The 57,428-nt window shown below is 74.2% G+C and carries 47 protein-coding genes and 1 pseudogene; 32 read left to right on the top strand and 16 right to left on the bottom strand.

Annotation, left to right across the window (positions count from 1 at the left end; genetic code table 11):
• Window positions 1-64: 64 nt before the first annotated feature.
• On the bottom strand, window positions 65-418 hold the full coding sequence (locus ACFV4N_RS05765) for a hypothetical protein (RefSeq protein ID WP_499671333.1): 354 nt from the start codon (window positions 416-418) through the stop codon (window positions 65-67).
• Window positions 419-648: 230 nt separating this feature from the next.
• The gene (locus ACFV4N_RS05760) at window positions 649-1,500 is read right to left on the bottom strand and encodes a peptidylprolyl isomerase (RefSeq protein ID WP_499671332.1); all 852 of its coding nucleotides are present in this window, start codon (window positions 1,498-1,500) and stop codon (window positions 649-651) included.
• Between the two features lie 144 nt (window positions 1,501-1,644).
• Here ACFV4N_RS05760 and ACFV4N_RS05755 point away from each other — a divergent pair, with 144 nt between their 5' ends.
• Genes ACFV4N_RS05755 through ACFV4N_RS05745 form a run of 3 tightly spaced genes read left to right on the top strand, consistent with a single transcriptional unit; the run spans window position 1,645 to window position 4,225 of the window.
• Complete coding sequence (locus ACFV4N_RS05755) at window positions 1,645-2,343, top strand: MBL fold metallo-hydrolase (RefSeq protein ID WP_499671331.1); 699 nt, start codon at window positions 1,645-1,647, stop codon at window positions 2,341-2,343.
• Window positions 2,343-3,605 carry a histidine--tRNA ligase gene (gene hisS / locus ACFV4N_RS05750; protein ID WP_499671330.1) on the top strand — a complete coding sequence of 421 codons (1,263 nt, stop codon included), beginning with the start codon at window positions 2,343-2,345 and terminating at the stop codon, window positions 3,603-3,605. The genes ACFV4N_RS05755 and hisS overlap by 1 nt, the downstream gene beginning before the upstream one ends.
• Window positions 3,602-4,225 carry a hypothetical protein gene (locus tag ACFV4N_RS05745; protein WP_499671329.1) on the top strand — a complete coding sequence of 208 codons (624 nt, stop codon included), beginning with the start codon at window positions 3,602-3,604 and terminating at the stop codon, window positions 4,223-4,225. The genes hisS and ACFV4N_RS05745 overlap by 4 nt, the downstream gene beginning before the upstream one ends.
• Window positions 4,226-4,232: 7 nt before the next feature.
• Here the strand turns inward: ACFV4N_RS05745 and ACFV4N_RS05740 are convergent, their stop codons facing one another.
• Together ACFV4N_RS05740 and ACFV4N_RS05735 are read right to left on the bottom strand one after the other, a co-directional pair.
• Entirely contained in the window at window positions 4,233-5,096 is an 864-nt protein-coding gene (locus tag ACFV4N_RS05740) for a spermidine synthase (RefSeq protein ID WP_499671328.1), read from the bottom strand.
• A 10-nt stretch (window positions 5,097-5,106) separates the two neighbouring features.
• Window positions 5,107-6,492 carry a YibE/F family protein gene (locus ACFV4N_RS05735; protein WP_499671327.1) on the bottom strand — a complete coding sequence of 462 codons (1,386 nt, stop codon included), beginning with the start codon at window positions 6,490-6,492 and terminating at the stop codon, window positions 5,107-5,109.
• A gap of 165 nt (window positions 6,493-6,657) precedes the next feature.
• Between ACFV4N_RS05735 and ACFV4N_RS05730 the strand changes: the two genes are divergently transcribed.
• Window positions 6,658-7,284 (top strand): nitroreductase family protein, encoded by a 627-nt coding sequence (locus tag ACFV4N_RS05730; RefSeq protein WP_499671336.1) that lies wholly within the window; start codon window positions 6,658-6,660, stop codon window positions 7,282-7,284.
• Here the strand turns inward: ACFV4N_RS05730 and ACFV4N_RS05725 are convergent.
• Together ACFV4N_RS05725 and pnuC are read right to left on the bottom strand one after the other, a co-directional pair.
• Window positions 7,281-8,357 (bottom strand): AAA family ATPase, encoded by a 1,077-nt coding sequence (locus ACFV4N_RS05725; protein WP_499671326.1) that lies wholly within the window; start codon window positions 8,355-8,357, stop codon window positions 7,281-7,283. The two genes, ACFV4N_RS05730 and ACFV4N_RS05725, sit on opposite strands and share 4 nt — an antisense overlap.
• A complete protein-coding gene (pnuC, locus tag ACFV4N_RS05720; protein ID WP_499671325.1) occupies window positions 8,354-8,995 on the bottom strand; it encodes a nicotinamide riboside transporter PnuC in 642 nt (213 codons plus the stop codon). Before pnuC ends, ACFV4N_RS05725 begins: the two co-directional genes overlap by 4 nt.
• 46 nt (window positions 8,996-9,041) lie before the next feature.
• Between pnuC and ACFV4N_RS05715 the strand changes: the two genes are divergently transcribed.
• The gene (locus ACFV4N_RS05715; RefSeq protein WP_499671324.1) at window positions 9,042-10,907 is read left to right on the top strand and encodes an intein-containing Rv2578c family radical SAM protein; all 1,866 of its coding nucleotides are present in this window, start codon (window positions 9,042-9,044) and stop codon (window positions 10,905-10,907) included.
• 80 nt (window positions 10,908-10,987) lie between these two features.
• The gene (locus ACFV4N_RS05710; RefSeq protein WP_499671323.1) at window positions 10,988-11,389 is read left to right on the top strand and encodes a nuclear transport factor 2 family protein; all 402 of its coding nucleotides are present in this window, start codon (window positions 10,988-10,990) and stop codon (window positions 11,387-11,389) included.
• Window positions 11,390-11,398: 9 nt separating this feature from the next.
• Here the strand turns inward: ACFV4N_RS05710 and ACFV4N_RS05705 are convergent, their stop codons facing one another.
• Window positions 11,399-12,844 (bottom strand): FAD-binding oxidoreductase, encoded by a 1,446-nt coding sequence (locus ACFV4N_RS05705; RefSeq protein ID WP_499671322.1) that lies wholly within the window; start codon window positions 12,842-12,844, stop codon window positions 11,399-11,401.
• A gap of 104 nt (window positions 12,845-12,948) precedes the next feature.
• Between ACFV4N_RS05705 and ACFV4N_RS05700 the strand changes: the two genes are divergently transcribed.
• The 7 genes and pseudogenes from ACFV4N_RS05700 (at window position 12,949) to ACFV4N_RS05670 (ending at window position 21,634) form a co-directional block, all read left to right on the top strand.
• Window positions 12,949-13,548, top strand: a complete 600-nt coding sequence (locus ACFV4N_RS05700) for a TetR/AcrR family transcriptional regulator (RefSeq protein WP_499671321.1) — start codon at window positions 12,949-12,951, stop codon at window positions 13,546-13,548.
• Window positions 13,545-14,285 carry a TIGR03084 family metal-binding protein gene (locus ACFV4N_RS05695; RefSeq protein WP_499671320.1) on the top strand — a complete coding sequence of 247 codons (741 nt, stop codon included), beginning with the start codon at window positions 13,545-13,547 and terminating at the stop codon, window positions 14,283-14,285. Before ACFV4N_RS05700 ends, ACFV4N_RS05695 begins: the two co-directional genes overlap by 4 nt.
• A pseudogene (locus ACFV4N_RS05690) lies at window positions 14,282-15,840 on the top strand (acyclic terpene utilization AtuA family protein). Before ACFV4N_RS05695 ends, ACFV4N_RS05690 begins: the two are co-directional and overlap by 4 nt.
• Window positions 15,837-16,988, top strand: coding sequence for an acyl-CoA dehydrogenase family protein (locus ACFV4N_RS05685; protein WP_499671319.1), 1,152 nt, complete (start codon window positions 15,837-15,839; stop codon window positions 16,986-16,988). The pseudogene ACFV4N_RS05690 and the gene ACFV4N_RS05685 overlap by 4 nt, the downstream one beginning before the upstream one ends.
• A complete protein-coding gene (locus tag ACFV4N_RS05680; RefSeq protein WP_499671318.1) occupies window positions 16,985-18,580 on the top strand; it encodes an acyl-CoA carboxylase subunit beta in 1,596 nt (531 codons plus the stop codon). The genes ACFV4N_RS05685 and ACFV4N_RS05680 overlap by 4 nt, the downstream gene beginning before the upstream one ends.
• A gap of 7 nt (window positions 18,581-18,587) precedes the next feature.
• Window positions 18,588-20,474, top strand: a complete 1,887-nt coding sequence (locus ACFV4N_RS05675; RefSeq protein ID WP_499671317.1) for an acetyl/propionyl/methylcrotonyl-CoA carboxylase subunit alpha — start codon at window positions 18,588-18,590, stop codon at window positions 20,472-20,474.
• A 2-nt stretch (window positions 20,475-20,476) separates the two neighbouring features.
• Complete coding sequence (locus ACFV4N_RS05670) at window positions 20,477-21,634, top strand: acyl-CoA dehydrogenase family protein (RefSeq protein WP_499671335.1); 1,158 nt, start codon at window positions 20,477-20,479, stop codon at window positions 21,632-21,634.
• Window positions 21,635-21,645: 11 nt separating this feature from the next.
• Here ACFV4N_RS05670 and ACFV4N_RS05665 read toward each other — a convergent pair whose 3' ends face one another.
• Window positions 21,646-22,605, bottom strand: coding sequence for a hypothetical protein (locus ACFV4N_RS05665; protein WP_499671316.1), 960 nt, complete (start codon window positions 22,603-22,605; stop codon window positions 21,646-21,648).
• A 636-nt stretch (window positions 22,606-23,241) separates the two neighbouring features.
• Here ACFV4N_RS05665 and ACFV4N_RS05660 point away from each other — a divergent pair.
• Both ACFV4N_RS05660 and ACFV4N_RS05655 read left to right on the top strand, forming a co-directional pair.
• Window positions 23,242-24,399, top strand: coding sequence for a S8 family peptidase (locus ACFV4N_RS05660; RefSeq protein WP_499671315.1), 1,158 nt, complete (start codon window positions 23,242-23,244; stop codon window positions 24,397-24,399).
• A gap of 5 nt (window positions 24,400-24,404) precedes the next feature.
• The gene (locus ACFV4N_RS05655; protein ID WP_499671314.1) at window positions 24,405-25,622 is read left to right on the top strand and encodes a S8 family peptidase; all 1,218 of its coding nucleotides are present in this window, start codon (window positions 24,405-24,407) and stop codon (window positions 25,620-25,622) included.
• Here ACFV4N_RS05655 and ACFV4N_RS05650 read toward each other — a convergent pair.
• A complete protein-coding gene (locus tag ACFV4N_RS05650) occupies window positions 25,601-26,059 on the bottom strand; it encodes a GNAT family N-acetyltransferase (protein WP_499671313.1) in 459 nt (152 codons plus the stop codon). The two genes, ACFV4N_RS05655 and ACFV4N_RS05650, sit on opposite strands and share 22 nt — an antisense overlap.
• Before the next feature lie 233 nt (window positions 26,060-26,292).
• On the opposite strand from ACFV4N_RS05650, the gene ACFV4N_RS05645 reads away from it, so the two are divergent.
• Window positions 26,293-27,477: a S8 family peptidase gene (locus ACFV4N_RS05645; RefSeq protein ID WP_499671312.1), complete on the top strand. Its 1,185-nt coding sequence runs from the start codon at window positions 26,293-26,295 to the stop codon at window positions 27,475-27,477.
• A 58-nt stretch (window positions 27,478-27,535) separates the two neighbouring features.
• Here the strand turns inward: ACFV4N_RS05645 and ACFV4N_RS05640 are convergent, their stop codons facing one another.
• Window positions 27,536-28,270 (bottom strand): peptidylprolyl isomerase, encoded by a 735-nt coding sequence (locus ACFV4N_RS05640; protein WP_499671311.1) that lies wholly within the window; start codon window positions 28,268-28,270, stop codon window positions 27,536-27,538.
• Between the two features lie 171 nt (window positions 28,271-28,441).
• Here ACFV4N_RS05640 and aspS point away from each other — a divergent pair, with 171 nt between their 5' ends.
• The 4 genes from aspS to ACFV4N_RS05620 all read left to right on the top strand — a co-directional run bounded on the left by aspS (window position 28,442) and on the right by ACFV4N_RS05620 (window position 33,379).
• Window positions 28,442-30,259 (top strand): aspartate--tRNA ligase, encoded by a 1,818-nt coding sequence (gene aspS / locus ACFV4N_RS05635; RefSeq protein ID WP_499671310.1) that lies wholly within the window; start codon window positions 28,442-28,444, stop codon window positions 30,257-30,259.
• 4 nt (window positions 30,260-30,263) lie between these two features.
• On the top strand, window positions 30,264-31,205 hold the full coding sequence (locus ACFV4N_RS05630) for a DUF389 domain-containing protein (RefSeq protein WP_499671309.1): 942 nt from the start codon (window positions 30,264-30,266) through the stop codon (window positions 31,203-31,205).
• A gap of 101 nt (window positions 31,206-31,306) precedes the next feature.
• A complete protein-coding gene (locus tag ACFV4N_RS05625) occupies window positions 31,307-32,506 on the top strand; it encodes a hypothetical protein (RefSeq protein ID WP_499671308.1) in 1,200 nt (399 codons plus the stop codon).
• Between the two features lie 51 nt (window positions 32,507-32,557).
• Complete coding sequence (locus ACFV4N_RS05620) at window positions 32,558-33,379, top strand: SGNH/GDSL hydrolase family protein (protein ID WP_499671307.1); 822 nt, start codon at window positions 32,558-32,560, stop codon at window positions 33,377-33,379.
• A gap of 109 nt (window positions 33,380-33,488) precedes the next feature.
• Here ACFV4N_RS05620 and ACFV4N_RS05615 read toward each other — a convergent pair whose 3' ends face one another.
• The 5 genes from ACFV4N_RS05615 to ACFV4N_RS05595 all read right to left on the bottom strand — a co-directional run bounded on the left by ACFV4N_RS05615 (window position 33,489) and on the right by ACFV4N_RS05595 (window position 40,613).
• The gene (locus ACFV4N_RS05615; protein WP_499671306.1) at window positions 33,489-35,309 is read right to left on the bottom strand and encodes an ArnT family glycosyltransferase; all 1,821 of its coding nucleotides are present in this window, start codon (window positions 35,307-35,309) and stop codon (window positions 33,489-33,491) included.
• Window positions 35,306-36,547 (bottom strand): bifunctional glycosyltransferase family 2/GtrA family protein, encoded by a 1,242-nt coding sequence (locus ACFV4N_RS05610; RefSeq protein ID WP_499671305.1) that lies wholly within the window; start codon window positions 36,545-36,547, stop codon window positions 35,306-35,308. Before ACFV4N_RS05610 ends, ACFV4N_RS05615 begins: the two co-directional genes overlap by 4 nt.
• Before the next feature lie 38 nt (window positions 36,548-36,585).
• Window positions 36,586-38,373 carry a glycosyltransferase family 39 protein gene (locus ACFV4N_RS05605; RefSeq protein WP_499671304.1) on the bottom strand — a complete coding sequence of 596 codons (1,788 nt, stop codon included), beginning with the start codon at window positions 38,371-38,373 and terminating at the stop codon, window positions 36,586-36,588.
• A gap of 88 nt (window positions 38,374-38,461) precedes the next feature.
• Window positions 38,462-39,895: a sensor histidine kinase gene (locus ACFV4N_RS05600; RefSeq protein ID WP_499671303.1), complete on the bottom strand. Its 1,434-nt coding sequence runs from the start codon at window positions 39,893-39,895 to the stop codon at window positions 38,462-38,464.
• Window positions 39,873-40,613, bottom strand: a complete 741-nt coding sequence (locus tag ACFV4N_RS05595; protein WP_499671302.1) for a response regulator transcription factor — start codon at window positions 40,611-40,613, stop codon at window positions 39,873-39,875. The genes ACFV4N_RS05600 and ACFV4N_RS05595 overlap by 23 nt, the downstream gene beginning before the upstream one ends.
• Window positions 40,614-40,858: 245 nt before the next feature.
• Here ACFV4N_RS05595 and ACFV4N_RS05590 point away from each other — a divergent pair, with 245 nt between their 5' ends.
• Genes ACFV4N_RS05590 through mug form a run of 4 tightly spaced genes read left to right on the top strand, consistent with a single transcriptional unit; the run spans window position 40,859 to window position 44,430 of the window.
• Window positions 40,859-41,398, top strand: coding sequence for a hypothetical protein (locus ACFV4N_RS05590; RefSeq protein WP_499671301.1), 540 nt, complete (start codon window positions 40,859-40,861; stop codon window positions 41,396-41,398).
• An 11-nt stretch (window positions 41,399-41,409) separates the two neighbouring features.
• Window positions 41,410-42,075 carry a copper resistance CopC family protein gene (locus ACFV4N_RS05585; protein ID WP_499671300.1) on the top strand — a complete coding sequence of 222 codons (666 nt, stop codon included), beginning with the start codon at window positions 41,410-41,412 and terminating at the stop codon, window positions 42,073-42,075.
• Window positions 42,076-42,121: 46 nt separating this feature from the next.
• On the top strand, window positions 42,122-43,924 hold the full coding sequence (locus ACFV4N_RS05580) for a bifunctional metallophosphatase/5'-nucleotidase (protein WP_499671299.1): 1,803 nt from the start codon (window positions 42,122-42,124) through the stop codon (window positions 43,922-43,924).
• Window positions 43,921-44,430, top strand: coding sequence for a G/U mismatch-specific DNA glycosylase (gene mug, locus ACFV4N_RS05575; protein WP_499671298.1), 510 nt, complete (start codon window positions 43,921-43,923; stop codon window positions 44,428-44,430). The genes ACFV4N_RS05580 and mug overlap by 4 nt, the downstream gene beginning before the upstream one ends.
• Here the strand turns inward: mug and ACFV4N_RS05570 are convergent.
• Complete coding sequence (locus ACFV4N_RS05570) at window positions 44,407-45,159, bottom strand: DUF742 domain-containing protein (RefSeq protein ID WP_499671297.1); 753 nt, start codon at window positions 45,157-45,159, stop codon at window positions 44,407-44,409. The two genes, mug and ACFV4N_RS05570, sit on opposite strands and share 24 nt — an antisense overlap.
• A gap of 121 nt (window positions 45,160-45,280) precedes the next feature.
• Here ACFV4N_RS05570 and ACFV4N_RS05565 point away from each other — a divergent pair, with 121 nt between their 5' ends.
• The 8 genes from ACFV4N_RS05565 to ACFV4N_RS05530 all read left to right on the top strand — a co-directional run.
• The gene (locus ACFV4N_RS05565) at window positions 45,281-45,511 is read left to right on the top strand and encodes an RNA-binding S4 domain-containing protein (protein WP_499671296.1); all 231 of its coding nucleotides are present in this window, start codon (window positions 45,281-45,283) and stop codon (window positions 45,509-45,511) included.
• An 886-nt stretch (window positions 45,512-46,397) separates the two neighbouring features.
• Window positions 46,398-47,879, top strand: coding sequence for a sugar transferase (locus tag ACFV4N_RS05560; protein ID WP_499671295.1), 1,482 nt, complete (start codon window positions 46,398-46,400; stop codon window positions 47,877-47,879).
• A gap of 1 nt (window position 47,880) precedes the next feature.
• The gene (locus tag ACFV4N_RS05555; RefSeq protein ID WP_499671294.1) at window positions 47,881-49,026 is read left to right on the top strand and encodes a Gfo/Idh/MocA family protein; all 1,146 of its coding nucleotides are present in this window, start codon (window positions 47,881-47,883) and stop codon (window positions 49,024-49,026) included.
• Window positions 49,027-49,048: 22 nt separating this feature from the next.
• A complete protein-coding gene (locus tag ACFV4N_RS05550; protein ID WP_499671293.1) occupies window positions 49,049-50,050 on the top strand; it encodes an NAD-dependent epimerase/dehydratase family protein in 1,002 nt (333 codons plus the stop codon).
• On the top strand, window positions 50,047-51,189 hold the full coding sequence (locus ACFV4N_RS05545) for a DegT/DnrJ/EryC1/StrS family aminotransferase (RefSeq protein WP_499671292.1): 1,143 nt from the start codon (window positions 50,047-50,049) through the stop codon (window positions 51,187-51,189). Before ACFV4N_RS05550 ends, ACFV4N_RS05545 begins: the two co-directional genes overlap by 4 nt.
• A gap of 246 nt (window positions 51,190-51,435) precedes the next feature.
• Complete coding sequence (locus tag ACFV4N_RS05540) at window positions 51,436-56,286, top strand: DUF4082 domain-containing protein (protein WP_499671291.1); 4,851 nt, start codon at window positions 51,436-51,438, stop codon at window positions 56,284-56,286.
• Entirely contained in the window at window positions 56,283-56,939 is a 657-nt protein-coding gene (locus tag ACFV4N_RS05535) for a NeuD/PglB/VioB family sugar acetyltransferase (protein ID WP_499671290.1), read from the top strand. Before ACFV4N_RS05540 ends, ACFV4N_RS05535 begins: the two co-directional genes overlap by 4 nt.
• The coding region (locus ACFV4N_RS05530) for a DegT/DnrJ/EryC1/StrS family aminotransferase (RefSeq protein ID WP_499671289.1) at window positions 56,936-57,428 on the top strand (493 nt) is incomplete at its 3' end. The genes ACFV4N_RS05535 and ACFV4N_RS05530, both read left to right, overlap by 4 nt.

Here is a 57,428-nt window from a genome sequence, read left to right as displayed (position 1 = left end):
TGGGGGGGCCTCCCCCCGGCGCGGGGGCGGGCGGGGTGCCGCGCCGCCCCCGGGACCGCGGGGCTCAGGGGATGCAGGGACCCGAGAGCACCTCGACCACGGGGTTGCCGGTGGTGTCGCTCAGCCAGGTGTCGCTGTGGGGCGCGGTGCAGTCGTACTCCCACTGGGCGCCGGGGTACGCGTACCACCGGATGATCTTGGCGCCGCTGGTGCAGTTGCCCCAGTACCAGCCCCAGAACTCCTTGTGGAGCCCGCAGATCACCTGGGCGCCCACCTCGCCCGCGGCCGGTTCGACCGCCCGTGCCCCCGCGGCCCCCGCAGTCCCCGCGGCCTGCGCGGTCTGCGCGCCGAACGTCGTGGCGAGCACTGCGGCGGCCACGACGGTCGAGCGCGCGATGAACGATGTCACGGACTTCATTTGTCCCCCTCGAATTCCTCGTGGAATGCGACCGGTGTCGTCGCAGGAGTCAATCCGTCCGCTCGTCCGGCGGATGTCCGCCAATCGGGTGGGGGTTGGTCAATGCGCTGGGTAACGCACCGAACAATGCCCTGACCAGCGAAAAGCCGGGACCGCTCGACTCTTCGGGGCGGTCCCGGCTTTTCGGGGTGCTCGCTCGGCGGGCATTTCGCTCGCCCGGCGGGCGTTTCCTACTCGATGACGGTGGCGGTCTTGATGTCGACCGGCGTGTTGGGCTTGCCGTCGCCCTGGCCACTGGCCGTGCCGGCCTTGGCGACCTCGTCGACCTTCTTCAGGCCCTCTTCGTCCACCGTGCCGAACACCGTGTACTTCGGCTCCAGGTTCTGGCCGTCGCCGTAGACGATGAAGAACTGGCTGCCGTTCGTGTCGGGACCGGAGTTCGCCATGGCCAGCAGGCCGCGGCCGTAGGTCAGCTCCGGCCAGACCTCGTCCTTGAAGCTGTAGCCGGGACCGCCGCTGCCGCTGCCGCTCGGGTCGCCGCACTGGAGGACCTGGATGCCCGAGGTCGTCAGGCGGTGGCAGGTGGTGTCGTTGAAGTAGCCCTGCTTCGCCAGGTTGACGAAGCTGTTCACCGCGCACGGCGCCAGCGAGCGGTCGAGGGTCAGCTTGATGTCGCCGACCGACGTGCCGAGCGTCGCGCCGATGGTGCCCTCGGCGGGGACCTGTCCCGCAGCGGGAGGCTGGGCCTCCTTGCTCGCCGGCTGGTCGCCGGCCGGGTACTCGCACGCCACCTGCGCCCCGAGGGGCGTCGGGCGCTTGACCGCCGGGTGCAGCTCGTTCGGGATGGACGCCGGGGCGTCGTTCGCGGCCGACGGCGGGGTCGAGGCGGCCGCGTCGGTGCCGGAGTCGTCACCCTTGTTCACGAAGGCCAGGAAGTAGATCCCGCCCGCGACCACGACCACGGCCGCGACGGTGCCGATGATGGCGAATCGCCGGCGCTGCTTCGCGCGCTCCGCCCTGCGGGCGAGCTGGCGTTCCAGCTTCCGCTTGGCCTGCTCGCGGCGCTGCACGTTCGTCGGCACCTCAAACCTCCCTGGCTTTCCCGTCGACGGCGACGATCGGTGAGCAGTCTAGGGGGCTCGTATATAGCTGGTGTGTGCCGGATAGGCTGGTCGAGGGGTCCAGGGGGATCCGTTGTCGATCCGTTGCCGTTGAGAGGTGCTCCCGTGCTGGTGATCGGGTTCCCAACCGGTGCCCTCCAGGCCAACTGCTACCTGCTGGCCGCGGGCGCGGGCGAGGCCTGCGTCATCGTCGACCCCGGTCAGGGCGCCACCGAGCCGATCGCCGCCGCGCTGCGCGAGCACCGGTTGTCGCCGGTGGCGGTGCTGCTCACCCACGGGCACTTCGACCACTGCTTCTCCGTCGTGCCGGTGTGCGACGGCAACGACGTGCCCGCGTGGGTCCACCCGGACGACCGCGCGATGCTGTCGGACCCGGAGCGGGGCATGGGCGCCCAGTCGCGGGCGATGTTCGGCGGCATGGAGCTGCGCGAGCCCCGCGAGGTGCGCGAGCTGGCCGACGGCGCGGAGCTGGAGCTGGCCGGGTTGCGGCTGGCCGTCGACCACTCGCCGGGCCATACCGGCGGGTCGGTGATGTTCCGCACCGGCACGGAGGAGGGCGGGCGGCTCGTGCTGTCCGGCGACACCCTCTTCGCCGGTTCGATCGGGCGCACCGACCTGCCGGGCGGTGACCACCGCGCGATGCTGACGTCGCTGCGCACGAAGGTGCTGGCGATGCCCGACGACACGGTGGTGCTGCCCGGCCACGGGCCGACGACGACCATCGGCCGCGAGCGCGCCGGCAACCCGTTCCTGGTGGACCTGGGTGCCGAGGACGCGCCGGCCGCACCTCGCAGAGGACTGTAGTGAGCGCTTTTTCCGCACCCAAGGGCGTGCCCGACTACCTCCCGCCGGACTCCGCCGCGTTCACGGCGGCGCGGGACGCGCTGGTCGGGGCCGCCCGGCTGGCCGGGTACGGCCACGTCGAGCTGCCCGTGTTCGAGGACACCGAGCTGTTCTCGCGCGGCGTCGGCGAGTCGACCGACGTGGTCACCAAGGAGATGTACACGTTCACCGACCGCGGCGGCCGGTCGCTCACGCTGCGGCCCGAGGGCACGGCGGGCGTCATGCGCGCGGTCGTCGAGCACGGCCTCGACCGGGGCCAGCTGCCGGTGAAGCTGGTGTACGCGGGCCAGTTCTTCCGGGCCGAGCAGCCGCAGCGGGGCCGCCACCGGCAGTTCCACCAGGTGGGGGTCGAGGCGGTGGGCGTCGACGACCCGGCGCTGGACGCCGAGGTCATCGCGGTGGCCGACGCCGGGTTCCGGGCGGTCGGGCTCACCGGGTTCCGGCTGGAGCTGACGTCGCTGGGCGACGCGACCTGCCGGCCCCGGTACCGGGAGGAGCTGGCCGGTTTCCTGGCGAAGCTGCCGCTGGACGAGGAGACGCGGCGGCGCGCGGAGGTCAACCCGCTGCGGGTGCTGGACGACAAGCGGCCCGAGGTGCGGGAGCTGCTGGTCGACGCGCCGCTGCTGGTCGACCACCTGTCCGCCGAGGCGGCGGCGCACCACGAGCGGGTCAAGGGCCACCTCGCGGACCTCGGGGTGGCGTTCGTGGAGAACCCGCGGCTGGTGCGCGGCCTCGACTACTACACCAGGACGACGTTCGAGTTCGTGCACGACGAGCTGGGCGCGCAGTCCGGCATCGGCGGCGGCGGGCGCTACGACGGGTTGATGGAGCAGTTGGGCGGTCGGCCGCTGTCCGGCGTCGGGTTCGGGCTGGGCGTGGACCGGGTGCTGCTGGCGTGCGAGGCCGAGGGCGTGACGCCCGGGGACGCCACGCGCTGCGACGTGTACGGGGTGCCCCTGGGCGAGGCGGCGAAGTCGCGGCTGGTCGCGCTGTCCGCGCCGCTGCGGGCGGCCGGCGTGCGGTTCGACCTGTCCTACGGCGACCGGGGCCTCAAGGGCGCGATGAAGGGCGCGGACCGGTCGGGTGCGAGGTTCGCGCTGGTGCTGGGCGAGCGCGACCTCGAGGCCGGGGTCGCGCAGGTCAAGGAGTTGGCGTCGGGCGACCAGCGCCCGGTGCCGTTGGCGGACGTGGTGACGTCGGTGCTGGAGGCGTTGGGCCGGTGAGCGAGCGGATCCCCTTGGACCTGCTGGACCCGAAAGCGGTGCGCAAGCGCGCCCGGACGGTCGCGATCGGCGCGCTGATCGTCGCCGCCGCGTTCGGCGGGTTGCTGGGGCTGCTCGCCGGGCGGACGGCGGGGTTGGTCGCGGCGGCGGTGTTCGCCGTGCCCCTGCTGCTGCTGGCGGTCTCGGAGGCGCGGCGGCGCGTGTGGCTGGAGGGCCACGTGCTGTCGGTCCGCGCCTTCGGGACGCGGTCGGTCGACCTGCGCACCGCCGACCAGCTCGACCTGCTGGTGACCGACATGCGCGGCACGCGGACGGTCGGGCTGCTCGCGCGCGGTGGCGGGAAGGCGATCAACCTGGCGCTGGCCCTCTACGCCGGCACGGGCGGGCGCGAGCAGGGCGTCCTGCCGCTGCGCCGGCTGGCCGACGTGCTGGCCGGGCGGGGCGACGCGCCGGGGCTGGTGTTCTCCGAGCTGCTGGTGGCGCAGCTGCGGGCGGAGGCGCGCGGGCTGGCGGCGGCCGACCGGCCGCTGTACAGGCTGGGGTCGATGGCGCCGTCGGGCCGGCTGGCGCAGAAGCTGAACCCGGACGCGATCTCGCGGTTCGTCTCGACGCTGGACTGACGGCGCGTCAGTCGGCCGACAGGCCCCACGTGCCCTTCGGCGGCGGCGGTGACGGGGTGGCGGTCGCGTCGGTGGTCGGTGGCATGCCGCCGATGAAGCGGGTCAGCGAGGCGTCGTGCTCGACCCGCCCCGGGAACGGGTCGCCCGCGGTGCGGCGGGTCAGGTCGGCCACCGGCAGCTCCGCGTGCGAGCCCACCAGGACGAAGTTGCCGAAGCGGCGCCCGCGGAACACGGTCGGCTCGGCCAGCACGCAGACGTGCGGGAAGACGGCGCGCACGGTGGCCGCCTGCGACTTGGCGAACGCCAGGCCGCCGCCGTCGCCGATGTTGGCCGCGTAGACGCCTCCCGGGCGCAGGGCGCGGGCCGCCTGTGCCACGAACTCGACCGAGGTCAGGTGGGCGGGGGTGCGCGCGCCCGCGAACACGTCGGTCACCACCAGGTCGAAGGTCGCCTCCGGCGCCCTGACCAGCACGGCGCGCGCGTCGCCGGTGCGGATGCGCAGCCGCCAGTTGCGGTCCAGCGGGAGGACGCCGCGGACCAGGGAGACCAGCGCCGCGTCGATCTCGACCACCTGCTGGCTGGAGCGCGGTCGGGTGGTGGCGATGTAGCGGGGCAGGGTGAGGGCGCCGCCGCCCAGGTGGAGGGCGCGCACGGGGGCGCCGGGGTCGGCCACCAGGTCGGCCACGTGGCCCAGGCGGCGCACGTACTCGAACTCCAGGTGGGTCGGGTCGTCCAGGTCGACGTGGGACTGGGGCGTGCCGTTCAGGCGCAGCGTCCACGCCCGGGGGACGTCCGGGTCGGGGACGAGTTCCGCGATGCCCGAGTCGACCTCCCTGCTGATCGTCTCGTCGGCCTTCCGGATGCGTCCCACGCCGGACAACCTATCCCGGCGGCGCCGGTGATCGCCGGGGGCGTCGCCAAGGGCCCTTCGCCGGGTCGTAGCCGGTGCGCAGGTCGCCGGCCACCCGGTGGCGGCGCAGGTCGGGTTCGCGGTAGGGCGTGGGCTCCTCCCGCCCCTCCCGCTCCTCCGGTTCTTCCGGGGCGGCCTCGTCGGGCACGGGCTCGCGGCCCGCCACGAACGCGGCCAGCGCGGTGGTGATCGGCACCGCCGCCACCAGGCCGATGCTGCCCACCAGCGTCCGCACGACCTCCTGCGCCACGTCCTGCGCGGTCAGGATCTCGCCGAGGCTGCGCCCCGAGATCGAGAACGCCAGCAGCAGCGGCAGCGCCGTGCCCGCGTAGGCCATCACCAGGGTGTTCACCACCGACGACAGGTGGTCGCGGCCGATCCGGGACCCGGCCGCGTACAGCTCGCGGAACCCCAGGGCCGGGTTGGCCCGCCGCAGCTCCCACACCGCGCTGGTCTGCGTCACGGTCACGTCGTCCAGCACGCCCAGCGCGCCGATGATCGTGCCCGCCAGCAGCAGCCCGCGCGCGTCGATGCCGTGCCCGAGCAGCGCCACGAGGCTCGCGGTGTCCTGGTCGAGGCCGGTGAGCTTGGCGAACGCCGAGAACACCGCGCCGAGCACGCCGATCAGCGCCAGGCTCGCCAGCGTGCCCAGCACGGCCGTCGACGTGCGCGCGGACACCCCGTGCGTCAGGTACAGCACCACGAACATGATCAGCCCCGCGCCGACCACGGCCACCAGCGGCGGGCTCTCGCCGGCCAGGATCGCGGGCAGCACGAACACCACCAGCACCACCAGGCTCAGCGCCAGCGCGCCCAGCGCGGCCAGCCCCCGCCACCGGCCCAGCAGCAGCACCGCCGCCGCGAACAGCAGCCCCAGCAGCAGCAGCGGCACGCCGCGCTGGAAGTCGGCCAGCTGGTAGGACGAGCTGTCGTACGGGTCGCCGCCGCCGTAGGACAGCACCACCGCGTCGCCGACCGCGAAGCTCGGCGTGCCCGGCTGGTCGGGCACGGGGATCCGCATGTCCCGGCCCGCCGCCGCGCCGTCGGTCATCCGCACGGTGACCAGCACGCACCCGGACGCGCCCGGCTGGTCGGCGTCGGGGCCGCAGCCGCCCGCCGCCACCGCGGTCACGTCGCCGAGCACCGGGACCTGGGCGATGCCCGCCTCCGCGCCCGTGGCCTGCTCGTGCCCGAACGGGTACAGCACGACCGCGCCGACCGCCGTGGCCAGCACCAGCGGCAGCAGCAGGACCAGCAGCAGCGTGCGAACGCGTCGCGAGGCGGGTTCGACGGGCCCGCCGTGCCCGTGGCCGTGGCCGTGCGCGGCGATGAGGTCCTTGGCGTGCACGGCGCACATACTGCCCGAACTCCTCCCGGTGTCCGCATTCCGGACGGTTCAGTGCGGATTTCGTGTCGAACGCTTCAGTAGCCCCGGCCCTGGTGCGAGGCTCGCGGCGTGACCACGAACTGGACACCCACCCACGGTGAACCCTTCGAACCGGTGCCCTACCGGCCCGCCCGGATGCCCGTCGAGTCGTCCCTGCGCGCGGCCGCCGACCTGCGGGACCGCATGGCGCAGCGCCGCACCGTCCGCATGTTCTCGCCCGACCCCGTGCCGGAGCGGGCGGTGCTCGACGCCATCGCGGTCGCCGCCACCGCGCCCAGCGGCGCCCACCAGCAGCCCTGGACGTTCGTCCTCGTCAAGGACCCCGAGGTGCGCCGCCGCATCCGGGAGGCCGCCGAGCACGAGGAGCGCGTCTCGTACGCGGGCCGCCTCGGCGACGAGTGGCTGGACGCGCTGCGCCCGCTCGGCACCGACGACGTCAAGCCGCACCTGACCGACGCGCCCGCGCTGGTCGTCGTCTTCCAGCAGCGCTACTACCTGGACGGGGACGGCACCAGCCGCAAGCACTACTACGTCGACGAGTCCGTGGGCATCGCGGTCGGCATGCTGCTGACCGCGCTGCACCTGGCCGGGCTCGCCGCGCTCACCCACACCCCCTCGCCGATGAGGTTCCTCGGCGAGGTGCTGGGCCGCCCCCGCAACGAGAAGGCGTTCGCGGTGGTCCCGATCGGCTACCCGGCCGACGACTGCGTGGTGCCCAACCTGGTCCGCAAGTCGCTGGACCAGGTGCTGGTCACCGTCTAGCCCAGCGGGTCGGCGAACCGGAAGTGCCGGGCGACGGCCTCCTCGCAGGCCTCCAGGGCCTGCCGCAGCCGCTGGTCCGGCGATCCCGTGACCAGCCGCCACGGCACGCCCCGCGCCGCCAGGCCCGTCCGGAACAGGTCGGTCATCCACGCGCGCAGGTGCTCGCCGTCCCGCCACCCGTCCTGCTCGAACGGCACGCCCACGTGGTCGGTCAGCAGGTACAGGGCGGGGCGGTGGGCGTCCGGCGCGACGTCCGGGCGCGGCTCGCCCAGGTAGCGGTGGGCCCACGCGGTGGCGGCCCACGCGTCGTTGTCGCACACCAGGACCGGCCCGGACACCGCGGCGTCGGACAGCTCCCGCTGCCGCCGCGCCACGTCCTGGAAGTCCCCGACCGTCCACACCAGACCACCCAGGTCGGCGCCCGGGTCGAACGCGCGGGCGGCGGCGAGCTTGGCCTCGGTGTGCGCGCGGCCGTACTCGGGCACCCAGGGCGCGCCCAGGCGCTCGGCGAGCTGCCGGGACAGCGTGGTCGTGCCGGTGCTCTCGGCCCCGACCACCACGATCCGCGCGCACAGGCCCACGCGGGTCGCCCGCGCCAGGTGGTCCCAGTTCGCCCGCGGGTCCGCCCGCACCGCCGTGCCCGACACCGGGAACGCGGTCCGGTCCGGGTCGACCGGCACGTGCCGCGCGCCCAGGCGCTTGGCCATCTCGTCGCCGTAGCGCTCGCTGGAGAACACCGCGTCCACGGCCGCCGAGGACGGGTCGCCGTCCAGGATGGCGCGCCGGCCGAGCACCGCCCGCGCCACGCCCATGTGCAGCTCCCACACGGCGTCGCTGTCGAAGTCCATCTCGTGGTCGTCGACGTCGCCGAGGACGACCAGGCCGGGCGTGCCCGCGTGCTCGGCGCGCAGCCACGCCACCCGGTCGGCCACCGGGATCGACTCCACGCGGGAGGCCAGCACGGTCACCGTGGTGCGCCTGCTGCGCGCCGCCGCGGCGCGGATGAGGTGGTGGTGCCCGGCGTGGGGCGGGTAGAACTTGCCGAGCACCAGCGCGTGGTCGAAGTCGGTCACGCGGCGACCCGCTCGTCCGCGCGCAGCGCCTTCGTCCAGTTGCGCAGGCCCAGCACGCACAGGGCCATGAAGCCGAGGTAGAGGATCGCGGTCAGCCACAGGTCCTTGTAGATGTACAACGGGACGTAGAGCACGTCCACGGCGATCCAGAGCCACCAGCACTCGACCTTCTTGCGGGTCTGGCCCCACGTCGCCAGCAGCGAGAGCACGGTCGTCACCGAGTCCGCCCACGGCACCGTGGAGGGGGTGAACGTGGTGAGCACCCACACCAGCAGCAGGGTGCCCGCGACGCCCGCCGCCAGCAGCGACCACCACTGCGCGCGGGTGGTCCGGCCGACCGGCAGCGCCGAGTGGTCCGCGCCGCCGCGCAGCCACGCCCACCACCCGTACAGGGCGAGTGCGATGTAGACGACCTGGAGGCCGGAGTCCGCGTACAGCTCGGAGGTCGCGAACAGCACCACGAAGGCGAGGTTGTTGAGGATGCCGATCGGCCAGTTCAGCGGGTTCTGCCGCGCCACGAGCCACACGCAGAGCGCGCCGGTGACGAAGCCGGCCACCTCGCCCCAGGTGGTGTCGACGCCGGCGAACGTGACGGCCGGCGTCCGGAAGGGCCAGAGGATGAAGTCCAGCAGGGACAAGGGAACTCCGTTTGACCGTTGTTCGAACGCGTGTTCGAATGGGGGTATGAGGTGGGACGGGCAGAAGGACGGGGCGGACCGGCAGCAGGTCCTGCCGGGGTTGCCGGGACTGGTCCGCAGCGTACGAACCCCGGACTTCGCCGACGTCGTGTTCCACGAGGTGAACGCCAAATCGGTGCTCAACAAGGTACCCGGCGGAGACCTGCCGTTCTCCTGGACGGTCAACCCGTACCGCGGCTGCACGCACGCCTGCACCTACTGCCTGTCGGGTGACACGCCGGTGCTGCTGGCCGACGGCCGCACCAAGCCCATCGCCGAGCTGTCGGTGGGGGAGGAGGTGTTCGGCACGCGCGAGGGCCGGTTCGCGGTCACGCGCGTGCGGGCGCACTGGAAGACCACCAGGCCCGCCTACCGGCTGACGCTGGCCGACGGCACGCGGGTCGTGGCGAGCGGCGACCACCGGTTCCTCACCGACGAGGGCTGGCGGCACCTCACGCCGGGCCGGTGCGAGGACGCCGGGTCGCGGCCGCACCTGGTGAAGGGCGCCCGCCTGGTCGGCACGGGCCGGTTCGCCGCGCCGCCCGCGCACCTGCCGGACTACCGGTCGGGCTACCTGTGGGGCGCGGTGCGCGGCGGCCCGCCGCACCACCCGGACGTGCTGGCGCGCGTGCGCGACTTCGCGGGCGGCGTGCCCCGGGACGGCGACCTGCCCGACCCGGCGGGCGAACCGGGTGACGAGTGGTCGAAGGGCTTCCTGGCCGGGCTGTTCGACGCCAGGGGCAGCTCCACCGGCGGCGAGCTGGTGCTGTCCGCTTCGGACGGCGCGGTGTTCGACGCGGCCGTGCGGGCGCTGGGGCGGCTGGGGGTGCCGCACGTGGTCGAGGTGCGCGGCGTGCGCGTGGTCGGCGGGCTGGCCGCGCGGCTGCGGTTCCTGCACCTGATCGACCCGGTGCTCCCGCGCGGCAACGCGGTGGAGGGCCTGGCGGTGCCGGCGACCCCGGGGCTGGAGGTGGTGTCCGTGGAGTCGCTGGGCGCCGCGCGGACCCTGTACGACATCACCACCGGCACGGGCGACTTCGTGGCCAACGGCCTGGTCAGCCACAACTGCTTCGCCCGCAACTCGCACACCTGGCTCGACCTGGACGCCGGCCGGGACTTCGACACCCAGGTGGTGGTGAAGGTCAACGCGGTGGAGGTGCTGACCCGGCAGCTGAGGTCCGGGAGCTGGCGGCGCGAGCCGGTGGCCATGGGCACCAACACCGACCCGTACCAGCGGGCCGAGGGCCGGTACCGGCTGATGCCCGGGATCATCCGGGCGCTGGCAGACTCGGGCACGCCGTTCTCCGTGCTGACCAAGGGCACCGTGCTGGCGCGCGACCTGCCCGTGCTCGCGGCGGCGGCCGAGTCGGTCCGGGTGGGCGTCTCGGTCTCGCTGACCCTGCTCGACCGCGACCTCCAGGCGCGGTTGGAGCCCGGCACGCCCGGCCCGGAGGCCCGGCTGGAGCTGGTGCGGAAGGTCCGGGACGCGGGGCTGCCGTGCTCGGTGTTCGTCGCGCCCGTCCTGCCGGGCCTGACCGACGGCGCGGAGCAGCTGGACGGGCTGCTGGCGCGGATCGCGGCGGCGGGCGCGACCGGGGTGACCGTGCTGCCGCTGCACCTGCGGCCGGGTGCGCGCGAGTGGTTCGCCGCGTGGCTGGTCCGCGAGCGGCCGGACCTGGTGGACCGGTACCGGCGGCTGTACGCGCGGGGTTCCACTGTGGACGCCGGGTACCGGCGGTGGCTCCAGGCCCGCGTCGAGCCGCTGCTGGCGCGGCACGGCTTCGACGGGCGCGGCGGGCGGCCCGGGGCGGGCGACGACGACGACCGGGAGGCGCGCAGGCCGCCGGGGCCGGAGCAGCTGACCCTGCTGTGAGCGGTCCCCACCCGCACCGGGTGGAGACGGCGGTCACGGCCGCGCCACTTCTCCGTACGGCGTACGGTACAATGTACGGCATGAGTGGTGTTCCGGGCAGTGGAGCGGGTTTCGTGCCGACCGACGAGGACGTCGCGGGCGTGCTCGCGTGGTTCGAGGAGTGGGACGCCCTGGCGGTGGCCAAGGACGTCGAGGCGATGGCGGGGATGGCCCTGTTCCCGGTGAACGCGGTCACGGACGGGTCGGCGCAGGCGTGGGACCGGGAGCGGTTCCTGCGGGACATGGAGGCGAACCTCGGCGGCGGCGACGTGAAGATGGAGTCGGTCCGCACGCCGCACTTCGTCAACGCGGACCTGGTGTTCGTGATCACCGACGCGACCATCACCGCCGGGGACTTCTCGCAGGTCGTGCGCTACGGCGACCTGCTGGTCAAGCGCGACGGGAAGTGGCTGTTCCAGACCATGGTCCAGGGCGGGTGGTGACCGAGGTCCTCACCGCGCGGTGACCGACCGGGGGAACCGCAGGACGCCGTCCGGGTCCCAGCGCCGGGCGACCCGGCGCAGCGCGGGCAGGTTGTGCCGGTAGGCGGTCCTCGCCCAGTCCTCCTGGAGGGGGTCGAGGTAGTTGACGTAGGTGCCCGTGCCGACGAGCGGCGCCAGCGCCCGCTGCACCTCGTCGACCTCGCGGGTCACCTCGTCGGCGGGGCGGTCGGCCACCGTGCCGAACACCTCGATCGAGGTGGGCGCGCCCCGGTGCGGGTAGGCCGTGCCGCGCGGGCCGACCCGGTCGATCGCCCCGCCCAGCGCGCCGACGATCAGTAGCGCGCTCCGGCGGCCGTCGAGGGTCCCCGCGACGGCCGCCGGGTCGGTCCACGGGCCGTCCGCGATGCGCGAGGACGCCCGGAAGGCGTTGCGGGGCGGGTGGCCGGCGGTCATGATCCCGACCGCCGTCGGGTAGTCGACCTCGGCGTCCTCCAGGGGCGCCCGCGTGCCGACCGCGTCGATCAGCCGGGCGACCTCGGCGCGCGGCGCGGGCGCCGGGCCCACGGCGCAGCCGGTCACGTCGACCGAGCCGTCCGGCAGGACCACGCACGTGGTCGACAGGGCCTCCGGCGCGGCCGTGCTCCACGGCTGCCACGCGCCCAGCACGTCCGCCGCCGACCCGGCCGGGAACCGGACCCGGAACACCGTCAGCGCGGGCGGCACGGGCGCGGTGGCGAACTCGAACGAGGTCACCACGCCGAAGTTGCCGCCGCCACCGCCGCGCAGCGCCCAGAACAGGTCCGGCTCGCACTCGGCCGAGGCGGTGAGCAGGCGGCCGTCCGCGGTCACCACGCGGGCCGACCGCAGCCAGTCGCACGTCAGCCCGTAGGCGCGCTGGAGCCAGCCGAGGCCGCCGCCCAGGGTGAACCCGGCGACGCCGACCGAGGGGCAGTTGCCCAGCGGCACGACGCGGCCCGCCGCGCCCAGCGCGGCGTAGACGTCGCGGAGCCGGGCGCCCGCGCCGACCACCGCCGTGCCGTCCGCCCGCACCTCGACCCCGGACAGCGGCCCCAGATCGACCACCAGGCCCGCGTCGGGGGTGGAGTACGCGGCGTAGCTGTGCCCGCCGCCGCGCGCGGCCACCCGGGTGCCCGAGCGCCGGGCCTCCTCCAGGCAGCGCCGCACGTCGTCGGGGTGCGCGCAGCGGGCGATCGCCGCCGGCCGGTGGTGGTCGAACAGGCTGTTGAACGGCAGCCGGGCGGTGTCGTAGCCGTCGTCGCCGGGCAGCAGCAGCTCGCCGGCCAGTCGCTCGCGCAACCGGGCCCACCGCGGCGCCGCGCCGGTCGTCGCGGCCACCGCGCCGCTCGACCCGGCCACCGCACCGGCCGTCCCGGCCACCGCGCCGATCGCGCCCGTTCCCGTCCACCGCAGCAAGTCCCGCCGAGACACGACCATGCCGGACATCATCACACCGGGTGACGCCCGGCACACCACCCGTTCGGCCGCGTCACTTACAAACAGTCTTGACTGTTTGTAAGTGACGCGGAACACTCGGCCGCATGGCCACCGAGACCCGGCAGCGGCAGGCCGACCGCAGCCGCGAGACCCGGCGCAAGCTCATGGAGGCGACCGTCGACTGCCTCGTCGAGCTGGGCTGGTCGGGCACCACGACCACCGTGGTGGCGGAACGCGCGGGCGTGTCCCGCGGCGCCCAGCTGCACCACTTCCGCACCCGCGGCGAGCTGGTCGCCGCCGCCGTCGAGCACCTGGGCGCGGAGAGCGTCCAGCACCTGAGGGAACGCGCCCGCGAGGCCGGGAGCACCACGGTCGCCGTGGTCGAGCTGATCGCCGACTTCTACGCCAGCGACCTGTTCACCGCCGCGCTGGAGCTGTGGGTCGCGGCCCGCACCGACCCGGACCTCAAGACCGTCGTGGTGCCGCTGGAGGCCAGGCTCGGCCGGGAGACGCACCGGCTGGCCGTCGAGCTGCTGGGCGCCGACGAGGGCGAGCCGGGCGTGCGCGAGGCCGTGCAGATCACCCTCGACCTGGTGCGCGGCCTGGCCCTGGCCAACCAGCTCACCGACGACCGCAAGCGCCGCGGGCGCATCGTCCGGCACTGGGCCCGGATGCTGGAGGCGGCCCTGGGGAGGACCCGGTGATCCACGAGCTGCTGGCGGACCTGCGCGACGAGAGCCGCGTGCTCGACGACCTGGTGGCCGGCGCCGACTGGTCGCTGCCCACGCCCGCGCCGGGCTGGACGATCGCCCACCAGGTCGCGCACCTGCGCTGGACCGACCGCGTCGCCGCGCTCGCCGCCCGCGACCCGGCCGCGTTCGCGGAGCTGCTGCGGACCGCGACGCCCGACCTGGTCGACCGGGGCGCGGCCGAGCCGGTCACCCTCGCGGACTGGCGCGCGAGCCGCGCGGAGCTGGCCGAGGCGCTGACGGCCGTGCCGCCGGGCGTGAAGGTGCCGTGGTTCGGGCCGCCGATGAGCCCCTCCTCCATGGTCACCGCCCGCCTGATGGAGACGTGGGCGCACGGCCAGGACGTGGCCGACGCGCTCGGCGCGGTCCGCGAGCCCACCCGGCGGCTCCGGCACGTCGCGCACCTCGCGGTCCGCGCGTTCGGCTTCGCTTTCCTGGTCAACGGCCTGCCCGCGCCGGCCGAGCCGGTGCGCGTCGAGCTGGCCGGGCCCGGCGGCGAGGCGTGGGCGTGGGGCCCGGAGGACGCGGCGGACCGGATCACCGGCCCCGCCCTGGACTTCTGCCTGCTGGCCACCCAGCGCCGCCACCGCGACGACCTCGCGGTCACCGCGGTCGGCCCGATCGCGAACGCCTGGCTGCCCATCGCCCAGGCGTTCGCGGGCCCGCCCGGCGCCGGACGGGGGCGGTCGTGATCCGCGTCGGCAACGCCTCGGGCTTCTACGGCGACCGGTTCTCCGCGTTCCGCGAGATGCTGCGCGGCGGGCCGCTCGACGTGCTCACCGGCGACTACCTGGCCGAGCTGACCATGCTCATCCTCGGCCGCGACCGGGCCCGGGACGCGCGGCTCGGCTACGCCCGCACGTTCCTGCGCCAACTGGAGCGGGACCTCGGCGAGGCGCTGGAGCGCGGCGTGAAGGTCGTCTCCAACGCGGGCGGCCTCAACCCCGAGGGCCTGGCCGAGGCCGTCGACGCGCTGGGCACCGGCGCGAAGGTCGCCTGCGTGACGGGCGACGACCTGCGCGCGGAGTTCCCCGAGGCGCTGACCGCCAACGCCTACCTCGGCGCGTGGGGCATCGCCGAGGCCCTCAAGGCCGGCGCGGACGTCGTGGTCACCGGCCGCGTCACCGACGCCTCGCTGGTCGTCGGGCCCGCCGCCGCCCACTTCGGGTGGGGCCGCGAGGACTGGGACCGGCTGGCCGGCGCGACCGTCGCCGGGCACGTGCTGGAGTGCGGCGCCCAGGCCACCGGCGGCAACTACGCGTTCTTCACCGAGATCGACGCCGCGCGGCCGGGTTTCCCGATCGCCGAGGTCGAGGCGGACGGGTCGGCGCTGATCACCAAGCACGACGGCACGGGCGGCGAGGTCACCGTCGACACGGTCACCGCGCAGCTGCTCTACGAGATCGGCGACCCGGCCTACCCGGGACCGGACGTGGTCAGCCACTTCGACACGATCCGGCTCGACCCGCACGAGCGCGGGGTGCGGATCTCCGGCGTCCGCGGCTCGCCGCCGCCGGACGAGCTCAAGGTCTGCCTCAACACCCTCGGCGGGTTCCGCGACTCCACCACGTTCGTGCTCACCGGCCTGGACGTGGAGGCCAAGGCGGACCTGGTGCGCCACCAGCTGGAGGACGCGCTCGGCGCGGACGGCCTGACCTGGACCCTGGCGCGCACCGACCGCGCCGACGCCGACACCGAGGAGACGGCGAGCGCCCTGCTGCACGTCACGATCAAGACCGCCGACCGGGAGCGGGCCAAGGCGTTCTCCCGCGCCGGCGTCGAGCTGGCGCTGGCGTCCTACCCGGGCTTCCACGTCACCGCGCCGCCCGGCGACGCCACGCCGTTCGGCGTGTACCGGGCCGCGTACGTGCCGCGCGCGACCGTGCCGCACCGGGTCGTGCTGCCGGGCGGGGAGGTGGTCGAGGTATGAGGGTGCCCCTGGGCCGGATCGCCGGCGCCCGCTCGGGCGACAAGGGAGGAGACGCCAACCTCGGCGTGTGGGTCCGCACGGACGCGCGGTACGAGTGGCTGCGCGCCGAGCTGACCGCGGCGCGGCTCAAGGAGCTGCTGCCCGAGGCGGGCGAGGTCGTCCGGTACGAGCTGCCGAACCTGCGCGCGCTGAACTTCGTGCTGCGCGGCCTGCTCGGCGAGGGCGTCGCCTCGTCCACCCGGTTCGACCCGCAGGCCAAGGCGCTGGGGGAGTGGCTGCGCTCCCGGCACGTGGACGTCCCCGAGGAGCTGCTGTGACCACGTCTGACCTGTTCGAGACGCCGGAGCGGCGGGACCTGCGCGCCGCGGTCCGCCGGTTCACCGAGCGTGAGGTCGTGCCGCACCTGGACGAGTGGGAGCGCGCCGGCGGGCTGCCGCGCGAGCTGCACCGCAGGGCCGCCGCCGCCGGGCTGCTCGGCGTCGGCTTCCCCGAGTCCGCCGGCGGCGCGGGCGACCTGCTCGACACCGTCGTGGTCACCGAGGAGCTGATCCAGGCGGGCGGGTCGTCCGGCCTGGTCGCGGGCCTGATGACGCACGGCATCGCGATCCCGCACATCATCGGCTCGGGGAACGCGGACCTGGTCGAGCGGTTCGCGCGGCCCGCCATCGAGGGCGAGCTGATCGGCTCGCTCGCGATCACCGAGCCCGGCGGCGGGTCGGACGTGGCGGCGCTGCGGACCACGGCGCGCCGCGACGGCGACCACTACGTGGTCAACGGCGCCAAGTCCTTCATCACCTCCGGCTCGCGGGCCGACTTCGTGACCACGGCCGTGCGCACCGGCGGACCCGGGTACCGGGGCATCAGCCTGCTCGTGGTCGAGCGGGGCACGCCCGGCTTCACCGTGGACCGCACGCTGGAGAAGATGGGCTGGCACTGCTCCGACACCGCCGAGCTGTCCTTCGTGGACGCCCGCGTGCCCGCGGCGAACCTGGTGGGCGACGAGGACGCCGGGTTCGGGCTGATCATGCGGCAGTTCCAGGTCGAGCGGATCTCCCTCGCCGTGCAGGCGTACGCCACGGCGCAGCGCGCCCTGGACCTCACCGTCGCGCACGCCCGGCGGCGCGAGACGTTCGGCAAGCCCCTCATCGCCCGCCAGGTGGTAAGCCACCGGCTCGTGGGGATGGCGCAGCGCGTCGACCTCGCCCGCGCCTACACCCGCGAGGTCGCGGCGCGCGCGGCGCGCGGCGAGGAGGTCGTGGCCCAGGTGTGCTTCGCCAAGAACGCGGCCGTCGAGGCGTGCGCGCACGTGGTGGACCAGGCCGTGCAGCTGCACGGCGGCGCGGGCTACCTGCGCGGCACCGAGGTCGAGCGCCACTACCGGGACGCCCGGATCCTCGGCATCGGCGGCGGCGCGACCGAGGTGATGACCGAGCTGGCGGCGAGGCGATTGGGGTACACGGCATGAGCACGTTGCGGACCGCGCTGGACACCGGGTCGCCGGAGTACGCCGCGAACCGGGAGGCGCTGCTGGCCAAGCTCGCCGAGCTGGACGCCGAGCACGCCAAGGCGCTCGCGGGCGGCGGGCCCAAGTACACCGAGCGGCACCGGGCGCGCGGCAAGCTGCTCGCGCGCGAGCGGGTCGAACTGCTGGTGGACCCCGACAGCCCGTTCCTGGAGCTGTCGCCGCTGGCCGCGTGGGGCACCGACTACCCGGTGGGCGCGAGCGTGGTCACCGGCATCGGCGTGGTCGAGGGAGTGGAGTGCGTCATCGTCGCCAACGACCCGACCGTGCGCGGCGGGGCGAGCAACCCGTGGACGCTGCGCAAGACCTTCCGCGCCAACGACATCGCGCTGGCCAACCGGTTGCCGCTGGTCGGGCTGGTCGAGTCGGGCGGCGCGGACCTGGCGAGCCAGGGCGAGATCTTCATCCCCGGCGGCCGGGCGTTCCGCGACCTGACCAGGCTGTCCGCCGCGGGCGTCCCGACGATCAGCGCGGTGTTCGGCAACGCCACGGCGGGCGGCGCGTACGTGCCGGGCATGTCCGACTACGTGATCATGGTGAAGGACCGCGCCAAGGTGTTCCTCGGCGGGCCGCCGCTGGTGCGGATGGCCACCGGCGAGGAGTCCGACGACGAGTCGCTGGGCGGCGCGCGGATGCACGGCACGACCTCCGGCCTGGCGGACTTCGTCGCCGAGGACGAGGTGGACGCGATCCGGCTGACGCGCCGCGTGGTGGCCCGGCTGAACCGGCGCAAGCTCGGTCCCGCGCCCAAGCCCGTCGAGCCGCCGCTGTTCGACGAGGAGGAGCTGCTCGGCCTGGTGCCCGCCGACCCGAGGGTGCCGTTCGACCCGCGCGAGGTCGTCGCCAGGCTCGTGGACGGCTCCCGGTTCGACGAGTTCAAGCCCGACTACGGCACGAGCCTGGTCACCGGGTGGGCCGACCTGCACGGCTACCCGGTCGGCGTCCTGGCCAACGCGCGCGGCGTGCTGTTCAGCGAGGAGGCGCAGAAGGCCACCCAGTTCATCCAGCTCGCCAACGCCGCCGACACCCCGCTGCTGTTCCTCCAGAACACCACCGGCTACATGGTCGGCGCGCGCTACGAGCAGGGCGGCATCATCAAGCACGGCGCGATGATGATCAACGCGGTGGCCAACAGCGCCGTGCCGCACCTGACCGTGGTCATGGGCGCCTCCTACGGCGCGGGCAACTACGGCATGTGCGGCCGGGCCTACGACCCCCGCTTCCTGTTCACCTGGCCCAACGCCAAGTCCGCGGTCATGGGGCCCGCGCAGCTCGCGGGCGTGCTGTCGATCGTGGCGCGGCAGGCCGCCGCCGCGAAGGGGCAGCCCTACGACGACGGGCACGACGCCGCCATGCGCCGCATGGTCGAGGAGCAGGTCGAGCAGCAGTCGCTCGCGCCGTTCCTGTCCGGGCGGCTCTACGACGACGGCGTGATCGACCCGCGCGACACCCGCACGGTCCTCGGCCTGTGCCTGTCCGCGATCCACAGTGGACCGATCAGGGGCGCCGAGGGCTACGGCGTCTTCCGGATGTGAGGTGGCGATGATCCGCAGGCTGCTGGTCGCCAACCGGGGTGAGATCGCGCGCCGCGTCATCCGGACGTGCCGCGAGCTGGGCGTCTCGCCGGTGGCGGTGTTCTCCGACCCCGACGAGGGCTCGCCGCACGTGCGCGAGGCCGACGCGGCGGTGCGCCTGCCCGGCGCCGCGCCCGCCGACACCTACCTGCGGGCCGACCTGCTGGTGGCCGCCGCGCTGGCCGCCGGCGCGGACGCCGTGCACCCCGGCTACGGGTTCCTGTCCGAGAACGCGGCGTTCGCCCGCGCGGTCCTGGACGCCGGGCTGACCTGGGTCGGACCGGACCCCGGGGTGATCGAGGCGATGGGGTCCAAGGTCGCGGCCAAGGAGCGGATGGCGGCGGCCGGCGTGCCCGTGCTGCCCGACCTGGACCCGGGGACCGTCGCGGAGTTCCCCGTGCTGGTCAAGGCGTCCGCGGGCGGCGGCGGGCGCGGCATGAGGGTGGTGCGCTCGCGCGAGGAGCTGGCCGGGCAGGTCGAGTCGGCGCGGCGCGAGGCCGAGTCGGCGTTCGGCGACGGCGCGGTGTTCTGCGAACCGCTGCTGGAACGCGCGCGGCACGTCGAGGTGCAGGTGCTGGCGGACGCCCACGGCGCGGTGTGGGCGCTGGGCGAGCGGGAGTGCTCCGTCCAGCGCCGCCACCAGAAGATCATCGAGGAGACGCCGAGCCCGGCGGTGACGCCGGAGGCGCGGGAGCGGCTGTTCGACGCGGCCGTGGCCGCCGCGCGGGCCATCGGCTACGTCGGCGCGGGCACCGTGGAGTTCCTCTACACCGACGACGGCGCGTTCCACTTCCTGGAGGTCAACACCAGGCTCCAGGTGGAGCACCCGGTCACCGAGGAGGTGTTCGGGCTCGACCTGGTGGCGTGGCAGCTCGCCGTCGCCGAGGGCGAGCGCCTGCCCGACGAGCCGCCCGCGCCCCGCGGCCACGCCGTCGAGGCCCGCCTGTACGCGGAGGACCCGGCGCACGACTGGCGGCCCGCGAGCGGCACGCTGCACCGGTTCGCCGTGCCCGGCCGGGGCGAGCCCGGCGGGGTCCGCGTCGACAGCGGCGTGGAGGACGGCAGCGAGGTCGGCGTGCACTACGACCCCATGCTGGCCAAGGTGATCGCGTGGGCGCCGACCCGGCGCGCGGCGGTCCGCAAGCTGGCCGCCGCGCTGGAGCGGGCGCGGTTGCACGGCCTGGTCACCAACCGGGACCTGCTGGTGCGCGTGCTGCGGCACCCCGCGTTCGAGGCGGGCGACACCCACACCGGGTTCCTCGACCAGCACGGCCTCACCGCGCCGCCCGACGTGGACGTGCGGCCCGCCGCCCTGGCCGCCGCGCTCGCGCTGGCCGAGCGCCGCCGCACGGACCTGCCCCCGGGCTGGCGCAACGTGCCCTCGCAGCCGCAGCGCGTGGTGTTCGGGCACGGCGACCGGGAGGTGGCGGTCGAGTACCGGCACACCCGCGCGGGCGTGGTGGCGGACGTGGACGCGACCGTGGTGTCCGCGTCGCCCGACGCCGTCACCCTGGAGCGGGGCGGGGTGCGCGAGACGTTCCCGGTCGCGGTGCACGGCGACCGGGTGGAGGTGGGCCCGGTCGCGCTCGTGCTGAGGCCCCGGTTCCCCGAGCCGCGGGCCGAGGTGGTCGAGGGCGCGACCTCGGCGCCGATGCCGGGCACCGTGGTGCGGGTGTCGGTCGAGGTCGGGCAGCGCGTGGAGGCGGGCGCGGAGCTGCTCGTGCTGGAGGCGATGAAGATGGAGCACCGCGTGCTCGCCGCGCACGGCGGCGTGGTCGGGCGGGTGCTCGTCGAGGCAGGTCGGCAGGTCGGTGCGGGCGAGGTGCTCGCGGTAGTGGAGGCCGAGGCGTCATGACGATCAACTTCACCGAGAGCGCGGAGCGGCGGGCCCTGCGCGAGGCGGTCGCCGCCCTGGGCCGCCGGTACGGCCACGAGTACTTCAACGCCAAGGCGAGGTCGGGGGAGAAGACCGACGAGCTGTGGGCCGAGGCGGGCAGGCTCGGCTACCTCGGGGTGGCCGTGCCCGAGGAGTACGGCGGCGGTGGCGGCGGCATCGGCGACCTCGCCGCGGTGTGCGAGGAACTGGCCGCCGCCGGGTGCCCGCTGCTGCTGACCGTGGTGTCGCCGGCCATCTGCGCCACCGTCGTCGCCCGCTTCGGCACCGAGGCGCAGAAGCGCCGGTGGCTGCCCGGCTTCGCGGACGGCACCACGAAGATGGGGTTCGCCATCACCGAGCCCGACGCGGGCTCCAACTCACACCGGCTCACCACCGCCGTGCGCCGCGACGGCGACGAGTGGGTGCTCAACGGCGGCAAGTACTACATCTCCGGCGTCGACGAGGTCGAGGCGGTGCTGGTGGTGGCCCGGCACGTCGACTCGACCGGCAACCGGCTGCTGCCGTCGCTGGTGATCGTCCCGACCGACGCGCCCGGCTTCACCTACCGGCACATCCCCATGGAGGTCGTGTCACCGGAGAAGCAGTTCACCTGCTTCTTCGACGACGTCCGGCTGCCCCTCGACGCGCTGGTGGGCGCCGAGGACGCCGGGCTGGCCCAGCTGTTCGCCGGGCTGAACCCGGAGCGGATCATGGCGGCGTCGTTCGCCACCGGCATGGCCCGCCGCGCACTCGACCTGGCGAGCGGGTACGCCCGCACCAGGACCGTCTGGGACGCGCCGATCGGCTCGCACCAGGGCATCGCGCACCCGTTGGCGCAGTGCGCGATCCAGGTCGAGCTGGCGAGGCTGATGACCCAGAAGGCCGCGGCTCTCTACGACGCTGGGGAGGACCGGGCCGCGGGTGAAGCGGCCAACATGGCCAAGTACGCGGCGGGGGAGGCGGTGGCGGGGGCGGTGGACCAGGCCATCCAGGTGCACGGCGGCAACGGGCTGTCGTCCGAGTACGGACTGGGCGCCCTGCTGGCCGCGTCCCGGTTGTCCCGGATCGCCCCGGTCAGCCGGGAGATGATCCTGAACTTCGTGGCGCAGCACACCCTGCGGCTGCCGCGCTCCTACTAGTCCCCGCCGGATCACCAGTCCCAGCGCAGGCCGACCACACCGGGACCGAAGTCGAGCGCCACCGCGTAGGCGTAGCCCCAGGTGTCCACCGGGGTCTCGCGCACGTCGGACGGCTCTCCACCGGTCAGACCGGTCGTGAACTGCTCGCAGCGCGAGGGCCGGCACCGCGAGTCGTACCTGACCTCCAGGACGTACTCGCGCACCGGGTGCCGGAAGCGGCGCGAGTAGGTGTTGTCGAACGTCGGGTGGTGCGGCGCGACGTGGATCAGCTCGTACTCGACGGCGGTCCGCTCACCGCGCCGCAGCGGGCGGTCGAACAGCAGCTCGGCGACCATCAGCCCGTTGCGCGGGTCGGCGGACACCCGCCCGAGCCGGCACGAGCGCAGCGTGCCGATGACCGGCAGCGGGTCGCCGGGCAGCCGGGTGTCGTACCCCAGCAGCACGCGGTCCACGCCCGACCGCTCGGCCCGCAGCACCTGTCGCGAGCGCACCCGGCGGGTGCTGCCGTCCATGGCCAGCTCGACCTGGTCGCGCAGGCTGAGCCGGGTCAGGTCCTGGTCGGTGGTGGTGTCGACGTCGGCGAGCAGCTCCGCGATCGACGCGTAGTCGTTCTCGCCGACCCAGCCCTCCGGCCCCGGCACGCGGGTCCGCGGCCTGGCCTTCCCGCGCGGCCGCGGCGGGCCCAGCAGAGTGCTCAGCCCTCCCTCGCCGACCTCCAGGATCTCCTCCAGGTGGCTGACGGCGACCAGCGAGTCCGGGCGTTCGGGCCGCCGCCTGCCGGACTGCCAGTAGCTCAGCGCGGCGATGCTCACGGCCACACCGCGCCCCCGGAGCTTGTGCTGGATCCGTTCCAGGCTCAGGCCCTTCGCCCGGATCGCCGACCGCAACGCGTCCGCGAAGGGGTCGGCCCCCGAGTCGACCCGTCGGGGATCGCGCAGTCGCGATTCCTGTCCGACGACTGGCGTTGGCATCTTCGCTCCGTTCTCCCTGTGGACAAGGCGAGCGACGTTATCGCGCGAAATCGCCGGTGCGGTACAGCCGATCGGGTTCGCCAGCGTGAATTTAACCGAATCGGCGGCCGAATCCCGTTGCCGGTGGAATGTTTGAATTCTCATTAACAGCAGTGGTGTGAAGGTCCTGCTCGGGACGACCCGGGCCCCGGGCCGCCGCCGCGCGCCCCTCCGTCGAGGGTCGCGCACAGCCTTGACTACGTGGGGTGATGTAGAGCACACCGGGGCGGTCAAGATCACCTCAGGTGCGCGGGACCACCCGTCGGTGCACGTGCAGGCGCACGGGCACTCGCACACACGAGGCACCCTCACACGGCATAAGCGCTGGTCAAACCGTCGTCGGCGGAGTGCGGAACGGTGTTCCGCCGCGAACTGTCGAACGCGTTCTCCGCAACGGCGCGGAGAAGAGTCGCAGTTCTTTCGCAAAGGCTTCGTCGGTATTTCTCCACAGCGTTGAATGGATGTCCAATGACTGACGGGTGCGGGTTCCCCGAACCGGCGCCCGCGACGACCGCCCCGCGGCGCGACCCGGTTCGGCACACTCGGGTTCCCGGCGCGCGACCCGCGCCGGTTCCCCCACCCTGCGGAGGAACGCCCATGCGCAAGCCCCCACCGGGCCTCGCCGGCGCGGCCCTGGCCGCCGCCCTGGCCGCCGCCGTCCCCGTACCCGCCCACGCCGAGGCCGCGGTCCTGCACGCGGGCTCGCCCGACGCCGTGCCCGGCAGCTACATCGTCAAGCTCGCCGACACCGCGGCCGCCGCCTCGTCCGCCGCCTCGGTGGCCGAGCGGTTCGCCGACCGGGTCACGCGCCCCCTGGCCGGACCGTTCCACGGCTTCACCGCGACCCTGACCGCGCGGGAGGCCCGCCGGCTGGCCGCCGACCCGGGCGTGGCGTACGTCGAGCAGGACCGGGTCGTGCGCCTCGCCCCGCTCCAGACCCAGCCGAACGCGCCGTGGGGCCTGGACCGGATCGACCAGCGGACCCTGCCGACGGACGCCGGCTACAGCTTCACCACCCTGGGCCGCGGCGTCACCGCCTACGTGATCGACACCGGCGTCCGGACCACCCACGTCGAGTTCGGCGGCCGGGCCTCGCACTGCTACGACTCGGTCGACGGCGACTTCGTCGCGCAGGACGAGAACGGCCACGGCACCCACGTCGCGGGCCTCGTCGCGGGCACCACGCACGGCGCGGCCAAGGGCGCGCGGGTCTGCGCGGTGCGCGTGCTGAACGGCTCGGGCAGCGGCACGATCTCCGGCGTCATCTCGGGCATCACCTGGGTGACCGCCCACCACGTCAAGCCCGCCGTGGCCAACATCAGCCTGGGCGGCGGCGCGTCGGTCGCGCTGGACGACGCGGTCCGCCGGCTCATCGAGGCGGGTGTCACCACGGCGGTCAGCGCCGGCGGCTCCAACGCCGGCACCGGCAACACCTCGCCCGCCCGGGTCGCCGAGGCGATCACCGTCGGCGCCACCAACCAGACCGACGCGCGGGCGCCCTCCTCCAACTACGGCGCCGGCGTGGACGTGTACGCGCCGGGCACGTCGATCACGTCGGCCTGGCACACCGGCGACACCGCGACGAACACCCTCAACGGCACGTCCATGGCCACGGGCTTCGCCACCGGCGTGGCGGCCCGGTACCTGGAGGGCGACCCCGCCGCCACGCCCGCGCGGGCGCACGCCGAGATCGTGCGCGAGGCCACCCCGCTGCCCTGGGGCGGCCGCCTCCTGCACTGGTCGCCCGCCCGATGACGGCCGTGCCGCCCATCGCAGCGCCGCCCGTCGCCCTGCCGCCCGCCGCGCCGCCATCCACCGCCCTGCCGCCCACCGCCCTGCCGCCCCTGAGGAAAGGACGTGCCGTGCGCAAGCTCCTGCCCGGCCTCGGCGTCGCCGCCCTGGCCCTGGTCACCATCACCGTCCCCGCCCACGCCGAGGCCGCGGTCCTGCACGCGGGCTCGCCCGACGCCGTCCCCGGCAGCTACGTCGTCAAGGTCAAGGACGGCGCGCCGGACCCCTCCGCCCGGTTCGCCGGTCGGGTCACCCGCGCCTACACCGGCCCGTTCCGCGGTTTCGCGGTGTCCCTGACCGAGCGGCAGGCCCGCCGGCTGGCCGCCGACCCCGCCGTGGAGTACGTCGAGCAGGACCAGGTCGTGCGGCCCTACGCCACGCAGGTCAACCCGCCGTGGAACCTGGACCGCATCGACCAGCGCGCCCTGCCGCTGGACCGCGCCTACAGCTACACCTCCACCGGCCGCGGCACCCGCGCCTACGTCATCGACACCGGCCTGAACACCACGCACCCGGAGCTGGTCGGCCGGGGCTGCGGCGGCTGGGACGTGATCGACAACGACGCCGTCCCGCAGGACGACAACGGCCACGGCACCGCCGTCGCGGCGGTGATCGCGAGCCGGACCTACGGCGTGGCCAAGGAAGCCCTGGTCTGCGGCGTCCGGGTGCTCAACGGCTCGGGCAGCGGCACCACCGCGGGCGTGATCGCGGGCATCGACTGGGTCGCCCGCAACCACGTCAAGCCGGCCTCGGCGAACCTCAGCCTGGGCGGCGGCGCGTCGACCGCGGTCGACGACGCCGTGCGCCGGCTGATCGCGGCGGGCGTCACCGCCTCGGTGACCGCGGGCGGCAGCAACACCGACGCGGCGAACTCCTCCCCGGCGCGGGTGCGCGAGGCCATCACCTCGGGCGCGTCCACCGCGACCGACACGCGCGCGTCGTTCTCCAACTACGGCAGCGTGGTCGACGTGTACGCGCCCGGCGTGAACATCACCGTGCCGTGGGGCGCCGGTGGCACCAACACGCTCAGCGGCACGTCGTTCGCCACCGCGCACGTCACCGGCGTGACCCTGCGGTTCCTCCAGTTCAACCCGACGGCGACGCCGGCGCAGGTGCACGCCGCCGTGGTCGCCGAGGCCACCCCGCTGTCGTGGGGCCGGCTGCTCTACTGGTCGCCCACCAGGTGAGCCGAGGGGGCGAGCCGGTGGCGCATCACCAGCTCGCCCCCGTCCACCTCGCCGGTCTCGGTGAAGCCGAACGCGGCGTACAGGCCGCGGGCCACCGCGTTGCCCGGCACCACGCTCAGCACCAGCTCCGAGCGCCCCTCGGCGCGGGCCAGGTCGGCGATCGCCGCGAGGCCCTTGCGGCCGAGGCCGCGGCCCTGCGCGCGCCGGTCGATCATGAACCGGGGGATGCGCAGCACCCCCGGCTCGTCCCGCTCCAGCAGGGTGAAGCCGACCAGGTCGTCGCCGCTGTAGAGCGCCAGCGGCTGGAGGCTCGGGCGGTACACCCAGGCGTCCGCGATGGACTTGAGGTTGCTCGCGACGAACGTCCGCTGGTCCTCGTGCAGTTCCAGGCCGATCACGGCCCGGTAGTTCTCCTCGGTCACCGGTGCCAGGCGCATGGACGGACGGTAGCGCCGGTGCTCCTACCACGTCTCCCACCTTTCGGGAAACCGCAGGTCCCGCGGATTGTTGACGGAGTCGAACCAACTGGGAAAAGTTCACACTTCCGGGTAAACCCCCTGGTTGCTTACGTTGTGACTGTCAGCGAGGGCAAGGTGGCCCTACGTCACCCACCCGAGCCCTGCAGCTCCTCGGGTTGAGGTCGGGCCACCGCAGGGAAGAAGGAAGCCGCATGCGACAGTCACGACAGGTCCGGGTCCTGGCCGGTGTCGGGGCGACGGCGCTCGCCGTCACCGCGACGTCCCTGTTGGCCGCTCCGGCGCAGGCCGCCGAGGGCGAGATCCGCGCCGCGGATGCCGCGCACAAGGTCCAGAACCACTTCATCGTCAAGCTCAAGGACGGCGCCGCCGCGTCCGCGGACGGCCTGGCGAAGCAGTACGGCGGTCAGGTCGACACCGTCTTCAGCAAGGCGCTCAACGGCTTCACCGTGTCGCTGCCGGAGAAGGCGGCCAAGCGGCTCGCGGCCAACCCGGCCGTCGAGTACGTCGAGCAGGACCAGGTCTTCACGACCCAGGCCACGCAGACCAACGCCACCTGGGGCATCGACCGCATCGACCAGCGCAACCTGCCGCTGAGCACGACCTACAACTACACCTCCACCGGCTCGGGCGTGAACGTCTACGTCATCGACACCGGCGTGCGCATCTCGCACAGCCAGTTCGGCGGCCGGGCGCGCAACGGCTACGACGCGGTCGAGAACGACAGCGTCGCCCAGGACGGCAACGGCCACGGCACGCACGTCGCGGGCACCATCGCCGGCAGCACCTACGGCGTGGCCAAGGGCGCGACCGTCTACGGCGTCCGCGTGCTGAACAACGCCGGCTCCGGCACCACCGCCGACGTGGTCGAGGGCATCGACTGGGTGACCAACAACCACGTCAAGCCGGCCGTGGCGAACATGTCGCTCGGCGGCGGCGTCTCCACCACCATCGACGCGGCCGTGCGCCGCTCGATCTCGGCGGGCGTCACCTACGCCATCGCGGCGGGCAACAGCAACGCCAACGCCTCCAGCTTCTCCCCGGCCCGCGTGACCGAGGCCATCACGGTCGGCGCGACCACCAGCACCGACGCCCGCGCCAGCTACTCGAACTACGGCTCGGTCGTGGACATCTTCGCGCCGGGCTCGTCGATCACCTCGTCCTGGCACACCGGTGACAGCGCGACCAACACCATCAGCGGCACCTCGATGGCGACCCCGCACGTCGCCGGCGCGGCGGCCCGCTACCTCCAGGGCAACCGCGCGGCCACCCCGGCCCAGGTGGCGAGCTACCTGGTCGGCCAGGCGACCACCGGCGTGGTGGGCAGCCCCGGCTCGGGCTCCCCGAACCGCCTGCTCTACCTGGCGCCGAGCGCCTGACCCGCACCGCGGGCGAGTTCCGGGGCCGTCCTCCTCACGGGGGGCGGCCCCGGCCGCGTCAGCCCTCCTCGACCGAGGTGAGCGTGATCGGCAGGAGCGGCCGGCCGTCGCCCTCGCCGCGCCCGGACCCCGGCACGACGCCCGCCTCGGCCACCCGGTCGACGACCTCCAGGCCCCGGGTGACCCGGCCCATGATCGGGTAGTCCGGCGCGATCTCGCTGTCCCGGTGGACGATGAAGAACTGGCTGCCGTTGGTGCCCGCGCCGGCGTTGGCCATCGCCACCACGCCCCGCTCGTAGGTGCCCGGCACGGCCTCGGGGTCGTCGAACGCGTACCCCGGCCCGCCCGTCCCGGTGCCGCCCGGGTCGCCGCACTGGAGCACGAAGATGCCGCTGACGGTGACGCGGTGGCAGGCGGCCCCGTCGTAGTAGGACTGCTCGACCAGGCTGCGGAAGCTGTGCACCGAGCACGGCGCGCTCGCCGCGTCGAACTCGAACTCCAGCTCGCCCTGGTCGGTCTTCACGGCGAACCGCACGTCGCCGCTCGCGGGCGCCTCGTCCTCGGCGGGTGGCTCGACCTGCTTGGGCACGTCGCCGCGGTCCGGGCCGTAGGAGCACCGGGTGGTCTTCTCGGGTTTCGGCGCGGACGACTTCGAGGCGGACGACTCCGGGGCGGCCGACGACCCCGGCGCCTCCCCGGCGGACGGCGTGCCCGTGACCCGGGTCGCGCAGGAGGCGGTCGAGCAGACCGCGGCGAGGGCCAGCAGGGCGCTGACGAGGGGGCGTCTGTGCACCGGCCGATCCTAGGGCCGCCGGACCGCCCCGCCGGACCGCCGGCCGGCTCCACCGCGCCTCCGCGACCCGCCCACCGCTCCCGGGAGAAACCTGGTGGCACCGACCACGGGGCCGTTGGCTAGCCTTGACGACCGACCGTCAGTTGAGCTACCCCGAGGAGAGCAGTACCCGTGATGCGCACGCACGAGGCCGGGACGCTCCGCGCCGAGCACGCCGGGCAGTCCGTCACCCTGACCGGGTGGGTGGCCCGCAGGCGCGATCACGGCGGTGTCATCTTCATCGACCTGCGGGACGCCTCCGGCGTGGTCCAGGTCGTGTTCCGCGAGGGCGAGATGGCCGAGCGCGCCCACCGCCTCCGCTCGGAGTTCGTGGTGAAGGTCGTCGGCGACGTGTCCCGCCGCCCCGAGGGCAGCGAGAACCCCGACCTGCCCACCGGCGAGGTCGAGGTCTACGCCTCCTCCCTGGAGGTGCTCAACGAGGCGGCCCCGCTGCCGTTCCAGCTCGACGACCACCTGGAGGTCGGCGAGGAGACCCGCCTCCGGCACCGCTACCTCGACCTGCGCCGCAGCGGCCCGGCCAAGGCCGTCCGCCTGCGCAGCGAGGCCAACCGGATCGCCCGCGAGGTGCTGCACGCCGAGAACTTCGTCGAGGTCGAGACCCCGACGCTGACCCGCTCCACCCCCGAGGGCGCCCGCGACTTCCTGGTGCCCGCCCGCCTGCGCCCCGGCTCCTGGTACGCGCTGCCGCAGTCGCCGCAGCTGTTCAAGCAGCTGCTGATGGTCGGCGGCCTGGAGCGCTACTACCAGATCGCCCGCTGCTACCGGGACGAGGACTTCCGCGCCGACCGGCAGCCGGAGTTCACCCAGCTCGACATCGAGATGAGCTTCGTCGAGCAGGACGACGTGATCGCGCTGTCCGAGAGGATCATCCACGCCCTGTGGAAGGAACTCGCCGGGCACGAGATCAGCCTGCCGATCCGCCGCATCAGCTACGCCGAGGCCATGGCCAAGTACGGCTCGGACAAGCCGGACCTGCGCTTCGGCCTGGAGCTGACCGAGCTGACCGAGTACTTCAAGGACACCCCGTTCCGGGTGTTCCAGGCGCCGTACGTGGGCGCGGTCGTCATGCCCGGCGGCGCCTCCCAGCCGCGCCGCACCCTCGACGCCTGGCAGGAGTGGGCCAAGCAGCGCGGCTCGCGGGGCCTGGCGTACGTCCTGGTCAACGAGGACGGCACGCTCGGCGGCCCGGTCGCCAAGAACCTCTCCGACGCCGAGCGCGACGGCCTGGCCAAGGCCGTGGGCGCCAACCCGGGCGACTGCGTGTTCTTCGGCGCGGGCGACCCGGACACCGCGCGCGCCCTGCTCGGCGCGGCGCGCGTGGAGATCGCCCACCGGGTCGGCCTGATCGAGGAGGGCTCCTGGTCGTTCGCGTGGGTCGTCGACTTCCCGATGTTCGAGGCCGCGGACAAGACCGACGACGTCGCGGTCGGCAGCGGCAAGTGGACCGCGCTGCACCACGCGTTCACCTCGCCGACCCCGGAGTGGGTCGACCGGCTGGAGGAGGACCCGGGCAGCGCCCTGGCCTACGCCTACGACATCGTCTGCAACGGCAATGAAATCGGCGGCGGCTCGATCCGCATCCACCGCGCGGACGTGCAGCAGAAGGTCTTCGGCATCATGGGCATCGGCCCGGAGGAGGCCCAGGAGAAGTTCGGCTTCCTGCTCGACGCCTTCAAGTACGGCGCGCCGCCGCACGGCGGCATCGCGTTCGGCTGGGACCGCATCGCCATGCTGATCGGCGGCTACGACTCGATCCGCGAGGTCATCGCGTTCCCCAAGAGCGGCGGCGGCTACGACCCGCTGACCGCGGCGCCCGCGCCGATCACGCCGCAGCAGCGCAAGGAGGCGGGCGTGGACGCCAAGCCCGCTCCCGAGAAGGCCGGCGCCGAGAAGACCGCCGGGAAGGCCGCTGCCGAGAAGCAGCAGTAGCACCGTGCTGCACCTGCGGGCCGTGAGCCCGGTCGACCGCACCGACCAGGTGCTCGACCTGCTCAAGGCGCACCCCGGCGTGACGCACCTGGTGCTGCTGCCGGGTGCCGCCGTCCGGCCCGCGGGCGACGTGGTCGAGGCCGACGTCGCGCGGGAGGCCACCGACGAGGTGGTGGCCTCCCTGTGCGCGCTCGGCCTGGACCGCGACGGCGGCGTGACGCTGGAGGTCATCGACACCGCGCTGTCCGACGCGGCCGACCACGCCGAGGAGGCCGTGCCGGGCGACGGCGCGGACGCCGTGGTGTGGGAGGAGCTGATCGCCCGCACCGGCGAGGAGTCCCGGCTCAACGCCACCTTCCAGGCGTTCCTGACCATCGCGTGCCTGCTCACGGCGGTCGCCGTGGTCACCGACTCCCCGGTCACCCTGGTCGGCGCGATGGTGGTCGGCCCGGAGTTCGGGCCGCTGGCCGCCATCGCGGTCGGCCTGGTCCTGCGGCGCCGGGACCTGGTGCGCCGCGCCGGCGCCGCGCTCGCCGTCGGGTTCCCGCTGGCGATGCTGATCACCGCGTTCGGCGCGTGGCTCGGCTCCTACACCGACCTGTTCGACCGGGACCTGGCGCTGGCCGGGCACCAGGTGGACTTCGTGTTCGAGGTCGGCCCCTTCTCCCTGATCGTGGCCCTGCTGGCGGGCGCGGCCGGGATGCTGTCGATGACGTCGGCCAAGTCGGCGGCGCTCGTCGGGGTGTTCATCTCGGTCACCACCGTGCCCGCGGCGGGCTACGCGGCGGTCGCCGCCGTTCTCGGGGAGTGGGACATATGCCTCCGCTCGGTTGCCCAGTTGGCGGTGAACCTGGTCGGCGTCGTGGTGGCCGCGGCGCTGGTCCTGGCGGTGCGCCATCGGCGCAGCCGGACCCGTGACGTGGGCAGACCGCTGTCGAACGGCTGATTCCGGCCGGGGGTGGCACCGGGTGCCGGGTGAGCACTACCGTCACGGTGCCCGGACGGGTTCTGTCACGTCGGTCGCCACCGGGGGTAGGGTCGGAGGCAATGAGCTTGGACATCACCGCCGGCCCGCAGGACATCGACGACGCTGCCCCTTCCGAGCTGGACGACGCGGTGAAGGCGGCGGAGTCCGTGTTGAGCGGGAGGTTCGGAGCGCCGGTCCGGCTGGCCGATCCCGAGGACCTCGGGGGAGCGGGCCGGTCCGTGGTCGCGCGCGTCCGCGTCACCCGCACCCCGTTCTCGCTGCCCCGCACGCTGGTGGTCAAGCGCTACCCGTCGCCGGTGGCCGACCGCGACCCGTTCGCGCACGAGGTGGTGAGCCACAAGCTGCTCACCGCGCTGCCCGGCGAGGACAGGCTGACGCCGGAGCTGGTGGCGCAGGACAACGGCAAGCGGCTGGTCGTGCTGGAGGACCTGGGCAAGGCGCCGCGCCTCGCGGAGAAGCTGCTCGGCTCGGACGCGCGGGCCGCCGAGCGGGGCCTGCTGGCGTGGGCGCACGCCATGGGCAGGCTGCACGCGGCCACCGCCGGCCGCGACGCCGACTTCGACGCGCTGATGCGCCGCCAGGGCAGCCAGTGCTGCGCCGACCCGATCGCGGTCGACGTGCACGCGGCCCTGGCCGGCCTGCCGGACCTGCTGTCCGCCTCGCTGGGCGTGCCGACGGCGGACCCGGTGCGGGAGTTCGCCGACCAGGCCGTGCGCGGGTTCGTCACGTCCCGTCGGCGGGCGTTCAGCCCGTCCACCTCGTGCCCGGACAACCACCTGGTGACCAGCCGGGGCGTGCGCTTCCTCGACTTCGAGGGCGGCTGCGTGCGGGACGTCGTGTTCGACGCGGCGTGCCTGCGGGTGCCGTTCCCGTCGTGCTGGTGCGCCTACGGCCTGCCCGCGGGCATGTCGGAGGCGATGGTCGCGGCGTGGCGGGCCGAGGTGTCGTCGGTGTGGCCGGACCTGGACGACGACGCCGTGTTCCTGCCCCGGCTGCTGGAGGCCCAGCTGCTGTGGGTGTGGCTGGGCACGTGGCGGGGCCTGCCCGGGTTGAGCGCGGCGCTGCCCTCGGGCCACCGGCCGCTGGACTCGCCGCCGCGCGGCCAGGTGCTCGTCGCCCGGTGGGTGCGGCTGCGGGCGGACGCGCTGGCGCTGGGCGTGGGGCACGTCGCGGCGCACGCCGACGAGGTGGTCTCGGCGCTGGTCGCGCGGTACGGGTCGGCCGTCGCGGAACTGCCGCTGTACCCGGCATTCCGGTAGCGTTCCGCTGCCCGTACCCGGGGTGTCACGTCGCTGCGCGATGGTGTCCCGGTGGCCGAGAAGGTGACCAGCCTGGTGGTCCTGGGCGATTCGACGACGGTCGGGGTGGGCGACCCCGTGCCCGGCGGGTGGCGTGGCGTCGGCGCGCTGCTCGCGGGCGCCTTCCCCGGCGCGCGGTACCTGAACACCTCGGTCACCGGCGCGCGGGTGTCCTCGGTGCGGCACGAGCAGCTGGGCGCGGCGCTGGCGGCCCGCCCGGACGCGGCCGTGCTGCTGGTGGGCATGAACGACACCCTGCGGTCGGACTTCGACCCCCGGCGGCTGCACGCGGACCTGGACGCGGTGGTCGGCGCGCTGGCGGCGGCCGGCGCGGCGGTGGTCACGGCGCGGTTCCACGACCACAGCCGGGTGTTCCGGCTGCCCGGCCCGCTGCGGCGGGCGCTGCGGGCCCGGATCGACGAGCTGAACGCGGTGATCGACGCGGTCGCGCTGCGGCACGGCGCCGGCTGCGTCGACCTCGACCGGCTGGCGGGCGCCTACGAGGTCGAGACCTGGGCGGTGGACCGGCTGCACCCCTCGGAGCTGGGCCACCGGCGGCTGGCGGCGGCGTTCGCGGCGGCGTTGGCGGAGCTGGGCCGCGAGGTGCCGGGGCGGGTGTCCCCGGTGTGCGAGGGCGGTGCCCGGACCACGCCCCTGCACCACGTCGGCTGGCTGGTGCTGAAGGGCGTGCCGTGGCTGTGGCGGCGGGGCCGCGACCTGGTCCCGCACGCGGCCGCCATCGTGTACCGGTCGTGGACGGGCCGGCCCGGGACGTCGACCGGGGCGGTGGCACCCCCCGAGTTCGCGCCACCGCCCCTGTCCCGCAACGGCTAGCGCCGGGGGGAGCGGCGGGTCCCCGCCGCGACCCCGGGCGGCAGGCCCGCCCGGGGGAGACCTCCGAACGGCTCACCGGTGCCCGCTGCCCCCTCCGGCGCCACGCCGGTCACCCCCGGCCCAACGCGTAGACCGTCGAGCCGCCGACCTCGGTCGCCTCGAAGTTGTCCTCGACCCATTCCGAGATCTCGCTGTTGCCGCCCGGACGGCCGATGCCCCCGCCGTTCACGACGAAGTAGCCGACCCGGCCCTCGGCCACGTAGCGCCGGAACTCCTCCAGCGTGGGCGCGGGGTCGCCGCCGCTCCAGCCGCCGATGCCGATGACCGCCTTGCCGGAGGCCAGGGCCAGGCCCGCCGCGCCCTGCGCGCCGACCGTGGCAGCGGCCCAGGTGCCGGTGGTGTTCCTGAGCAGCTCGACCAGCTCGTCCGAGGTCTCGCCCACCATGACGTCGGCGCCGCCGGGACCGCCACCCTGCCCGGCGTACAGGGCGGGACCGGACATCGGGATGGAGCCGCTGTGCGGGGTGGCGGCGGTGGCGACGCCGAACGCCGCGGCGGACAGCACCGAGGTCAGCGCGGCGAGGGCGGCCACCCGGCGCACGCCCATCACGATCGCGGTGGCCACCGGCACGGTCAGCGCCACCACCGCCCAGCGGAGGGCGGGCGCCCAGTCGGGGTAGCGGGCGAGCAGCGCGAAGCCCCAGAACCCGGAGGCGGCGACCACGAGCGCGAGCGCCACGCGCACCGGCCGGTGCGCGCGGCCACGCCACAGCTCGCGCCCGGTGATGGCGACGATCGCGGCGATGCCCGGCGCGACGGCCACCGTGTAGTACGGGTGGGTGATGCCGCTCATGAAGCTGAACACGACGCCGTTGACCAGCACCCACAGGCCCCACAGCACCAGCGCGGCACGGGTGCGGTCGGTGCGCGGCGCGCGGCGGGTGAACCACAGCCCGGCCACCAGGCCGATCAGCGCGGCGGGCAGCAGCCACGAGATCTCGCCGCCCATGCTCGCCCCGAACAGCCGGTCGACGCCGGTGCTGCCGCCGAAGCCGATGTTGGCGTTGGCCATGCCGCCACCCATGCCGCCGCCACCGCCGCCGCCGAAGATGCGGCCCAGACCGTTGTAGCCCAGCGCCAGCTCCCACAGCGAGTCGTTGGACGAGCCGCCGATGTAGGGCCGGGACTCCGCCGGCCACAGCTCGACCAGCAGGATGAACCAGCCCGCGGACACCACCACCGCGAGCCCCGCGCCCAGCAGGTGCAGGAACCTCCTGCCGAGCGAGGTCGGCGCGGCCAGCAGGTAGGCCGCGGTGAACGCGGGCAGCACCAGCAGCGCCTGGCCCATCTTGGCCAGGAACGCGAACCCGACCGCAACCCCGGCCAGCGCCAGCCACCGGCCGGACGCCTGCTCCAACGCCCGCACCGTGCAGTACGCGCCCGCCACCATCAGCAGCACCAGCAGCGCGTCGGGCAGGTTGAACCGGAACACCAGCACGGCCACCGGGGTCACCGCGAGCGCCGCGCCCGCCAGCAGCCCGGCCACCGGGCCGGAGGTCCGCCTGACCGTCGCGTGCAGCAGCCACACGGCCAGCACGCCCTCGATCGCCTGCGGCGCCAGGACGGTCCAACCGGAGAACCCGAAGACCCGCGCGGCCAGGCCGCTGACCCACAGCGCGGCCGGCGGCTTGTCGACGGTGATCGCGCCGCCCGCGTCCGAGCCGCCGAACAGCCAGGCGGTCCAGCTCTGCGCGCCGGCCTGGGTGGCGGCGGCGTAGTAGCTGTTGCCCCAGCCGGAGTCGGTGAGGTGCCACAGGTACAGCACCGCGGTGCCGGCCAGCAGCACGACCAGCGCGGGGGTGGTCCAGGTCCGCTCCGGCGGGTGCGCGGGGCGTGCCGCCGGCGCGGGCGCGCTCAGGGTCGCGGTCATCGGGTGCTCTCCAGGGTCCGGGTGTCGGGGGAGGTGGTGGTGCGCCTGCGCGGGCGGAAGACCCAGTTGCGCAGCAGGAGGAACCGCAGCACGGTGGCCAGCAGGTTGGCCGCCACGACCGCGACCAGCTCGGCGTGGCCGCCGGGCGCGGCGAACCGGTGCGCCAGCGCCAGCGAGGCGCTGGTCAGGGCGAGGCCGAGGCCGAGGACGAGCAGCCCTTCGAACTGGTGCCGCCCGGCGTGCCGCCTGCCGCGCACGCCGAAGGTGAACCGGCGGTTGGCCGCGGTGTTGCCGACGGCCGTGACCAGCAGCGCCACCAGGTTCGCGCCCTGCGCGCCGAGGCCGCCGCGCAGCAGCACGAACAGCAGCAGGTAGGCCAGGGTGCTGACCACGCCGACCGCGGCGAACCGCACGAGCTGCCGGAACAGGCCCGCGGGCACGCCGGGGGCGTGCGGTTCCAGCGGCCGCCTGCCCAGCTGGGCGCTCAGCTCGCCGATCGGGATGCGCCCGGTCGCCAGGCCGCGCATCACCCGGGCCACGCCCTTGAGGTCGGCCACGGCGGTGGAGAGGAGGTCGACGCGGCTGTCGGGGTCGTCGACCCAGTCGACCGGCACCTCGTGGATGCGGGCGCCCGCGCGTTCGGCCAGCACCAGCAGCTCGGTGTCGAAGAACCAGCCGGTGTCCTCCACGTGCGGCAGCAGCCGGCGCGCCACGTCGGCGCGGATGGCCTTGAACCCGCACTGGGCGTCGGTGAAGCGGGCGGCGAGCGTGCCGCGCAGGATCAGGTTGTAGCAGCGGGAGATGAACTCCCGCTTGGGCCCGCGCACGACCCGCGCGCCCCGGGCGAGCCGGCTGCCGATGGCCAGGTCGGAGTGGCCGGAGAGCAGCGACGCCACCAGCGGCGCCAGCGCGGCCAGGTCGGTGGACAGGTCGACGTCCATGTAGGCCAGCACCGCGGCGTCCGATTCGGACCAGGCGGCCTTGAGCGCGCGGCCCCGGCCCTTCTGCGCCAGGTGCACGGCCGCCACGCCGGGCAGCTCGCGGGCCAGCTCGTCGGCGACCTCGGCGGTGCGGTCGGTGCTCGCGTTGTCCGCGATGGTGATCCGGAAGGGGTAGGGGAAGCTGCGCGTGAGGTCGGCGTGCAGCTCGCGCACGCACGGCGCGAGGTCGGTTTCCTCGTTGTACACGGGGACCACCACGTCGAGCACCGTGGTCGTCGGGGACGTCGCGGGTGTCATGGGACCACCGTCGCGGGGCGGGCTGGGCGCTCCGTGTGTCATGCCTGTGCCCCGGCTGTGAGGTCGTAGACGGCCACACCGTCCACTTCGGTCACGGCGAAGTTCTCCCCGACCCACTCGGCGATCCGCTCGGACGCGTCGCTGCCGCTGTCGGCGGGCATCCCCGCGCCGCCGAGGAAGTAGTGGATCCGGCCGTCCGCCACGAGCCGTTGGAACTCTTCCAGCGTCGGCGCGGGGTCGGTGCCGTTGAAGCCGCCCACGGCCATCACGGGCACGCCGCTGCCGAGCTGGAACCCGGCCGCGTTGTTCGACCCCACGGCCGCCGCCGCCCACGTGTGGCCGGTGCTGCCCCGCAGCAGCGCCACCAGCTCCTCGCCGGGCTCGCCCGCGTCGAGCAGCCCGCCGGGTCCGCCCCTGCCGCCGCCCGCGCGCAGGACGAACGCGCCACCGCCGCCCACCCCGCCGGACCGGGCCGGCCCGGCGCTGGGGATCGCGCCGGAGTGCGGGGTGGCGGCCGTGGCGACCGAGTAGGCGCCCGGCCCGAGCAGCGCGGCGACCAGCGCGACCGGCACGACCGCGGCGGCGGGCGCGACCGCGGCCAGGAACAGGCCCACCGCCGCGAGCAGGCCGAGCAGCAGCACCGCCGAGGCGAGCGGCGCGGACCAGTCGAGCAGCAGCAGGTAGCCCTGGAGCGCCGACACGGCCGCCGCGCCCGACAGCGCCGCCGCCGCGGCGGGTTCCCGCCGCCCGCGCCACAGCGCGACCGCGCCGGTGCCGATCAACCCGCCGATGGCCGGGGCCAGGGCCACCGTGTAGTAGGAGTGGATGATCCCGTTCATGGCGCTGAACACGGCGGCGGTGACGACGAGCCAGCCGCCCCACAGCGCCAGCCCGACGCGGTGGGCCCCGTCCCGCCCCGCGGCCCACCAGCCGGCGACGAGCAGCACCACCGCCGTCGGCAGCAGCCAGGCGATCTGGCTGCCCATCTCCGCGCCGAGCAGCCTGCTCCACCCGGTGGCGCCCCACCCGCCGCCACCGCCGACGCTGCCGACCTCCTCGCCGGTCAACCGGCCGAACCCGTTGTAGCCCAACGCGAGTTCGAGCACGCTGTCGGTCTGCGAGCCGCCGATGTGGGGCCGGGATCCGGCGGGCGTCAGCTCGACGGCCAGCACCCACCAGCCGCCCGCGACCACCACCGCGCCCAGCGCGGCGGCCAGGTGCCCGACCTTGCGGGCGAGCCCGGCGGGCGCGAACGCCAGGTACACCAGGCCGAACGCGGGCAGCACCAGGAACGCCTGGAGCATCTTGGCCAGGAACGCGAAACCCACGGCGACGCCCGCGAGCACCAGCCACCGCGCGGACGCCCGCTCCGTCGCCCGCACCACGCAGTACGCGCCCGCCACCAGCAGCAGCACCAGCAGCGCGTCGGGGTTGTTGAACCGGAACATCAGCACCGCGACCGGCGTCAGCGCCAGCACCGCGCCCGCGATCAACCCGGCCGCCTCGCCCGCCGTGCGGCGCACCGCGGCGTGCAGCAGCCACACGCTCGCCACGCCCATCAGCGCCTGCGGGACCAGGATGCTCCACGCGTGGACCCCGAACAGCCGGGCGGACAGGCCCATCACCCACGTCGCCGCCGGCGTCTTGTCGACGGTGATGGCGCCCGGCGCGTCGGTGGCGCCGAAGAACCAGGCGTGCCAGCTCTGGGCGCCGGCCTGGGCGGCGGCGGAGTAGTAGGCGTTGGCCCACCCGGAATCACCCAGGCGCCACAGGTACAGCACCGCCGTCCCGGTCAACAACAGCAACAGGGGTAGTCGCGCTCGCATGCGACCGAGCGTGTCCGGCGGTGCTGGGTGGCCCTTGTGCCCCCGCTGTGAGCGGGCTGTGCGCGTCGCCGGGGTCCGGGGGCGCGATTCAGCGCGGCAGCCGGACCGTGAACGTGGTCCGGCCGGGCCTGCTCGTCACCCGCACGGAGCCCCGGTGCGCGGCCACCACGGCGGCCACGATCGACAGCCCGAGCCCGGTGCTGCCCGCCGCCCGCGAGCGGGACGTGTCGCCGCGCGCGAACCGCTCGAACACCTCGCCCTGGAACTCCTCCGGGATGCCGGGGCCGTCGTCGGTGACCGCCACCTCCACCGCGCCGCCGCCGCTGGACAGCGACGTCACCACGGTGGTGCCCGGCGGGGTGTGCGCGCGGGCGTTGGACAGCAGGTTCGCCAGCACCTGGTGCAGCTTGTGCTCGTCACCGGTCACCACGACGGCCTCGGGCGGCAGCCGGAGCCGCCACTCGTGCCCGGGGCCCGCGATCCGCGCGTCGCTGACCGTGTCCACCACCAGCCTCGACAGGTCGACCGGCTCCCGGCCCAGCGGCCGGCCCGCGTCCAGCCGCGCGAGCAGCAGCAGGTCCTCCACCAGCGACGTCATCCGCACCGCCTCGGACTCCACCCGCCGCAGGGCGTGCCCGACCTGCGGCGGCACCTCGTCGGTGCTGCGGCGGGTCAGCTCGGCGTACCCGCGGATCGCGGCCAGGGGCGTGCGCAGCTCGTGGCTGGCGTCGGCGACGAACTGCCGGACCCGCGTCTCGCTGGCGTGCCTGGCCTCCAGCGCGCCGCCGACGTGGCCGAGCATCTTGTTCAGCGCCAGCCCGACCTTGCCGACCTCCGTGTCGGGGTTGGCGTCCCGCTCGGGCACCCGCTCGGCCAGCGCCACCTCGCCCTGGTGCAGCGGCAGCTCCGCCACGCGGGTGGCGGTCTCGGCGACCCGGTCCAGCGGCCGCAGGGCGCGGCGCACCACGAACGTCCCGGCCAGGCTCACCGCCATCAGCCCGACCAGCGACACCCCGCCGAGGATGAAGCCCAGCCGCCACACCGTGCTGTTCACGTCGTCCAGCGACAGGCCGGTGAACAGCACGGCGCCCGTCCGGGTGGTCGCGGCGACCACCCGGAACTCGCCCTGCCCGCCCAGGTCCACGGTGCGCGGCGTGGCGCCCGTGCTCTCGGCCACCAGCGCGCTCACGTCGCGGGGCAGCTCCTCGGTCTTGGCGCTGTCGTCGAGCCGGGCGCCCTCCGGCGCGCTGCCCGGGTTGAGCACGACCACCAGCGTGCCGGGGGCGGAACCGGGCCCGTTCAGCGGCCCGTCGGGCGGCACGCCCGGCAGCGGCGGCAGCGAGCGGCTGAAGCGCTCGGCGGTGCGGACCAGCTCCTCGTCCAGCTTGCCGACCAGGAAGTCGCGCAGCGCGAACCCGCTCACCACGCCGATGACCGCGCACACCACCGCGAGCAGGGCCAGCTGCCCCACCACCAGCCGCGTGCGCAGCGACCACGTCCTAGGTCGCAGGCTTGAGGACATAGCCCGCGCCCCGCATGGTGTGGATCATCGGCGCCCGGCCGGCGTCGATCTTCTTGCGCAGGTAGGAGATGTACAGCTCGACGATGTTGGCCTGCCCGCCGAAGTCGTAGCTCCACACCCGGTCCAGGATCTGCGCCTTGGACAGCACCCGCCGGGGGTTGCGCATCAGGAACCGCAGCAGCTCGAACTCGGTCGCGGTCAGGTCGACCGACGTGCCGCCGCGGCGCACCTCGCGCGTCTCCTCGTCCAGCACCAGGTCGCCGACGACCAGCTCGGTGCCCGCGGTCGCCTCGGTGACGCCGGTGCGGCGCAGCAGGCCGCGCAGCCGCAGCACGACCTCCTCCAGGCTGAACGGCTTGGTGACGTAGTCGTCGCCGCCCGCGGTGAGCCCGGCGATCCGGTCCTCCACGGCGTCCTTCGCGGTCAGGAACAGCACCGGCAGGCCGGGCGCGTCGGCGCGCAGCCGGCGCAGCACCTCCAGGCCGTCGAAGTCGGGGAGCATGACGTCCAGCACGACCACGTCCGGGCGGAACTCGCGCGCCTCGCGCACGGCGGACGCGCCGTCCAGCGCCGTGCGCACCTCCCAGCGCTCCATCCGCAGCGCCATGGACATCAGCTCGGCGAGGGTGGACTCGTCGTCCACCACGAGGACGCGGACCGGACTGCCGTCCGGGCGGCGGAGTTCAGGGGAGGCCCCTGCTGCGGACACTGAGCGCATGCTCCCATCGTCGGCCCGGCCCATGAGCCCCTGCTGTGCCGCTCCTGTGTACCACCTGTGAAACGACCCCGCCGGTCACGGCGGTCCCCGGCGGCCGACGGACGGCGGCCGACGCACGGCCGCCGACGCACAGGCGCCGACGCACGGCCGCCGACGCACGGCCGCCGACGCACAGGCGCCGACGCACAGCCGCCGCCCAAGGACCGCACAGCCCACGCACAGGCGGCGCCGGGAGCGTGGTCGCCATGAGCAACGAACCCGAGAACCCGACCTGGGGTGACGAGCCGCCGCCGCAGGCCGCTCCCGGTCAGGCCTGGAACGGCCGCAAGACCCTCGTCGCGGCCGCCATCGCCGTGGGCATCGCGGCGGCCGGCGGCGGCGTCATCTACGCCGCGGGCAACTCCGACGCCGCCCAGCAGGGCATGGGCGGGCCGCGCGGCTACGGGACGCGCGGCGGCCCCGGCCTGGTGGTCATGGGCAGCCCGTTCGGGGACGCGCAGCACGGCGAGTTCCAGCTCGGCGAGGTCACCGAGGTCACCGACTCGTCCATCACGGTCGAGAGCGACGACGGGTACGCCCGGACCTACCAGGTGGACGGGGACACGGAGGTCGGCGGCCAGGGCGACCTGGACGACATCGACACCGGCGAGACCGTCACCGTCGTGGCCACCGACTCCACCGCCGAGCTGATCCTGCCCGGCGACGCCACGAGGGGCGGCGACGGCCGGCAGCAGCCCGGCGGGCAGCCTCCCGCGGACGGGCGGGGAACACCCCCGAACCGGTAGAAACTACCGGTATGAAGCGACTGGCGCTCTCGGCGCTCTTGGCCGTCGTGGCCGTCCTCGGGGCCGCGCCCCCGGCGTTCGCCCACACCGAACTGGTCTCCAGCGACCCGGCCGACGGCGCCGTGCTGCCGCAGCGGCCCCGGCAGCTGACGCTGACGTTCAGCGAACCGGTGCCCGCCGAGAGCGCCGGCATCACCGTGACCGGCCCGGACGGCGCGGCGTGGCCGCTGGGCGAGGTCACCGCCCAGGGCAACAGCCTGGTCGTGGCGCTCAAGGCGAGCGGGTCGCCCGCCGGGCCGCACGCCCTGAACTGGCGGGTCGAGTCCCTGGACGGCGACTTCGTGTCCGGCGTGATCACCTTCACGCTGCCCGCGCCGCCCGCCGACCAGGTCCCCGCCACGACCACCGCCGGCACCCCGGCCGCCACCGCGACCACCACGACCGGCGCCGCGCCACCCGCGACCACGACCGGCGCGGCCGAGTCCTCCTCTCCCGGCACCCCCGCGCCCGCGACCTCCTCGTCCGCACCCGCCGTCGCCGACACCGGCGGTGAGGGCGGCGGTGTGCCGACCTGGCTGGGGATCGTGCTCGCGGTCGCGCTGGCCGCGGCGGCGGTCGTGGTCGCGCTCCGCCGCCGTCGCCGGGACGCGGCCGACGACACCGGAACCGCTGGTTGAGCCGCTCCCGGTCGAGAGGACGACCGCCACTGGCTACGGTCACCCCATGACCGGATCCCCCCTGCACCGCCGGGCCCTGCTCGCGGGCGGCGCCGCCGGCGTGCTCGCCGCGGCCGGCTTCGCCCCGGCGGCGCACGCCGCGCCGGACGACCGGACCGCCGGCGCGCGCCGGTTCACGCTGACCGTGCTCGGCACCACCGACCTGCACGGCAACGTGTTCAACTGGGACTACTTCGCCGACCGCGAGTTCGACGACAGCGGCCACAACGACATCGGCCTGGCGAAGCTGTCCAGCCTGGTCAAGGCGGTCCGCCGGGAGCGCGGCGCGCACCGCACCCTGCTGATCGACGCGGGCGACACCATCCAGGGCACCCCGCTGGCCTACTACTACGCCAAGGTCGAGCCCATCGGCCGCCGCAAGGCGCACCCGATGGCCACCGCCATGAACGAACTGGGCTACGACGCCGCCGCCCTGGGCAACCACGAGTTCAACTACGGCATCCCCCTGCTGCGCGAGTTCGAGCGGCAGCTCGACTTCCCGCTGCTCGGCGCGAACGCGGTCGACGCGGCCACCGGCCGGCCCGCGTTCCGGCCCTACGTGGTCAAGACCGTGTGGCGCACGGGCTCCGCGCCGCTGCGGGTCGGCATCCTCGGCCTGACCAACCCGGGCATCGCCATCTGGGACAAGGCCCACGTCGAGGGGAGGATGACCTTCCCGGGCGTGCTGGAGCAGGCGCGCCACTGGGTGCCGCGGGTCCGCGCCGCGGGCGCCGACCTGGTCGTCGTCGCCGCGCACTCGGGCGCCGACCTGTCCTCGTCGCTGGGCGACCTGCTGCCGTTCCCGGAGAACTGCTCGGCGCTGGTCGCGGAGGAGGTGCCCGGCATCGACGCGATCCTGGTCGGCCACGCGCACACCGAGATCGCGCAGCGGTTCGTCACCAACCGGGCCACCGGGAAGCAGGTCCTGCTCACCGAACCCCTGTTCTGGGGCAAGCGGCTGAGCCTGATGGAGTTCGACCTGGAGTGGGCGCCCGGGCACGGCTGGCGGCCCACCGCGTCCCGCTCCCGGGTGCTCGACACCGCCACCGCGCCCGAGGACCCCGTGATCGTCCGCAAGCTGCGCGCCGACCACGAGCGCGTCGTGGCCTACGTGAACTCCCGGATCGGCACGTCGAAGGCCGCGATGTCCGCCGCGACCGCCCGGTACGAGGACACCGCCGTGCTGGACTTCGTCAACCGCGTGCAGGGCGAGGCCCTCAAGGCGACCCTGACCGAGGCGCTGCCGGTGCTGTCCCTGGCCTCGCCGTTCAACAAGGCGGCGGCGATCCCGGCGGGCGAGGTGTCGGTGCGCGACGTGGCCGGCCTCTACGTCTACGACAACACGCTGCTCGGCGTGCGGCTCACCGGCGCGCAGCTCAAGGACTACCTGGAGCGCTCGGCGTCCTACTTCAAGGCGGTCGGCACGCCCGGTCCGCACCAGCCCGACGCGCTGACCAACGCGGGCGGCACGCCCGACTACCTCTACGACGTGGCCGCCGGCCTGGACGCGCCGCTGACCTACGACATCGACCTGGCGAAGCCGGTCGGGCAGCGGGTGGTCGGCCTCGCCTACGGCGGCACGCCCGTGGCGCCCGACCAGGCGTTCGCCGTGGCGGTGAACAACTACCGGCAGTCCGGCGGCGGCAACTTCCCGCACGTCGCCACCGCGCCCGTGCTGCACAACCGGCAACTGGAGATCCGGCAGCTCCTCATCGAGTGGGTGCGGGAGCGCGGCGAGATCGACCCGGCCGCGTTCTCCTCCACCGACTGGCGGCTGGTCGTCGACGGCGCGCCGGTGGTGGTCGCGTGACGCTGTCCGACGTGCTGCGGCCGGAGCTGGACGTGCTGTTCTGCGGCATCAACCCCGGCCTGATGTCGGCGGCCAAGGGGCAGCACTTCGCCCGGCCCGGCAACCGGTTCTGGCCCGCGCTGCACCTGTCCGGCTTCACGCCGCGCCTGTTCGACCCCTCCGAGCAGGACGAGCTGCTCGACCTGGGCCTGGGCATCACGAACCTGGTGGCGCGGCCGAGCGCGAAGGCCGAGGAGCTGACGCCCGAGGAGCTGCGGGCGGGCGGCGAGCGGCTGACCGCGGTGGCGCGGGAGTACCGGCCGAAGTTCGTGGCGGTGGTGGGCGTGACGGCCTACCGGACGGCGTTCGGGCGCAAGAAGGCCCAGGTCGGGCCGCAACCCGAGCCGATCGCGTCGTCACGGCTGTGGCTGCTGCCGAACCCGAGCGGGCTCAACGCGCACTACCGGCTGGCGGACCTGGCCGAGGTGTTCGGCGAACTGCGGTCAGAGGTTGCGCAGACCGGCTAGCACCCGTTCCAGCAGCACCAGGTCGGGGCCGCCGGGCGCGGCGGCGTTGTCGTGCGCCGCCACCACGCCCATGCCGATCAGGTCGCCGACGAGCACCCGGGCCACGCCCAGCGGCACCGACAGCACCGCCGAGACCTCCGCGACGGACCTCGGGCCGAGCGCGCACAGCTCGACGATCGACCGCTGCTCGGAGGTGCTCTCGCGCAGGGCGACCGCGATGCCGTCGCCCTCCAGCGAGATCAGCGTCTCCAACCGCAGGTCGTAGGAGGCGGACGTGCGGCCGCCCGTCCACGCGTAGGGCCGGACCAGCGGCCCGGAGAACTCCTCGACCACCGACTCGGCCGGGACCTCGGGCTCGGGCGCCCGACCGGCCGGGATCATCGGTCGCGTGTCGGCGTCCGGCTCGGGTCCCGGCAGCGGGTGCTCCCGCCGGTGCCCCTCCGGGCGTTCGAGCTGCCCCTCCTGCCCCTCCTGCTCCTCGTGGCGATCTTCGAGGCTGCGGCGGAGGGCGGCCGAACCGAACCGGGCCCCGGTGGCGCCCACCTCGCCGCGCAGCGACCGGCGGCGCCGGACCTGCTTGGGCTGTTCGGCGGGCTGGTCGTCTAAGCTGCGGCGGAAAGCGGACGAGCCGAAGCGCGCGCCGGTCGTGCCGACCTCGCCCCGCAGCGACCGGCGGCGCCTGCGCTCCGCGCCACCGGTGGGCTCCGGCTCCGAGCTGCCTGTGCTCACATTCCGGGAACCGTAGACGGAAGCGCGTCCGGGTGATGACGGGCGTGTTTCGAGTCCGTGCAATCCTCGTTAACCGGGTGCTCGTGCGGTCGCATGTGCACCCTTGCGCGATGATGGGCGCGTGCGCATCCGCGAGGTGGAGATCTCCGACGACATGATCAGGCTGGGCCAGTTCCTCAAGCTGGCGGGCCTGGCGGACAACGGCGCCCACGCGCGTGAGCTGGTCGAAGCCGAGGAGGTGACGGTCAACGGCCGCACCGAGACCCGTCGCGGCGCCCAGCTGAAGCACGGCGACGTCGTGGCCGTGGGCACCGACAAGGCCCGCCTGATCGCCGCCACCCGACCCGAGTGAACGAACGCTCACACCCCGCGGCCCCACCCGCAACCCGCAACTCACCGGCCCTGAACGTACGACTCACCCGACCTGAACGTACGACTCACCGGCCCTGAACGTACGACTCGCGGTGTCCGACCGGAGGACACGCGGTGCCGGACCGGAGGACACGCGCGGAGCCCGGCGTGTCGTCCAGTCGGACATCGCGTGTCGTCCACCGGGGCATCGCGAGTCGTACGTTCGCGTCGCGCGAGTCGTACGTTCGGGACCGGTGAGTCGTACGTTCAGGGGCGGGGTGTCGTGGGTTCACCGGGTGATCGGGTGGCGTTCGGGGTGGTGTGTTCGGGGGACGGGGATTGCGCGCGGCGGGAAAGTGGTGTTGGTCACCCGCGGGTGGTCGGGTGGGTGAATTGGTTGCCGGTCGTTGCCGGTGTGTTGCGCCGAATAGCTCATCCCGCTCTGTGAATGGGTGATGTCCGTCCGCTGTGGTGCGGCTCCGGGGGTGGCTCGTCCAGTCCTTTTCCGCTACTTTCCGCTGGGGATCGGTCTTGATTCGAATAACCCCTGTAACGCGGTGCGGGCCTGGAGCGATGATCCTGCCCCCAGGCGGCGCCGACCACTGTGGATGCCGGGTCCCCCGTGCGGGAGGCCCTTTTCCGCCCCAGTGCGGTCGGTGACCTGAAGTCACACCGCGAACCTCCTGGGTGTGCGCCGTGCGCCGCACCGGGGAATCACGATCCGGACCACCCCCGCGCCGTGTGTAACGCGCGGCCGGCGCATGACGAATGACGGTTCGCGGGGCTGAAAAACGCCGTCCGCACATTTGCTGCACACCACGCGGGTCCGTCGGGGATGTCCTGCGAACGACGCACGTCCGTACCGGCTCAACCGGGGGAGCACCACGATGAGCGAGCAGGTCCAGCACGCGGGGCACAGACCCGTGGCACGGGTCGGCGCCACCCGACGCGCCACCCACCCGACGGTCGGCGGTTGGGAGCCCGCCTACCGCTACGGCGTCATCGCGGCCGACGTCCTGTGCACCGTCCTGGTCGTCGTGCTGGCGGGCGCCGTGCTCCAGGCGCGGCACGCCTCCTTCGGCCCGCTGCCGATGCTCGCCCTGGAGGCGGTCACCGTCGCGGTGGTGCTCGGCTCGCTGTTCCTCAACCGGGCGTGGAGCGCCACGGTGCTCGGCCAGGGCGCGGAGGAGTTCCGCCGACTCGGCCGCGGCCTGTTCGGCTCCGTCGTCGCGCTGGGCCTGGGCGCGCTCGCGGCGGCGCTGCCCGGCGCCCGCCTGTGGGTCTTCGTGGTCGGCCCGGCCGTCGCGCTGGTCGCCTTCCCGGTCCGCTACGCCCTGCGCCGCCCGCTGCACCGGGCCCGCGGCGAGGGCCGCTGCCTGCTCCCGGTGCTGGCCGCGGGCAACGTCGACACGGTCAAGGACCTGGTGTCCCGCACCCGCCGCGCCCCGCACCTGGGCTGGCGCGTGGACGCGGTGTGCACGGTCGACGGCCGCGCCGAGATCGGCGTCGAGCTGGACGGCGTCCCGGTCGTCGGCCGCTTCGACGAGCTGGCCGAGCAGGTCCGCCGCGGCGGCTACCGGATCGTCGCGGTCACGCCCGACGCCTACTGGACGCCCCGCCGCCTCCAGCGGCTGGCCTGGGACCTGGAGGGCACCGGCACCGAGATGGTCGTCGCCGCCGCCCTGATGGACTTCGCCGGCCCGCGCCTGCACGTCACCGGCGTGCTGGGGATGCCGCTGCTGCGGGTCAGCGAGCCGTCGTTCACCGGGTTCCGCCGCCTGGTCAAGGCGACCGTGGACAAGATCGGCTCGGCGGTGCTGCTGACCGTGCTCAGCCCGGTGCTGCTGGCGGTCGCGGTGGCGATCATGGTCGACACCAGGGGACCGGTGCTCTACAAGCAGCGCCGCGTCGGCCGGGACGGCGTGCCGTTCACGATCCTGAAGTTCCGCACCATGGTCACCAACGCCGACGCGCTGCGCGCCAAGCTCCAGCAGCTCAACGAGGGCGCGGGCGTGCTGTTCAAGATGAAGCGCGACCCGAGGGTCACTGCGGTCGGCCGCTTCCTGCGCCGCTACTCCCTCGACGAGCTGCCCCAGCTGTTCAACGTGCTCAACGGCACGATGTCGCTGGTCGGCCCCCGGCCGCCGCTGCCCGAGGAGAGCGCCAAGTACGGCCCGGACATGCGCCGCCGGCTGCTGGTCAAGCCCGGCCTGACCGGCCTGTGGCAGGTCTCCGGCCGCAGCGACCTGTCGTGGGAGGAGTCCGTGCGGCTCGACCTCCGCTACGTGGAGGACTGGTCGCTGGCACTGGACGCGCTGATCTTGTGGAAGACCTTCCGCGCCGTGTTCGGCGGGCAGGGGGCGTACTGACATGACCACCCCGAGCACGACCACCCCGAGCACGACGACCCCGAGCACGACGACCCGGAGCGCCGGTGAGCGCCGCGAGAGGGAGAACGAGATGGACCAGCCGATCGGCGTCGCCGTGATCGGCGCCGGCTACTGGGGCCCGAACCTGGTGCGCAACGCCCAGGCCACGCCCGGTCTCAAGCTGCGCTACCTGTGCGACCTGGACACCGAGCGCGCCCGCCGCGTGCTGGGCGACTACTCGACGGTCCGGGTGTCCGGCTCGCTCGACGACGTGCTCGCCGACCCGGCGGTCGACGCGGTCGCCATCGCCACCCCGGCCGCCACCCACCTGCCGGTCGCGCTGGCCGCCCTGCGCGCCGGCAAGCACGTGCTGGTGGAGAAGCCGCTGGCGGCCAACTACGCCGACGGCCTGGCGCTGGTGCGGGAGGCCGAGGACCGCGGCCTGACCCTGATGCTGGACCACACGTTCGTCTACACGCCGACCGTCCAGCACCTGCGCCGGCTGGTGCGCGGCGGCGAGCTGGGCGCCGTGCAGTACCTCGACTCGGTGCGCATCAACCTCGGCCTCGTGCAGCCGGACGTGGACGTGTTCTGGGACCTCGCGCCCCACGACCTGTCGATCTTCGACGCGATCCTGCCCGACGACGTGCGCGTCGCCCGGGTCTCCGCGCACGGCTCGGACCCGATCGGCGCGGGCCGCGCCTGCGTCGGCCACCTGACGCTGGAGCTGTCCGACGGCGTGCTGGCCCACGTGCACGTGAACTGGCTGTCCCCGACCAAGATCCGCACCATGATCGTCGGCGGTTCCCGCCGCACGGTCGTCTGGGACGACCTCAACGCCGTCCAGCGCCTGTCCGTGCACGACCGGGGCGCCGACCGCATCGAGGACGACGAGGACCGCCGCCAGGCGATCATCTCCTACCGGCGCGGCGACACCGTGGCGCCGGCGCTGCCGGAGCGGGAGGCGCTGCGCGGCGTGATGGCGGAGTTCGCCGCCTCCATCACCGAGAAGCGCGCCCCGCTCACCGACGGCTGGTCGGGCCTGCGGGTGCTGGCCATCCTCGAAGCCGCCTCCGCGAGCCTGGCCGCGGGCGGCGAGTTCGTCACCGTCGACCACCCCACCCCCGACCGCCTCGTCACCGCGTAAGCACCACCGGAAGGAAAGCACCATGTCGGAAGCGGCTCAGCCGATCAGCGGGCAGCGCGCCCTCGTCACCGGAGGGGCGGGCACCATCGGCTCCGCGGTGGTCGACCAGTTGCTCGCCGCCGGCGCCGCCGAGGTGGTGGTGCTGGACAACTTCGTGCGCGGGCGCAGGGAGAACCTGGCCGACGCGACCGCCGCCGCGGGCGACCGGCTCACCGTCGTCGAGGGCGACATCAACGACCGCGCGCTGCTCGCCGAGCTGTCGAAGGGCACCGACCTGGTGTTCCACCTGGCGGCGATCCGCATCACCCAGTGCGCCGAGGAACCCAGGCTGGCGCTGGAGTGCCTGGTGGACGGCACGTTCACGGTCGTGGAGGCCGCCGCCGCGGCGGGCGTGAAGAAGGTCGTGGCCTCGTCGTCGGCGTCGGTCTACGGCCTGGCCGAGACCTTCCCGACCACCGAGCGCCACCACCCGTACAACAACGACACGTTCTACGGCGCGGCCAAGGCGTTCAACGAGTCCATGCTGCGCAGCTTCAAGGCCATGTACGACCTGGACTACGTGGCGCTGCGCTACTTCAACGTCTACGGCCCCCGCATGGACGCCCACGGCAAGTACACCGAGGTGCTCATCCGCTGGATGGAGCGCATCGCCGCCGGGCAGCCGCCGCTGATCTTCGGCGACGGCGCGCAGACCATGGACTTCGTCCACGTGCACGACATCGCCCGCGCGAACGTGCTGGCCGCCAAGGCGCCGGTCACCGACCAGGTCTACAACATCGCCAGCGCCCAGGAGACCAGCCTCAGGGAGCTGGCCCTGGCGCTGCTGTCCGCGATGGACTCGGACCTGCCGCTGGAGCACGGCCCGGAGCGCAAGGTCAACGGCGTCACCCGCCGCCTGGCCGACATCTCCGCCGCCGCGCGCGACCTCGGCTGGAAGCCCGAGATCGGCCTGGTGGACGGCCTGCGCGGGCTGGTCGAGTGGTGGGTCGGGCTGGGCGACGGCGCCGCCGAGGCGGTCCGGTGATCCCCGTGATGAAGCCCTGGCTGGGCGAGGAGGAGGCGCGGGCAGCGTCCGCCGCCGTGCTGTCCGGCTGGGTCGCGCAGGGCCCGAAGGTCGCCGCGTTCGAGGACGCCTTCGCCCGCCGCGTCGCCGCGCTGCACGCCGTGGCGCTGTCGTCGTGCACGACCGCGCTGCACGTGGCGCTGCACCTGCTCGACGTCGGGCCCGGCGACGAGGTCGTCGTGCCGTCGCTGTCGTTCATCGCCACCGCCAACGCGGTGCGCTACTGCGGCGCCACGCCGGTGTTCGCCGACGTGGAGCCGGAGACCGGCAACCTGTCCGCGGCGACCGTCGAGCAGGTGCTCACCGAGCGCACCAAGGCGGTGCTGCTGGTGCACCAGGCCGGCGTGCCGGCGGACGTGGAGCAGGTGCGAGCGCTGTGCCGGCCGCGCGGCGTCACCGTGGTCGAGGACGCGGCCTGCGCGGCGGGGTCGACCTACCGCGGCGTGCCGGTCGGCGCGGACGCGGAGCTGGCCGCCTGGTCGTTCCACCCGCGCAAGCTGATCACCACCGGCGAGGGCGGGATGCTCACCACGAACCACGAGCCGTGGGCCGTGCGGGGCAGGCGGCTGCGCGAGCACGGCATGAGCGTCAGCGCGGCGGAGCGGCACAGCGGCGGCGGCGCGGTCGTGGAGAGCTACCTGGAGACCGCGTTCAACTACCGGATGACCGACATCCAGGCCGCGGTCGGCCTGGTGCAGCTGACCAAGCTGGACGCGATCGTGCGACGCAGGCGCGAGCTGGCCGCGCGCTACCACGAGCTGCTCGCGGACGTGCCGGGCCTGCGCGCGGTCACCGACCCGGAGCACGGCACGACCAACTACCAGTCGTTCTGGGTCGTGCTCCCGGAGGACGCGCCCGTGTCCCGCAACGAGGTCCTGACCCGGCTCGCCGAGCGCGGCGTGTCCGCGCGCCGCGGGATCATGGCCTCCCACCTGGAACCGGCGTACGCGGGCCACCCGCACGTCGACCTGCCGGTGACCGAGGTGTTCACCGGCCGGTCGCTGATCCTCCCGCTCTACCACGACCTGGGCGAGGCCGACCAGCACGCGGTGGTCGACGGCCTCAAGGCGGCCCTGGAGCTCCCCCTGGTGTCGCGGTAGCGACAGGAACGCGGACGTCCTCCGCCGCGGGCGACTCCCGCCCGCGGCGGAGGACCTCCCCAAGTCGGCTACTCCCCGTGACCTGTGGCCCGACGGTCACCTATTCGGCCGTACGCCCCGATTTCTCAGGGTGTAACGCGCGGCCGCCTCGTCACGACGATCGGAGCAACAGCGCTCCGCTGGTCGATGCAGTGTCCGGGTTTTGACCCAGAGTAGCCGGCCGCCTTGTCCGAAAGGTGATCCACCATGACCGCCCTCCCGTCCCGGGCGAGACCGAGACCCGCGCTCGCGGCCGACCTGCTGAGACTGCTCGTGGTGACCGCCCTGGCGGCGTCCCTCCTGGTGGTCGTCAGCGTGTTCCGCGCGCCCGAGGCGGCTGCCGCGCCGTGCGACGCCCCCGTGGTCAACAAGGTGGCGTGCGAGAACACCAGGCAGGGCACCCCGGACTGGCAGGTCGGCTACCGCGACGAGTCGATCCTCGGCTTCACCACGGACATCAGCGTCAACCCCGGCGGCCGGGTCGACTTCAAGATGCTGACCAGCGCGCCCTCCTACTACATCGACATCTACCGGCTCGGCTGGTACGGCGGCGTCGGCGCGCACTTCAAGCAGCGGATCACCCGCACCACCCCGCAGAACCAGGACCCGTGCAAGCGCGGCACCGACGGCAGCGCGCTCATCGACTGCGGCAACTGGAACGTCTCGCTGAGCTGGAACGTGCCCACCGACGCCGTCTCCGGCCTGTACTACGCGCGGGCGCACCGCAACGACACCGGCGCGGAGAACGAGATCGTGTTCGTCGTCCGCGACGACAGCAGCACCTCGAAGATCCTGTTCCAGACCTCCGACTCCACGTGGGTGGCCTACAACCGCTACGGCGGCAACAGCCTGTACTTCGGCGACGGCCCCGGGCAGGGCGGCCAGGCGTACAAGGTGAGCTACAACCGGCCCTACACCGGCGGCGACGGCGACGACAACTTCATCTTCAACGCCGAGTACCCGATGCTGCGGTTCCTGGAGCGCAACGGCTACGACCTGAGCTACACCACCGACGTGGACTCCGCCCGCCGCGGGCACCTGATCAAGAACCACAAGGTGTTCATGGCCGTCGGCCACGACGAGTACTGGTCCAACGAGCAGCGCGCGAACGTCGAGGCGGCCCGCGCGGCGGGCGTGCACCTGGCGTTCCTGACCGGCAACGAGATCTTCTGGAAGACCCGCTGGGAACCCTCCATCGACGACTCCCGCACGCCGTGGCGGACCATCGCCAGCTACAAGGAGACCAAGGGCACCCAGAGCGACGGCCTGCCGGACTGGACCGGCACCTGGCGCGACCCGCGCTACCCCGACCAGGACGGCGGCCGGCCCGAGAACGCGTTGCTGGGCAACATCTTCACCGTCAACGGCCGCCGCGAGGACTCCCTCCAGGTGCCCGCCGCCTACGGCAAGATGCGGCTGTGGCGGCACACCGACCTGCAGGGCATGGCCGCCGACGCCACCTACACCTTCCAGCCCGGCACCCTCGGCTACGAGTGGAACTCCGTGGAGGACAACGGCTTCCAGCCGCCGGGCGTGGCGCAGCTGTCCCGCACCACGGTGGACATGCCCGACGGTCCGTACGTGCTCCAGAACCACGGCGACCACTACACCCCCGACACCAAGACCCACGCGATCACCTACTACCGGCACCCCAGCGGCTCGCTGGTGTTCGGCGCGGGCACCGTGCAGTGGGCGTGGGGCGTCGACGACGAGCACGCCTTCCTGACCAACACGCCCACCTCCGACGTCCGGATGCAGCAGGCCACGGTCAACTTCCTGGCCGACATGGGCGTGTCCGCCACGACGCTCCAGCCGAACCTGGTGCAGGCCACCGCGAGCACCGACGCCGTCCCGCCGACGGTGGCGTTCACCACCGTGCCGCCGGTGTCGGCGGTCGGCGCCCCCTACGCGTTCGGCGGCTCGGTCGTCGACGTCGGCGGCCGGGTCGCCGGCGTCGAGGTGTCCACCGACGGCGGCAACCGCTGGCACCCGGCGAACTGGCTCGCCGGCCAGGGCACCTGGACCTACACCTACACGCCGACCAAGTCCGGCCCGGCGAGCCTGCGGGTGCGCGCGGTGGACGACTCGCTGAACCTGTCCACCCCGGTCGTGGCCACGCCGGGCGTGAGCGCCCGCACCTGCCCGTGCGGGCTGTGGACCGACGCCGACACCCCCGACGTGGTGGACAGCGGCGACCCGTCGCCGCTGGAGCTGGGCGTGAAGTGGCGGGCGAGCGGCGACGGCTACGTGCGCGGCGTCCGCTTCTACAAGGGCCCCGGCAACACCGGCACGCACACCGGCACCCTGTGGTCCGCCTCCGGTCAGCAGCTCGCCACCGGCACGTTCGTCGACGAGACCGCGAGCGGCTGGCAGAACCTGGTCTTCGCCCAGCCCGTGCAGGTCTTCGCCGGCACCACCTACGTCGTGTCGTACTTCGCCCCCAAGGGCCACTACTCCTACGACCTGGAGTACTTCTTCCAGCAGCAGCGCTACCTGGAACCGCTGACCGCGCCGAAGAACGGCGAGGACGGGCCCAACGGCCTGTTCCGCTTCGGCTCGACCGGCTTCCCGACGCAGTCCCACTGGGGCAGCAACTACTGGGTCGACGTGGTGTGGGCTCCGGACCCCGGACCCGACCTGCGCGCGCCCCTGCTGACGGCCACCGCGCCGCTGGCCGGCGAAGGCACCGTCCCGCTCACCCCGGCGATCTCCGGCTCCTACGACGAGGTGATCGCGCCCGGCTCCGCCCAGTTCACGCTGACCGGCCCGAACGGCGCGGTGTCCGGCTCGACCGCGCTGTCCGAAGAGGACAAGAAGGTCACCTTCACGCCCTCGCAGCCGCTGAACCCGAACACCTCCTACACGGTGGCGCTGCGCGTGTCGGACGCGGCGGGCAACCAGTCGGTCCGGACGACCTGGTCGTTCACCACCGGCGCGACCAGGCCCGCCACGTGCCCGTGCACGATCTGGGACGACTTCGCCCGGCCCGCCGTCTACGCGGCCGACGACGGCACCCCGACCGAGGTCGGCACCAAGGTCCGCTTCAACGGCAAGGGCGAGGTGCTCGGCATCCGCTTCTTCAAGGGCGCGGGCAACACCGGCACGCACACCGGCACCCTGTGGTCGGCCAACGGCCTGATCCTGGCCACCGGCACGTTCGAGGACGAGACCGCCAGCGGCTGGCAACGGCTGATCTTCGCCGGTCCCGTCCAGGTCCAGGCGAACACGACCTACGTCGTGTCCTACCACGCGCCCAACGGCCGCTACTCGGTCACACCGGGCGGGTTCGCCGACCAGGGCGCGAGCCACGCGGGCCTGCGGGCGCTCGCCGACGGCGTGGACGGCCCCAACGGCGTCTACCGCTACGGCGACGGCGGCGTGATGCCGGACAAGACCTACAACGCCACCAACTACTGGGTCGACGTCATCTACCGCAACGGCCTCAACGGCGACACCACGCCGCCCACCGCGACCAACCGGTCGCCGGGCGTCGACGCCACGGGCGTGCCGGTCACCGCGCCGCTGACCGCGACGTTCAGCGAGCCGGTGGACCCGGCGTCCGCCCAGGTCGAGCTGAGCGACCCGCGCGGCGCGAAGCTCACCGGCTCGCTCTCGCTGTCCGGCGACCAGAAGACGATCACCTGGACGCCGGCGGGCAAGCTCGTGCCGAACACCCGGTACACCGCGCGCGTGCTGATCGCCGACGTCAACGGCAACCCGATGCCGAACCCGGTGACGTGGTCGTTCACCACCGCGAGCACGGCGATCTGCCCGTGCTCGCTGTTCAGCCCGGCCACCGTGCCCACGGTCCGGTCGGCGGCCGACTCGGGCACCTACGAGCTGGGCGTGCGGTTCACGCCCACCTCGGGCGGCCGGATCACCGGCGTGAAGTTCTACAAGAGCGCCGAGAACACCGGCACGCACACCGGCACCCTGTGGTCGCCCAGCGGGCAGGAACTGGCCAAGGGCACGTTCCAGAACGAGACCGCCACCGGCTGGCAGACGCTCACCTTCGCGAGCCCGGTGTACGTGACCGCGGGCCGGACCTACACCGCCTCGTACACCACGACCACGGGCAAGTACTCCGTGGACGGCGGGTACTTCAGCGGCCACCAGGTGGTCTCCGGGCCGCTGACCGCGCCCGCGGCCGACAACGGCGGCAACGGCGTCTACCGCGTGGGCGCCGGCCACCCGACCGACTCCTACGCGGGCGGCAACTACTGGGTGGACGTGGTGTACCTGCCCAACGACGACAACGACCCGCCGGTGGTCAACGGGCGCACCCCGCTCGACGGCGCCGGCCAGGTGTCGCGCACCGCGCCGCTGACCATCGCCTTCGACGAGCCGGTCGACCTCGCCTCGGCGCAGTTCGCCCTGGTCGACTCGGGCGGCGCGACGCTCGCGGGCACGCTGTCGCTGTCGGCGAACCAGCAGCAGGTGACCTGGACGCCCGCGGCGCCGCTGGGCGGCGGGGCCACCTACACCGCGAGCCTGCGCATCGCCGACGTCTACGGCAACGTGATGGCCGCGCCGACCACGTGGTCGTTCACCACGACCACCGCCGGGGACTGCCCGTGCTCGCTGTTCAGCGCGGCGACCGTGCCCACCGTGGCGTCGGACGACGCGACCGGCCCGCACGAGCTGGGCGTGCGGTTCGTGCCCTCGGCCAACGGCGAGGTCACCGGGATCAGGTTCTACAAGGGCGCGGGCAACACCGGCACGCACACCGGCACTCTGTGGTCGCCCACCGGGCAGGAACTGGCCAAGGGCACGTTCCAGAACGAGACCGCCACCGGCTGGCAGACCCTCGTCTTCGACGAGCCCGTGCGCGTCAACGCCGGCACCGCGTACGTGGCGTCGTACTTCGCGCCCAACGGCCGGTACTCCGTGGACGTCGGGTACTTCGCGGGCAACTCGGTGACCAGCCCGCCGCTGAGCGCGCCGGCCAGCGCCGAGGGCATGGCGAACGGCCTGTACAAGAGCGGCGGCCCGGGGTTCCCGGAGCAGTCCTACGCGGGCAGCAACTACTGGGTCGACGTCGTGTTCACCACCGGATGAGCGCGCCCCGGCCCCTGCTCCTGGTGGGCGGCGGCGGACTGGCCCGCGAGGTCCTCGCGGCCGTCCGCCTCCTCCCGGACCGGTGGCGGCCCGTGGGCGCGCTGGACGACGACCCGGCGCGGCACGGCGCGGACCTGGACGGCCTGCCGGTGGTCGGCGGGTCGGACCTGGTGCACGAGCTGACCGACGCGGCGGTGCTGGTGTGCGTGGCCAACGCGCACCGGCCCCGCGGCCGGCTGGGCGTGGTGGCCCGGCTCGGCCTGCCCGCCGACCGGTACGCGACGGTGGTCCACCCCGCGGCGTCGGTGGCCGCGGGCGCGGCGGTGGGACCGGGCTCGGTCCTGCTCGCCGGAGTCGTGGTGACCACGCCGCTGCGCCTGGGGGCGCACGTGGTCGCCATGCCGCACGTGCTGATCACCCACGACGACGAGGTGGCCGACGGCGCGACGTTCGCCGGCCGCGCGTCCCTGGGCGGGTCGGTGCGCGTGGGGGAGGGCGCCTACCTCGGGCAGGGCAGTGCGGTCCGGGAAGGCGTGTCGATCGGCGCGGGAGCCGTGGTGGGCATGGGCTCGGTGGTGCTCCACGACGTCCCCGCGGGTGAGGTCTGGGCGGGCAACCCCGCCCGACGACTGCGAGAGGGGAACGGTTCGTGATCGACATCCCGCTGGTGGACCTGCGTGCCCAGCACGACCAGGTCGCCGACGAGGTCGCCGAGGGCTGGGCGGAAGTGCTCAAGACCACCGCCTTCATCGGCGGCCCCCAGGTGGCCGCGTTCGAGGAGGAGTTCGCCTCCTACCAGGGCGTGGCCCACTGCGTCGGCGTCGGCAACGGCACCGACGCGATCGAGCTGGCGCTGCGCGCCCTGGAGGTCGGGCCGGGCGACGAGTGCGTGCTGCCCGCCAACACGTTCATCGCCACCGCCGAGGCGGTGGCCCGCACCGGCGCCACGCCCGTGCTGGTCGACTGCGTGGCCGACACCGGCCTGATCGACCCGTCGCTGGTGCCCGCCGCGCTGTCGCCGCGCACCAAGGCGCTGCTGCCGGTGCACCTGTACGGGCAGGCCGCCCCGGTCGAGGCGCTGCGGGAGTTCGGCGTGCCGATCGTCGAGGACGCGGCGCAGGCGCAGGGCGCGCGGCGGCACC

Origin of the sequence: Actinosynnema sp. NPDC059797, assembly GCF_042732085.1 — a bacterium.
Taxonomy (GTDB): Bacteria; Actinomycetota; Actinomycetes; order Mycobacteriales; family Pseudonocardiaceae; genus Actinosynnema.
The sequence above is the reverse complement of the archived record's forward strand: the minus strand, read 5'-3'. Positions and strand labels throughout refer to the sequence as shown.

Excerpts from the sequence above, each read along its gene's own strand:
- ACFV4N_RS05590 (WP_499671301.1), top strand. The coding sequence starts at position 40,859 with ATGAGCAACGAACCCGAGAACCCGACCTGGGGTGACGAGCCGCCGCCG.
- ACFV4N_RS05615 (WP_499671306.1), bottom strand. The coding sequence starts at position 35,309 with ATGACCGCGACCCTGAGCGCGCCCGCGCCGGCGGCACGCCCCGCGCAC.
- ACFV4N_RS05540 (WP_499671291.1), top strand. The coding sequence starts at position 51,436 with ATGACCGCCCTCCCGTCCCGGGCGAGACCGAGACCCGCGCTCGCGGCC.
- ACFV4N_RS05700 (WP_499671321.1), top strand. The coding sequence starts at position 12,949 with ATGGCCACCGAGACCCGGCAGCGGCAGGCCGACCGCAGCCGCGAGACC.
- ACFV4N_RS05660 (WP_499671315.1), top strand. The coding sequence starts at position 23,242 with ATGCGCAAGCCCCCACCGGGCCTCGCCGGCGCGGCCCTGGCCGCCGCC.
- ACFV4N_RS05665 (WP_499671316.1), bottom strand. The coding sequence starts at position 22,605 with ATGCCAACGCCAGTCGTCGGACAGGAATCGCGACTGCGCGATCCCCGA.
- ACFV4N_RS05550 (WP_499671293.1), top strand. The coding sequence starts at position 49,049 with ATGTCGGAAGCGGCTCAGCCGATCAGCGGGCAGCGCGCCCTCGTCACC.
- ACFV4N_RS05605 (WP_499671304.1), bottom strand. The coding sequence starts at position 38,373 with ATGCGAGCGCGACTACCCCTGTTGCTGTTGTTGACCGGGACGGCGGTG.
- ACFV4N_RS05580 (WP_499671299.1), top strand. The coding sequence starts at position 42,122 with ATGACCGGATCCCCCCTGCACCGCCGGGCCCTGCTCGCGGGCGGCGCC.
- ACFV4N_RS05595 (WP_499671302.1), bottom strand. The coding sequence starts at position 40,613 with ATGCGCTCAGTGTCCGCAGCAGGGGCCTCCCCTGAACTCCGCCGCCCG.
- ACFV4N_RS05600 (WP_499671303.1), bottom strand. The coding sequence starts at position 39,895 with ATGTCCTCAAGCCTGCGACCTAGGACGTGGTCGCTGCGCACGCGGCTG.
- ACFV4N_RS05625 (WP_499671308.1), top strand. The coding sequence starts at position 31,307 with ATGAGCTTGGACATCACCGCCGGCCCGCAGGACATCGACGACGCTGCC.
- ACFV4N_RS05585 (WP_499671300.1), top strand. The coding sequence starts at position 41,410 with ATGAAGCGACTGGCGCTCTCGGCGCTCTTGGCCGTCGTGGCCGTCCTC.
- ACFV4N_RS05675 (WP_499671317.1), top strand. The coding sequence starts at position 18,588 with ATGATCCGCAGGCTGCTGGTCGCCAACCGGGGTGAGATCGCGCGCCGC.
- ACFV4N_RS05535 (WP_499671290.1), top strand. The coding sequence starts at position 56,283 with ATGAGCGCGCCCCGGCCCCTGCTCCTGGTGGGCGGCGGCGGACTGGCC.
- ACFV4N_RS05680 (WP_499671318.1), top strand. The coding sequence starts at position 16,985 with ATGAGCACGTTGCGGACCGCGCTGGACACCGGGTCGCCGGAGTACGCC.
- ACFV4N_RS05730 (WP_499671336.1), top strand. The coding sequence starts at position 6,658 with ATGCCCGTCGAGTCGTCCCTGCGCGCGGCCGCCGACCTGCGGGACCGC.
- ACFV4N_RS05650 (WP_499671313.1), bottom strand. The coding sequence starts at position 26,059 with ATGCGCCTGGCACCGGTGACCGAGGAGAACTACCGGGCCGTGATCGGC.
- ACFV4N_RS05735 (WP_499671327.1), bottom strand. The coding sequence starts at position 6,492 with ATGTGCGCCGTGCACGCCAAGGACCTCATCGCCGCGCACGGCCACGGC.
- ACFV4N_RS05765 (WP_499671333.1), bottom strand. The coding sequence starts at position 418 with ATGAAGTCCGTGACATCGTTCATCGCGCGCTCGACCGTCGTGGCCGCC.
- ACFV4N_RS05710 (WP_499671323.1), top strand. The coding sequence starts at position 10,988 with ATGAGTGGTGTTCCGGGCAGTGGAGCGGGTTTCGTGCCGACCGACGAG.
- ACFV4N_RS05645 (WP_499671312.1), top strand. The coding sequence starts at position 26,293 with ATGCGACAGTCACGACAGGTCCGGGTCCTGGCCGGTGTCGGGGCGACG.
- ACFV4N_RS05715 (WP_499671324.1), top strand. The coding sequence starts at position 9,042 with ATGAGGTGGGACGGGCAGAAGGACGGGGCGGACCGGCAGCAGGTCCTG.
- ACFV4N_RS05705 (WP_499671322.1), bottom strand. The coding sequence starts at position 12,844 with ATGGTCGTGTCTCGGCGGGACTTGCTGCGGTGGACGGGAACGGGCGCG.
- ACFV4N_RS05555 (WP_499671294.1), top strand. The coding sequence starts at position 47,881 with ATGACCACCCCGAGCACGACCACCCCGAGCACGACGACCCCGAGCACG.
- ACFV4N_RS05560 (WP_499671295.1), top strand. The coding sequence starts at position 46,398 with ATGAGCGAGCAGGTCCAGCACGCGGGGCACAGACCCGTGGCACGGGTC.
- ACFV4N_RS05610 (WP_499671305.1), bottom strand. The coding sequence starts at position 36,547 with ATGACACCCGCGACGTCCCCGACGACCACGGTGCTCGACGTGGTGGTC.